This is a genomic window from Dethiothermospora halolimnae (assembly GCF_037577855.1).
Taxonomy (GTDB): Bacteria; Bacillota; Clostridia; order Tissierellales; family VENL01; genus Dethiothermospora; species Dethiothermospora halolimnae.
This window is the reverse complement of record NZ_JBAKFX010000028.1, coordinates 1-50,480: the sequence shown is the minus strand read 5'-3', so window position 1 is coordinate 50,480 and position 50,480 is coordinate 1. Positions and strand designations below refer to the sequence as shown.

General features: G+C 30.7%; 54 protein-coding genes, 1 tRNA gene and 2 other annotated features. Of the genes, 13 read left to right on the top strand and 42 right to left on the bottom strand.

The genetic code is table 11. The features are described 5' to 3' along the window. Positions 1–135 precede the first annotated feature (135 nt). Positions 136–357: a binding site (T-box leader), on the bottom strand. A gap of 4 nt (positions 358–361) precedes the next feature. The 7 genes from V6137_RS12060 to infC all read right to left on the bottom strand — a co-directional run bounded on the left by V6137_RS12060 (position 362) and on the right by infC (position 4,759). Then, positions 362–475 (bottom strand): YqzL family protein, encoded by a 114-nt coding sequence (locus V6137_RS12060; RefSeq protein WP_425448190.1) that lies wholly within the window; start codon positions 473–475, stop codon positions 362–364. 53 nt (positions 476–528) lie between these two features. Further along, complete coding sequence (rlmB, locus tag V6137_RS12055; RefSeq protein WP_425448189.1) at positions 529–1,338, bottom strand: 23S rRNA (guanosine(2251)-2'-O)-methyltransferase RlmB; 810 nt, start codon at positions 1,336–1,338, stop codon at positions 529–531. A gap of 13 nt (positions 1,339–1,351) precedes the next feature. Next, positions 1,352–2,002 carry a potassium channel family protein gene (locus tag V6137_RS12050; protein ID WP_425448188.1) on the bottom strand — a complete coding sequence of 217 codons (651 nt, stop codon included), beginning with the start codon at positions 2,000–2,002 and terminating at the stop codon, positions 1,352–1,354. Between the two features lie 13 nt (positions 2,003–2,015). Then, complete coding sequence (locus V6137_RS12045; protein ID WP_425448187.1) at positions 2,016–3,371, bottom strand: TrkH family potassium uptake protein; 1,356 nt, start codon at positions 3,369–3,371, stop codon at positions 2,016–2,018. 249 nt (positions 3,372–3,620) lie between these two features. Beyond that, positions 3,621–3,974: a 50S ribosomal protein L20 gene (gene rplT / locus V6137_RS12040; protein ID WP_425448186.1), complete on the bottom strand. Its 354-nt coding sequence runs from the start codon at positions 3,972–3,974 to the stop codon at positions 3,621–3,623. A 29-nt stretch (positions 3,975–4,003) separates the two neighbouring features. Next, the gene (gene rpmI / locus V6137_RS12035) at positions 4,004–4,201 is read right to left on the bottom strand and encodes a 50S ribosomal protein L35 (RefSeq protein ID WP_425448185.1); all 198 of its coding nucleotides are present in this window, start codon (positions 4,199–4,201) and stop codon (positions 4,004–4,006) included. An 18-nt stretch (positions 4,202–4,219) separates the two neighbouring features. Then, complete coding sequence (gene infC / locus V6137_RS12030) at positions 4,220–4,759, bottom strand: translation initiation factor IF-3 (protein WP_425448192.1); 540 nt, start codon at positions 4,757–4,759, stop codon at positions 4,220–4,222. A gap of 503 nt (positions 4,760–5,262) precedes the next feature. Here infC and ftsH point away from each other — a divergent pair. Beyond that, complete coding sequence (gene ftsH, locus V6137_RS12025) at positions 5,263–6,831, top strand: ATP-dependent zinc metalloprotease FtsH (RefSeq protein WP_425448184.1); 1,569 nt, start codon at positions 5,263–5,265, stop codon at positions 6,829–6,831. A gap of 10 nt (positions 6,832–6,841) precedes the next feature. On the opposite strand, the gene V6137_RS12020 is transcribed toward ftsH, so the two are convergent. The 14 genes from V6137_RS12020 to V6137_RS11955 all read right to left on the bottom strand — a co-directional run bounded on the left by V6137_RS12020 (position 6,842) and on the right by V6137_RS11955 (position 19,523). Next, positions 6,842–7,189 carry a hypothetical protein gene (locus V6137_RS12020; protein WP_425448183.1) on the bottom strand — a complete coding sequence of 116 codons (348 nt, stop codon included), beginning with the start codon at positions 7,187–7,189 and terminating at the stop codon, positions 6,842–6,844. An 8-nt stretch (positions 7,190–7,197) separates the two neighbouring features. Then, entirely contained in the window at positions 7,198–7,542 is a 345-nt protein-coding gene (locus tag V6137_RS12015; protein WP_425448182.1) for a PqqD family protein, read from the bottom strand. Between the two features lie 385 nt (positions 7,543–7,927). Then, positions 7,928–9,871 carry an OPT family oligopeptide transporter gene (locus V6137_RS12010; RefSeq protein ID WP_425448181.1) on the bottom strand — a complete coding sequence of 648 codons (1,944 nt, stop codon included), beginning with the start codon at positions 9,869–9,871 and terminating at the stop codon, positions 7,928–7,930. A 133-nt stretch (positions 9,872–10,004) separates the two neighbouring features. Continuing rightward, complete coding sequence (locus tag V6137_RS12005; protein WP_425448180.1) at positions 10,005–11,684, bottom strand: carbon starvation CstA family protein; 1,680 nt, start codon at positions 11,682–11,684, stop codon at positions 10,005–10,007. A 347-nt stretch (positions 11,685–12,031) separates the two neighbouring features. Continuing rightward, positions 12,032–12,634 carry a DUF445 domain-containing protein gene (locus V6137_RS12000; protein WP_425448179.1) on the bottom strand — a complete coding sequence of 201 codons (603 nt, stop codon included), beginning with the start codon at positions 12,632–12,634 and terminating at the stop codon, positions 12,032–12,034. Between the two features lie 81 nt (positions 12,635–12,715). Further along, positions 12,716–13,681: a sporulation protein YtxC gene (gene ytxC, locus V6137_RS11995; protein WP_425448178.1), complete on the bottom strand. Its 966-nt coding sequence runs from the start codon at positions 13,679–13,681 to the stop codon at positions 12,716–12,718. Positions 13,682–13,695: 14 nt separating this feature from the next. Beyond that, positions 13,696–14,448, bottom strand: coding sequence for a DUF6873 family GME fold protein (locus V6137_RS11990; protein ID WP_425448177.1), 753 nt, complete (start codon positions 14,446–14,448; stop codon positions 13,696–13,698). A 108-nt stretch (positions 14,449–14,556) separates the two neighbouring features. Further along, positions 14,557–14,631: transfer RNA gene (locus V6137_RS11985), tRNA-Cys, on the bottom strand. Positions 14,632–15,037: 406 nt separating this feature from the next. Further along, positions 15,038–15,919: an Hsp33 family molecular chaperone HslO gene (gene hslO, locus V6137_RS11980; protein WP_425448176.1), complete on the bottom strand. Its 882-nt coding sequence runs from the start codon at positions 15,917–15,919 to the stop codon at positions 15,038–15,040. 171 nt (positions 15,920–16,090) lie between these two features. Then, complete coding sequence (locus tag V6137_RS11975; RefSeq protein ID WP_425448175.1) at positions 16,091–16,291, bottom strand: cold-shock protein; 201 nt, start codon at positions 16,289–16,291, stop codon at positions 16,091–16,093. Between the two features lie 134 nt (positions 16,292–16,425). Further along, complete coding sequence (locus tag V6137_RS11970; protein ID WP_425448174.1) at positions 16,426–17,166, bottom strand: class I SAM-dependent DNA methyltransferase; 741 nt, start codon at positions 17,164–17,166, stop codon at positions 16,426–16,428. Positions 17,167–17,168: 2 nt separating this feature from the next. Beyond that, positions 17,169–17,909 carry an SIR2 family NAD-dependent protein deacylase gene (locus V6137_RS11965; protein ID WP_425448173.1) on the bottom strand — a complete coding sequence of 247 codons (741 nt, stop codon included), beginning with the start codon at positions 17,907–17,909 and terminating at the stop codon, positions 17,169–17,171. Between the two features lie 155 nt (positions 17,910–18,064). Then, positions 18,065–18,289 (bottom strand): alpha/beta-type small acid-soluble spore protein, encoded by a 225-nt coding sequence (locus V6137_RS11960; RefSeq protein WP_425448172.1) that lies wholly within the window; start codon positions 18,287–18,289, stop codon positions 18,065–18,067. A gap of 274 nt (positions 18,290–18,563) precedes the next feature. Further along, positions 18,564–19,523 carry a CPBP family glutamic-type intramembrane protease gene (locus V6137_RS11955; protein ID WP_425448171.1) on the bottom strand — a complete coding sequence of 320 codons (960 nt, stop codon included), beginning with the start codon at positions 19,521–19,523 and terminating at the stop codon, positions 18,564–18,566. A 203-nt stretch (positions 19,524–19,726) separates the two neighbouring features. Between V6137_RS11955 and V6137_RS11950 the strand changes: the two genes are divergently transcribed. The 4 genes from V6137_RS11950 (at position 19,727) to dapD (ending at position 23,296) form a co-directional block, all read left to right on the top strand. Continuing rightward, on the top strand, positions 19,727–20,722 hold the full coding sequence (locus V6137_RS11950) for an aspartate-semialdehyde dehydrogenase (RefSeq protein ID WP_425448170.1): 996 nt from the start codon (positions 19,727–19,729) through the stop codon (positions 20,720–20,722). 76 nt (positions 20,723–20,798) lie between these two features. Next, a complete protein-coding gene (dapA, locus tag V6137_RS11945) occupies positions 20,799–21,677 on the top strand; it encodes a 4-hydroxy-tetrahydrodipicolinate synthase (RefSeq protein ID WP_425448169.1) in 879 nt (292 codons plus the stop codon). Between the two features lie 13 nt (positions 21,678–21,690). Next, positions 21,691–22,449: a 4-hydroxy-tetrahydrodipicolinate reductase gene (gene dapB, locus V6137_RS11940; protein ID WP_425448168.1), complete on the top strand. Its 759-nt coding sequence runs from the start codon at positions 21,691–21,693 to the stop codon at positions 22,447–22,449. 106 nt (positions 22,450–22,555) lie between these two features. Further along, entirely contained in the window at positions 22,556–23,296 is a 741-nt protein-coding gene (dapD, locus tag V6137_RS11935; protein WP_425448167.1) for a 2,3,4,5-tetrahydropyridine-2,6-dicarboxylate N-acetyltransferase, read from the top strand. 137 nt (positions 23,297–23,433) lie between these two features. Here dapD and hpt read toward each other — a convergent pair whose 3' ends face one another. The 4 genes from hpt to V6137_RS11915 all read right to left on the bottom strand — a co-directional run bounded on the left by hpt (position 23,434) and on the right by V6137_RS11915 (position 27,524). Continuing rightward, positions 23,434–23,961 (bottom strand): hypoxanthine phosphoribosyltransferase, encoded by a 528-nt coding sequence (hpt, locus tag V6137_RS11930; protein WP_425448166.1) that lies wholly within the window; start codon positions 23,959–23,961, stop codon positions 23,434–23,436. Between the two features lie 127 nt (positions 23,962–24,088). Beyond that, positions 24,089–25,972 carry an N-6 DNA methylase family protein gene (locus V6137_RS11925; protein ID WP_425448165.1) on the bottom strand — a complete coding sequence of 628 codons (1,884 nt, stop codon included), beginning with the start codon at positions 25,970–25,972 and terminating at the stop codon, positions 24,089–24,091. A 15-nt stretch (positions 25,973–25,987) separates the two neighbouring features. Continuing rightward, positions 25,988–26,119 carry a hypothetical protein gene (locus V6137_RS11920; RefSeq protein WP_425448164.1) on the bottom strand — a complete coding sequence of 44 codons (132 nt, stop codon included), beginning with the start codon at positions 26,117–26,119 and terminating at the stop codon, positions 25,988–25,990. A 112-nt stretch (positions 26,120–26,231) separates the two neighbouring features. Further along, positions 26,232–27,524, bottom strand: a complete 1,293-nt coding sequence (locus V6137_RS11915) for a helix-turn-helix domain-containing protein (protein WP_425448163.1) — start codon at positions 27,522–27,524, stop codon at positions 26,232–26,234. 153 nt (positions 27,525–27,677) lie between these two features. Here V6137_RS11915 and V6137_RS11910 point away from each other — a divergent pair, with 153 nt between their 5' ends. Further along, positions 27,678–27,809, top strand: a complete 132-nt coding sequence (locus V6137_RS11910; RefSeq protein ID WP_425448162.1) for a hypothetical protein — start codon at positions 27,678–27,680, stop codon at positions 27,807–27,809. A 94-nt stretch (positions 27,810–27,903) separates the two neighbouring features. On the opposite strand, the gene V6137_RS11905 is transcribed toward V6137_RS11910, so the two are convergent. Together V6137_RS11905 and V6137_RS11900 are read right to left on the bottom strand one after the other, a co-directional pair. Beyond that, positions 27,904–28,590, bottom strand: a complete 687-nt coding sequence (locus tag V6137_RS11905; RefSeq protein ID WP_425448161.1) for a single-stranded DNA-binding protein — start codon at positions 28,588–28,590, stop codon at positions 27,904–27,906. Between the two features lie 437 nt (positions 28,591–29,027). Continuing rightward, on the bottom strand, positions 29,028–30,473 hold the full coding sequence (locus V6137_RS11900) for a Mur ligase family protein (protein WP_425448191.1): 1,446 nt from the start codon (positions 30,471–30,473) through the stop codon (positions 29,028–29,030). Between the two features lie 193 nt (positions 30,474–30,666). Here V6137_RS11900 and V6137_RS11895 point away from each other — a divergent pair, with 193 nt between their 5' ends. After that, positions 30,667–30,828, top strand: coding sequence for a small, acid-soluble spore protein, alpha/beta type (locus V6137_RS11895; protein WP_425448160.1), 162 nt, complete (start codon positions 30,667–30,669; stop codon positions 30,826–30,828). A gap of 218 nt (positions 30,829–31,046) precedes the next feature. Here the strand turns inward: V6137_RS11895 and pdaB are convergent, their stop codons facing one another. Then, positions 31,047–31,817: a polysaccharide deacetylase family sporulation protein PdaB gene (gene pdaB / locus V6137_RS11890; RefSeq protein ID WP_425448159.1), complete on the bottom strand. Its 771-nt coding sequence runs from the start codon at positions 31,815–31,817 to the stop codon at positions 31,047–31,049. Positions 31,818–31,971: 154 nt separating this feature from the next. Here pdaB and V6137_RS11885 point away from each other — a divergent pair, with 154 nt between their 5' ends. Further along, positions 31,972–32,463, top strand: coding sequence for a pyridoxamine 5'-phosphate oxidase family protein (locus tag V6137_RS11885; protein WP_425448158.1), 492 nt, complete (start codon positions 31,972–31,974; stop codon positions 32,461–32,463). Between the two features lie 55 nt (positions 32,464–32,518). Here V6137_RS11885 and V6137_RS11880 read toward each other — a convergent pair whose 3' ends face one another. Beyond that, positions 32,519–33,694 carry a polysaccharide deacetylase family protein gene (locus V6137_RS11880; RefSeq protein ID WP_425448157.1) on the bottom strand — a complete coding sequence of 392 codons (1,176 nt, stop codon included), beginning with the start codon at positions 33,692–33,694 and terminating at the stop codon, positions 32,519–32,521. A 420-nt stretch (positions 33,695–34,114) separates the two neighbouring features. On the opposite strand from V6137_RS11880, the gene V6137_RS11875 reads away from it, so the two are divergent. The 3 genes from V6137_RS11875 to V6137_RS11865 all read left to right on the top strand — a co-directional run bounded on the left by V6137_RS11875 (position 34,115) and on the right by V6137_RS11865 (position 35,496). Continuing rightward, on the top strand, positions 34,115–34,303 hold the full coding sequence (locus V6137_RS11875; RefSeq protein WP_425448156.1) for a hypothetical protein: 189 nt from the start codon (positions 34,115–34,117) through the stop codon (positions 34,301–34,303). Between the two features lie 355 nt (positions 34,304–34,658). Beyond that, positions 34,659–34,865 carry an alpha/beta-type small acid-soluble spore protein gene (locus V6137_RS11870; protein WP_425448155.1) on the top strand — a complete coding sequence of 69 codons (207 nt, stop codon included), beginning with the start codon at positions 34,659–34,661 and terminating at the stop codon, positions 34,863–34,865. A 97-nt stretch (positions 34,866–34,962) separates the two neighbouring features. Then, entirely contained in the window at positions 34,963–35,496 is a 534-nt protein-coding gene (locus V6137_RS11865; RefSeq protein ID WP_425448154.1) for a DUF4364 family protein, read from the top strand. Positions 35,497–35,526: 30 nt separating this feature from the next. Here V6137_RS11865 and V6137_RS11860 read toward each other — a convergent pair whose 3' ends face one another. The 8 genes from V6137_RS11860 to pgsA form a co-directional block, all read right to left on the bottom strand. Beyond that, a complete protein-coding gene (locus V6137_RS11860) occupies positions 35,527–36,459 on the bottom strand; it encodes a YncE family protein (RefSeq protein WP_425448153.1) in 933 nt (310 codons plus the stop codon). A gap of 196 nt (positions 36,460–36,655) precedes the next feature. Beyond that, positions 36,656–37,984, bottom strand: a complete 1,329-nt coding sequence (locus tag V6137_RS11855) for an alanine/glycine:cation symporter family protein (protein ID WP_425448152.1) — start codon at positions 37,982–37,984, stop codon at positions 36,656–36,658. Positions 37,985–38,171: 187 nt separating this feature from the next. Next, a complete protein-coding gene (locus V6137_RS11850; RefSeq protein ID WP_425448151.1) occupies positions 38,172–38,387 on the bottom strand; it encodes a hypothetical protein in 216 nt (71 codons plus the stop codon). 61 nt (positions 38,388–38,448) lie between these two features. Beyond that, the gene (locus tag V6137_RS11845) at positions 38,449–39,744 is read right to left on the bottom strand and encodes a bifunctional folylpolyglutamate synthase/dihydrofolate synthase (protein ID WP_425448150.1); all 1,296 of its coding nucleotides are present in this window, start codon (positions 39,742–39,744) and stop codon (positions 38,449–38,451) included. A gap of 111 nt (positions 39,745–39,855) precedes the next feature. Then, positions 39,856–41,532: a hypothetical protein gene (locus V6137_RS11840; protein WP_425448149.1), complete on the bottom strand. Its 1,677-nt coding sequence runs from the start codon at positions 41,530–41,532 to the stop codon at positions 39,856–39,858. A gap of 405 nt (positions 41,533–41,937) precedes the next feature. Then, positions 41,938–44,586: a valine--tRNA ligase gene (locus V6137_RS11835; RefSeq protein ID WP_425448148.1), complete on the bottom strand. Its 2,649-nt coding sequence runs from the start codon at positions 44,584–44,586 to the stop codon at positions 41,938–41,940. A gap of 27 nt (positions 44,587–44,613) precedes the next feature. Next, positions 44,614–44,787, bottom strand: a complete 174-nt coding sequence (locus V6137_RS11830) for a hypothetical protein (RefSeq protein ID WP_425448147.1) — start codon at positions 44,785–44,787, stop codon at positions 44,614–44,616. A 75-nt stretch (positions 44,788–44,862) separates the two neighbouring features. Next, positions 44,863–45,082 (bottom strand) — a binding site (T-box leader). A gap of 39 nt (positions 45,083–45,121) precedes the next feature. Then, a complete protein-coding gene (gene pgsA, locus V6137_RS11825) occupies positions 45,122–45,673 on the bottom strand; it encodes a CDP-diacylglycerol--glycerol-3-phosphate 3-phosphatidyltransferase (protein ID WP_425448146.1) in 552 nt (183 codons plus the stop codon). A 263-nt stretch (positions 45,674–45,936) separates the two neighbouring features. Here pgsA and V6137_RS11820 point away from each other — a divergent pair, with 263 nt between their 5' ends. After that, positions 45,937–46,515: an ABC transporter substrate-binding protein gene (locus V6137_RS11820; RefSeq protein ID WP_425448145.1), complete on the top strand. Its 579-nt coding sequence runs from the start codon at positions 45,937–45,939 to the stop codon at positions 46,513–46,515. Between the two features lie 8 nt (positions 46,516–46,523). Here the strand turns inward: V6137_RS11820 and V6137_RS11815 are convergent, their stop codons facing one another. Beyond that, a complete protein-coding gene (locus tag V6137_RS11815; RefSeq protein ID WP_425448144.1) occupies positions 46,524–46,772 on the bottom strand; it encodes a hypothetical protein in 249 nt (82 codons plus the stop codon). A gap of 248 nt (positions 46,773–47,020) precedes the next feature. Between V6137_RS11815 and V6137_RS11810 the strand changes: the two genes are divergently transcribed. Continuing rightward, positions 47,021–47,701, top strand: coding sequence for a hypothetical protein (locus tag V6137_RS11810; protein ID WP_425448143.1), 681 nt, complete (start codon positions 47,021–47,023; stop codon positions 47,699–47,701). Positions 47,702–47,948: 247 nt separating this feature from the next. Here V6137_RS11810 and V6137_RS11805 read toward each other — a convergent pair whose 3' ends face one another. The 4 genes from V6137_RS11805 to V6137_RS11790 all read right to left on the bottom strand — a co-directional run bounded on the left by V6137_RS11805 (position 47,949) and on the right by V6137_RS11790 (position 50,289). After that, positions 47,949–48,497 carry a hypothetical protein gene (locus V6137_RS11805; protein ID WP_425448142.1) on the bottom strand — a complete coding sequence of 183 codons (549 nt, stop codon included), beginning with the start codon at positions 48,495–48,497 and terminating at the stop codon, positions 47,949–47,951. A gap of 220 nt (positions 48,498–48,717) precedes the next feature. Further along, on the bottom strand, positions 48,718–49,323 hold the full coding sequence (locus V6137_RS11800; RefSeq protein WP_425448141.1) for an FMN-dependent NADH-azoreductase: 606 nt from the start codon (positions 49,321–49,323) through the stop codon (positions 48,718–48,720). A gap of 102 nt (positions 49,324–49,425) precedes the next feature. Continuing rightward, the gene (locus V6137_RS11795) at positions 49,426–49,563 is read right to left on the bottom strand and encodes a hypothetical protein (protein ID WP_425448140.1); all 138 of its coding nucleotides are present in this window, start codon (positions 49,561–49,563) and stop codon (positions 49,426–49,428) included. 54 nt (positions 49,564–49,617) lie between these two features. Continuing rightward, on the bottom strand, positions 49,618–50,289 hold the full coding sequence (locus V6137_RS11790; RefSeq protein WP_425448139.1) for a nitroreductase family protein: 672 nt from the start codon (positions 50,287–50,289) through the stop codon (positions 49,618–49,620). Between the last annotated feature and the right edge of the window lie 191 nt (positions 50,290–50,480).

Here is a 50,480-nt window from a genome sequence, read left to right as displayed (position 1 = left end):
CCGCCGACTTCCTTCAGATTCCACCTCACGGTGGACACCCTTGTCTTCAGCTAGCACCTATATCACCTTCGGTGTTCGGGACTTTCACCCTATAGACTGTGTCCATGCTGGGCACACATAAAAAAACTTCATCCCAAAAGGGACGAAGTTCTCCGCGGTACCACCCTAATAGCTTTAAAAAAATATATAAAGCCTCTCAGTTTTATAACGACTCTAAAGCCGGCTTAAGTTTACTATTATTTCAACTTAGCAGTTTAGGAGTGAACTTCAATATCAACCAGTATAGAAATGTTTCCAGCCTAGACATTTCCTCTCTATAAACCTTTAGATATTTACTCTCTCCATCATAACCTTTAATATATTAGTTTATTAATAATTTCTTGTACATTAAATAAGCATCCACTGAGCCAGTTAACTTAAAAACTTTCCAATAAAATCTAGCACTAATCACAAGGTTTACACCTCTCTTTGCCATTTATTTAAATTATAGCACGAGGTGGATTAAAACTCAAGGTGGATATGGTTAATTTACTTTTTTATAGTCCTTTGTCTATTTGCTTCATACATGATAATTGCAGATGCTATAGCAGCATTTAATGATTCCGCATCTCCAGACATAGGTATCTTTACCACAGAATCACACATTTTCATTACATTATCCGTAATTCCTGAAGCCTCATTTCCAATTATCAATGCAAAATCTTTAGAAAAATCTTCATCATAACAAAATCTCGTTGTTTCTAATCCAGCTGCAATAATAGTTATATTGTTATTTCTAAGTACATTTATAACATAATCAATGCTATCTGCCATAATAATAGGTACATGAAATACAGAACCCATAGTGGAACGTATAACCTTTGGATTATATATATCAACGCATCCCTTTGTAACTACCACTCCATTTGCCCCCATGGCATCAGCAGTTCTTATTATCGTTCCTAAATTCCCCGGATCTTGTAAATTATCTAATAGTATAAGAAAGTTATCTTTTTTCTTTAATACACTGTCTAAAGATCTATTCTCCATATTTAACACACATATTATTCCCTGTGGTTTTTGGGTATCTGAAATTTCCCCTAATATTTTATCAGTAGTATGATAGATTGTGTGACCTTTCTTCTCCATTCTTGTGAGTAGGTCCTCCCCACCATTAACTTCACATAAGCCATCAGAAAATATTATAAAATCAATGTTCTTTCCTTTATCTAAAGTTTCCTCAACTGCCCTTACACCTTCTATAAAATATTTTTCCTCTTTCCATCTATTCCGCTTTCTATGTAATGATTTAACTAGCTTAATAGTTTTATTTGAGGAGCTGGTGATTTTTTGAAACATACATACACCCCAATTACTTATTTTTCTCAAGTTTTCTTAAGTCTTCGTTATTTCCTATTACTATAAGTACATCTCCCTCTTTTATAATGTCTTCAGCATAAGGAGATATATTTATATCCTTACCATGTTTTATAGCCATAATATTTATACCATATTTGGTAGGTAGCCTTAGGTCAATTAATGCTTTTCCTTCCCAACTTTTAAGTGGAGCTATCTCTACTATACTATAATCTTGAGCAAGCTCTATATAATCAAGTATATTTGAGGCTACTAAGTTATGGGCAACTCTAGAACCCATCTCTCTTTCAGGATAAACAACCCTATCTGCACCTATTTTCCTAAGTACTTTTCCATGTAAATCACTCTGTGCCTTTGCTATTACTGTTTCCACACCTAATTCTTTAGCAATTAGAGTACCCATTATAGAAGCTTGAATATCTGTTCCTATGCTAATTACTGCCACATCAAAATTTCTAATACCCAATGTTCTTAATGTGTTTTCATCTATAGCATCTGCTTGAACTGAATGGGTTACCAACTCTGATATTTCTTGCACCTTTTCTCCATCTTTATCGATTGCTAAAACATCGTGACCTAGGCTATAAAGACTAGTTGCTACACTAGCACCAAATCTTCCACACCCAATTACAACAAATTGTTTCATTTTCTTCACCTTCCTACCCTACTAATATTCTTTCTTCTGGATATCTATAATTACCATCTTTTTGACTTCTCTTCTTAGCAAATGCAAATGCCAACGTTAAAGGTCCAACCCTACCTATGAACATAGTAAATGTTATAATAAGCCTTCCAACAACAGTTAGCTCTGGAGTAAGACCTCTACTTAGACCTACAGTTCCAAATGCAGAAACTGCTTCAAAAAACACATCTATAAAAGCTTTACCCTCTGTTATTGATAATGCCATAGTAACTAATATAACTATTAGTAATCCAATCCCCACTACAGTTAATGCTCTAAAGATCAGGTTATGGGGTATTCTTTTTCTATATATCTCAACATCTTCTCTACCTTTAATAACAGATGACATTCCTAATATTATTGCTCCAACGGTTGTAGTCTTAATTCCTCCAGCAGTTGAGCTTGGAGAACCTCCAATAAACATAAGTATTATTATTAAAAATGCTGTAGCATCTTTTATTTCTCCCATTCCAACACTATTAAATCCTGCTGTTCTAGGAACTAATGCCTGAAACCACGATGCCAACACTTTACCTTTTATAGATAATTCACCTAATGTATTGGGATTATTATATTCTACAACAAATACAAATAAAAATCCTATAAGCAATAGTACTCCTGATATAACAAGGACCAGCTTAGTATGTAAAGAAAACCTTTTAAATCTTTTATTTCTAGTTATGTCAATATAAACAGTATATCCTAGCCCTCCCACTATAACTAATAATCCTATAACTATATTAATCAATGTATCATTTACAAAGGGTTCCATACTAGAACCTATCAAATCAAATCCAGCATTACAAAATGCCGATATAGAGTGGAATATAGAAAAACCTATACCTTTGGATATACCGTATTCTGGTATAAACCTAGTGGATAAAAGTACGGCACCTATGCCTTCAATTAAAAAGGTAGAAAAAATAACATACTTTATTAGTTTAACCAACCCCGATAAGTTAAATTGGTTCATTTCTTCTTGAATTATTAACCTTTCCTTCAATGTTATCTTCTTTCCCAACAATAAAGCCACCAAAGTAGCCATAGTCATAAACCCTAGTCCACCAATTTGTATCAATGTAAGTATTACTATTTTCCCAAATATAGTCCAATGGGCCGCTGTATTAACTACAATTAATCCAGTTACACAAACAGCAGATGAAGATGTAAATAAAGCATCTATAAATCCAATACTTTTACCATCTTGAGAAGCAATTGGTAAATTTAGTAGTGTTGCTCCTATTAGTATCAACCCAGCAAAGCCTAAAACAAGTATCTGTGCTGGGTCAAGTTTTAGTCTATTATTCTTATTTGGTAAACTTATAGTAATCATCCCCTAGCATATTTTTTCATATTATTTTCTTATTATACCACTTTATCGGTAAGTTTAAAAGTAAATCTACAAAAGCCTTATGGCTTTTGAATTTTAAATTATAAATTGTAAATTTTAAATTAATTTGTAGCATGAAATTTTACGACCGTAAGGAGTAAAATAACCTTATCTATTCTTTATTCTCTATTATTTATTTTTTGAAATAAAAAAAGCCCCGCAAAACCGGAACTTTTTATCATCTATGATTTCCTATTGATTTTCTTTTGATATTTCAACTAATTTTGAAAATCCTTCTGCATCATGTATAGCCATTTCTGATAACATCTTTCTATTCACTTCAATATTAGCCTTTTTAAGACCATTTATGAATCTGCTGTATGACATACCGTCTTTTCTTGCAGCAGCATTTATTCTTGTTATCCATAGCTTTCTAAAATCTCTTTTTCTTAATCTACGTCCAACGTATGCATATTGTAAAGATTTCATAACAGCTTGATTAGCTGGTCTGAATAATTTACTCTTTGCTCCGTAATATCCCTTTGCTAACTTCAATATTTTCTTGTGCTTCTTCTTAGCATTTACTGCTTTTTTTACTCTAGCCATTGTTCTTACCTCCCTTATCTATATCTTGATTACTTATATGGTAATAGTACCTTGTATTTTTTTGTATCAGCTTCTGATAAAGTAGAACCTTTTCTTAATTGTCTCTTTCTCTTTGCTGTTTTCTTAGTTAAAAAGTGACCTCTATAGTTACTTTTCTTTTTAATTTTTCCCTTTGCTGTTTTCTTAAATCTTTTTGCAGCTCCTCTGTGGGTTTTCATTTTTGGCATGATAATCCTCCTTCCAGTTTATAAGCTTTTTGGGCTTAAAAACATAATCATGTTTCGCCCTTCCATCTTAGGTCTTTTCTCTATCTGACCAAACTCTGCAGTTTTGTCAGCAAATTTCATTAGAACTTCTCTACCTAATTCAGTATGACCTAATTCCCTTCCTCTAAATCTTACTGTAACCTTAACTTTGTCTTCTTTTTCTAGGAATTTTCTAGCTTTTTTAGCCTTAACCTCTAGGTCATGTTCCTCTATCTTAGGTGTAAGTCTGATTTCCTTTATGTTTATTATCTTTTGATTTTTCTTAGCTTCTTTTTCTTTCTTAGCCATTTCATATTTATACTTTCCGTAGTCCATTATCCTACATACTGGCGGCTTTGCCTTTGGGGCTACCTTAACTAAGTCCATCTTATTGTCATCTGCCATTTGCTGTGCTTTTTTAACCGGCATTATTCCCAGTTGATCACCGTTACTGCCTATCAATCTTACTTCTCTATCCCTGATCTGCTCATTTATTTGAAGTTCTTTAATATTGAGACACCTCCTGAAAAATTCATATATTTAGAAACTAAAAAAAACGAATAGAATAAACACTATCCGCCTTAAAATTAACAGTAAAGGTACACACTACTCCCGTAGCCACAATATTACTGCAAATATTAACCCTATTAGCCACGCCATAGGGTGAGAGGCGGATACCTCTACTTCCTTTTTCATGAACACTCTTTTTATATTATATGCTAAGGAATTTATTCTGTCAACTGTTTTTTTATATTATTTATTTAATTTCTTTAAATAGTAGCATGGAATGAATTCCACACTACGTTCCATACAATAGTTTCAACCTTTCCCATAAACTAGGGATGTCTAGTCCCTACTCAAATAAAATTTTATGACCATCGGGAGTAAAATCACATTATCTATTCTTTATTCTCTATTCTTCATTCTTTGTTTTTAACAAATCTTTCCTACATCAATATCCAAATACCCTTCATATAAAATTTTACCTTTGGTTAAACTATTATTATCTAAGAACCAAATTTTTAAACAATAAAGGTGGTAATATGTTGAAGAAAAAAATAATTTTCATCCTATCTATAATAGGAGTAGTATTTTCTTCTTTCTTAGTATATAGTCAATATTTTCAAAACACTTCTTTAACTTCTGTCAATATAAGTGACAGGATATTAATATGGATAACTACTCTATTCTTATTAATATATTACTTAAAACTTGACAACAAACCTCAACTGGTTCCTGCTACTATGAACACTGAGAAAAAGAAAAAAGATGAAAGTCCTAACGAAAACAATCAAAAAAAACCCGACGTGTCATTTAATGATGTAGCGGGTCTAGAAGAGGTGAAAGAAGAGTTACAGGAAACTATCGATTTTATAAACCATCCCCACAAATATATGAGTATGGGAGCTAAAATTCCAAAGGGTATATTGTTTTATGGTCCCCCTGGAACTGGCAAAACATTATTGGCAAAAGCAGTGGCTGGAGAAACAAATTCTAACTTTTTATATTCAAGTGGTTCCGAATTTGTTGAAAAATATGTGGGAGTAGGTGCGAAAAGAATTAGAACCCTATTTGAAAAGGCAAAAAAAGATGCTCCTAGTATAATCTTTATCGACGAAATAGATGCCATAGGGTCTAGACGCAATGCAGAAAGTAATAATGAAAAGGATCAAACTTTAAACCAGTTACTAGTAGAATTAGACGGTTTTAATAGATCTAATACTGTTGTGGTTATAGGTGCGACAAATCGTCTAGATCTTTTAGATGAAGCTTTACTTCGCCCCGGTAGATTTGACAGACACATAAGGGTCGGTAACCCAAATATAAGGTCTAGAGAAGAAATATTAAAGGTGCATACTAAAAACAAACCCTTAGAAGATAGTGTTAATGTGGATGATATAGCCAAAAAAACCCATGGTTTTTCAGGAGCCCAGCTTGCTAACATCGCAAATGAAGCAGCTATAATAGCAGTAAGAAATCAAAAAAGAAAAATAGATCTTCAAGATTTTGAATTTGCCATTGAGAGGGTCGTTGCTGGCTTAGAAGTTAAGAATCCTTCGGTTTTACTAAAGGAAAAAAACATAGTAGCAAATCATGAAGCAGGCCATGCAATAGTGGGAAAAATACTAAATGTTGATATGATACAAAAAATATCAATAGTTCCCCGGGGAGAAGCCCTTGGATATGTGTTAAAATTCCCCGATGAAGATAGATACTTATTGACTAAAGAAGAGCTTCTAAATAAAATTAAAGTCTTACTAGCAGGTAAAGCCGCTGAAGAAATAATATTTAAGGAAGTAACTACAGGCGCCAGCAATGACCTAGAAAAGGCAACTGAGATAGCTAAGGAAATGGTGTGCAAGTATGGTATGAGTTCCATTGGTAATATATCTATAAAGGAACAATATGTAAAAGTGAATTTCAATAAAATAGATAAAGAAATAAAGAAAATAATTAATAGTTGTTTTGAAGAATCTGTTAAATTAATAAAAGACAATAGAACCATTTTAAATGATGTAGCAAACCTCCTTTTAGAAAAAGAAGTTCTTACTGGAAATGAATTGGATGAGATTTTTAATAGACATAAAAGAACTCCAATAAATACCACTTAAAAAGTGGTATTTAATTATTTATATAATATCTTTTTTCCTTTCCACTATAGTCCACATTAACCACAGATTCATCTATCATATTATCTAAAATCATCTTTGTAAATTTTTTAGAATCTTTTACTACCAATTTCTTTCTTGTCCCAATTTCCGAAACTTTTAAATTAGTAAGTATTCTTGCTATCTCTTTTTTAGTCATCTTTCCATTTCTTTTTAATACCTTAATAACCAATCTTTTAGCTTTAAGATTAAGTTTGTGATTTAGCTTAACAGGCATTTTTTGCTCTTTTATGTATCCCCAAGAAAATACTATAATAGTAGCTATGGCAAATAAAATAATTCCAAGAATGGTAATCCCCATAACATCACCTATCCTTCAATAAGTTTAATAAAGTTATTGTTTTTTAATATATTTATATATGTAAAAAGCCTCTCATTCAGTGGTTCTGCTTTTTCTCCAAATTCGGCTTTTACTATCTGTGATAATTCATATACATTTCTATTTCCATCTATATGTTTCCATACAAGACTCCCCATTTTATCCAAATCAATAACCGTCTTATTCGGTGTATAAAAAAGTTTCCTAACTATCCTATCTATTAACTTATCCCTTTTTATTATCAATTGAACTACTTCATCATCTTTAATTTCCCAGTCCAATTTTTCTGATTTTACAGGAACCATCATCAAAGCATTCTGTTTTTTTAACCCCAATCTATATGCCCCCTTTTTTTTTAGAGAATAGAGAAAAAAAGAATAGAGAATAAATTTAAGTTGGGGGATTACGAATCCCCCAACAACCAAATATGAATCACACACTAACCAAATATGAATAACACACCAACCAAATACGATTTACACAACAACCAAATACGAATTACACAACAACCAAAATAGTGAATAGTTAACAGTTGACAGTTATGGTACTTTTACTCACTTCGTTCGTGGAAGATTATATTACAAATCAGTTTCAGCTGATTTGCACCTTAACTGTCTACTGTCAACTGTCAATTTTCAACTACAAGTGTAGTGTGGAATTCATTCCACAGTCTCCTTATCTATTCTTTATTCTCTATTATTTATTCTTTATTTTCTACGTTTATTCTTTCTTAACTTTTCTCCAGAAAGAAGATTTCATAAATGTTAGTACTATTACTGCAAATGCTATTACAGCTACAAACCTATATTGGGTAACCCCTAAGTTTATAGCATCTGATAAATGCTTGGGATCTCCGTTGGCAAAGGTTCCCACTTTAATAACTGCAAAGGCAGCTAATAATATACCTACCAAACCTTCTCCTGCCACAAGACCAGAACCATATAAAATTCCACCATCAACTTTTTCTTTAATATTAGATACTTTATCAAGTATTCCCCTTAAAAGACCTCCTATCATTATAGGGACACTTAAATGTATAGGTAGATATAATCCAACTGCCACTGGTAATACAGGAACCCCTAGTAATTCTATAAGTGCACCTATACCCATACCAGCAAAAATTAGAGTCCAAGGTAAATTACTATTCATAACACCTTCAATAACAAGTCTCATCATTGTAGCCTGAGGAGCTGGTAAAGCTGCCGAGCCTAATCCATGGGCACTATTAAGTAATACTAATGTTCCACCGATTGCTAAACCAGAAGCCACAACTCCTATTAACTCTCCATATTGTTGTTTTTTAGGTGTTGCTCCAACTAAAAATCCAGTCTTTAAGTCCTGGGATGTATCCCCTGCTATGGCAGAAACGATACATATAACTGCGCCGACAGATAATGCTCCTATCATACCCTCTGGACCATCAAATTTAGTTGCTTTAAATATTATAGATGTAAATAATAATGTAGCTATAGTCATACCTGAAACTGGATTTGAAGAGCTACCAACTAATCCAACCAATCTAGATGATACTGTTGCGAAGAAAAATCCAAATACTGCTATCAATATTGCCCCTAGTATACCCACTGGAATAAAATCAGTGAACATAATAGCAACAACTATAACCAAGGAACCTATTATAACTGCCTTCATCGACATATCTTGATCGGTTCTTAAATCGGTTCCCCCATCAGCCCCTGCACTAAAACCACCTAAAGCATGCCTGAAAGTATTTACAATAAGTGGCAATGATTTTATCAAACTAATTAAGCCTCCAAATACAACGGCACCTGCACCAATATATCTTATATAGTTATCCCAAATATCCATATGATTCATCTGACTAATAGGCACAGATGCTGGATATATTGCTTCAGTAAGGCCACTTCCCACATGGGAAATAAGAGGAATTATTGCTAGCCAACCTAATACAGCTCCACCAAACATATATGCTGATATCCTAGGTCCAACAATAAATCCAACTCCCAGTAATGCCGGTTGAATATTTCCTCCTATAGCTGCATTTTTATAACCTGGTATTGTCCATTCAACTTGCCCTGGAAAAAGACCTAAACCTTCCTGTATAAACTTAAATGCTGCACCAAAACCTAATCCAGCAAATACTGTTTTAGCCTTTCCTCCCCCTGCTTCTCCTGCTTTAAGAACTTCAGAACAAGCTACTCCTTCTGGATAGGGTAAGGTTCCATGTTCATTTACAATTAGAGCCTTCCTTAAAGGAACCATAAATAAAATACCAAGAAGACCCCCTACCAATGCTATTATTGTTATTTTAAAATAACTGGGTTCTGCCATCCCAAACTCTTTTGACCAAATAAATAATGCCGGTAAAGTAAATATTGCCCCCGCTGCTAGGGATTCCCCTGCTGAACCTATAGTTTGAACTATATTATTTTCTAATATAGAATCCCTTTTCATTATACCTCGGATAAATCCCATAGAAATAACAGCAGCCGGTAAAGACGCACTTATGGTCATACCTGCTTGTAAACCTATGTAGGCATTAGCAGCACCAAATACCACCGCCATAATAACACCTAGTATGATAGACAATGCTGTAAATTCCGGCATTATCTTATTGGCCGGTATATACGGTACAAATTCTTCTTTTGAAGTAGTTTTAGCTACCCCATTCCCTGTATCTGACATTTTAATCCCCCTTATAACTTAATTATAAATAATTATGACTACTTTTCCTCTCCCCTCCTTTATATATTTTTTTATTGTGAAATATTAAGTCCCTAATAAAATAATATTAGGTTAATATTATTTTATTCCATATTTATACCTCTATCGTCTCTTTAGAGCGGTTTTCTCTAATAGCCTTAAATGATTCTATAATCATCCAAACCTCTAACATCATAATTATTATGCTTATAAAAAACAACAACCATTTAGAGTCACTAAAATAGTTTAGTATATTATGAACCATACCCCAACCTGTCATTATCATCATAAAGACCATTGGCAGTAGTGTATATAAAATAGGCTTTCCTTTTTTAGATAAATATACTGTTATCACCATTAAAGATAAGCCTGCTAATAGCTGATTAGTAGCACCAAATAATGGCCATAGTATCATGGCACCAGAGCCTCCCGGTTCAGCCATTGCCAACAATACAGCCGTTATAACTGCAAATAATGTTGCTCCATATTTATTTGTCAATGGTTTTATATTAAGTCCTTCTGCAACTTCACTGACTACGTATCTCTGTATTCTTGTAGCCGTATCAAGGGTAGTCGCTGCAAAACTTACAATGAAAACAGCCAGGACTGTTTTGGCAAATCCAACACCTACTCCTAAACCTGATATAAAATTAGCTCCCCCATCTACAAAAGCTCCTAATTTTGCGCCTAAACTACTGGCTGAAGACCAATCTGCATATCTTTGAGTCCAAGCTGCCGTATCTCCTAATCCCGCTGTACAAGCTAGTATAACTAAAATTGCCAGGGCCCCTTCCATAAGCATACCCCCATATCCTATAGTTAAAGAGTCCTCCTCTTGTCCCAGTTGTTTTGAAGACGTACCCGACGAAACTAAACTATGAAATCCAGAAATAGCTCCACATGCAATAGTAATAAATAAAAATGGTAATACAGGGGGAGCTCCTTCTATTCCAAACCTAGTAGCTGGGGCGGTTATGGTGGGGTGTACTACAACCAATCCCGCTATTAATAAACCCATAGCTACTAAAAGTTCATGGGAATTAATATAATCCCTAGGTTGTAACAGTGTTTGTACCGGTAAAACTGATGCTATAAAGGCATATGTTACTAAAAGGAATACCCAAACCAATATTTCCTCAAGTCCAAATATCTCTGGTATATGTATGTCATTAAGATAAGTTGCTCCAATCCAAATTGTTATGTACATAAGAATAATAGCAATTATAGATAGCCATCTTATATTCATATTTCTTTTATAAACTAAGTAACCTAATAAGACAGCTATAGGTATTTCCATCCAGACTGGAAATATTGATGCCGGATACATCATAAAAAGCTTACCAATTATCATTGCAAATATAGCAATTACAATAAGTAATAAAAAGAATATGACGATAAGAAAAAGATTTCTCGATGTGGGACTCACTATGTCTTTAGTTACATCTCCAAGGGATTTCCCTTGTTTTCTAGCTGAAATAATCATTGCTCCAAAGTCGTGGACTGCTCCCATAAATATGGAACCTACAAAAACCCATATAACTGCTGGAACCCATCCCCATATAACCCCTATGGCTGGCCCTACTATGGGACCTGTCCCCGCTATAGAAGTGAAATGATGTCCAAATAGTATGCTTCTCTTGGTAGGTACATAATCTACACCATCATTAATTTGATTCGCTGGAGTAATATTTTTATTACTCATCTGAAATAACTTATCTCCTAAAAACTTACCATAGGTTTTGTAAGCAACTATAAATCCTATATAGGTTATAATCGCAAGTAATAAAGCATTCATAAAAATCCCCCTAATATTTATTTTATTTTAAAAAATTATTTTCGGGTTTATGAATATATATTTTATTGAGATATTATTACTGTTGTTTCAAGCTATTCTAGGATATGTTAAAGAATTTGAAATTTGTATATAAGTGTAAGTAATGTTATATGTAAAGATATAATAAAACTAACTAAGCATATATATTTTGAAGTTAATACTTTGAAGTGCCTATCTGAAGAGTCTATTAATAAAAAGCAATTAATTTATTACATTTTATTAATATTTATTTCATGAATATTCTATCACTTACATCCATTTTTTTCAATAAAAAAAATGCGACAATTTTCTAATGAAAATTGTCACATTTAGAATAATAATATTATTATACCTTGTACTACTCCTATTAGGAAACCCAATATTCCTCCCAATACTTCTATGTGCTTTAACTCTCTTTTCGCTATAGACATTACTATCTCTTCCATCTTCTCTAGCTCAAATTCATTTATTTTATCTTCTACTATCTTCGATAGACTAATTTTATCAGTGGCTTTGTTTATCATTTTTTCAGCCATATCCTTTAGAATTCTATCCCCTTCATCATCTATCATTTGATTTATATATTTAAAAATCGAACCTTTAAATGCACTTGGTATTATAGAAGGTAATTTTTTTTCAACAACATCTCCTATTTTTTCTTTTATTAACTCTTTAATTTCTGATATATTTTCTTCTTCGATTAATTTGTTAATAATATCATTGATCGATAATAACTCCGTTTCTATAACTTCACCTATACTTAGGGCTATTTCTTCCCTCCTCTTAGGTATTAATCCCTGAAATTTTATACCTATGATAGGAATCCTTACAGGTAATAAAGGCCTAAAAATTAATTTAATAGCCAAAATATTTGTAAGCCACCCTATTAAAGCACCTATAACAGCCAATATAATCATTTTTATAACTACCATAAAATCACCTCTTTAGCCAGAATACGACTAAATAATTATACCACAAAATAGAAAAAAGTAAAGCTCTATAAAATATAGAGCCTACTTTTTCTCTTTTTTACCTAATATTTCACTACTACATAAGCAACAGCCTTTGCAGATGGTAGTTTTATTAACAAATATACTCTTTATAACATCTACAACCTTTATATTTTTCCTATCTATTATGTGTATAACTATATTTCTAGGTGCTATGGTTATAAGGGAACTTATAAGCAGATCATCATAACTCATGGTTTCATCTACTATTTCGTCTGCTACTTCTTCTAAAAAATCATTATTTATCTTTTTATTATCATCATCATACAATAAGTACTTATTTTCTTTTATTATAACATTCACTGTGTTTAATTTAGGCTCTTGTATATCCACAAAATATTGAAGCACTTTAATAAATTCCCGATACTCCCTTTCCATAATAAAATCTTCTATATTTTTATCCAAGGTTTCATCTATTATATCTATCAAAAACTTTAATCTAAAGTTTACAAACCCCTCTATATTTATTTCATCATTCTGTTCTAAATATTCAATAACAGTTTTAGTAATCCTAGCTTTTTTGCTTATTCTATATACAATATCACTGGCATTTGTATAATCATTTTTATTTAAGTCATCTATCGTATTTTTTTTAATCATTTCTCTATCGCTCCACTTGAAGTGGGCACATTTTTCTAAAAGTAATCTATTAATAATCTTTTCTTGATAATACTTTAAAATTATCTCAGAAATAGCTGTAGCAACATAATGTTTAAAAATATCATTAATTTCTTTATGTTTTCGTTTTTTATAATTATTTTCTAAATCGTAAGATATAAAAACAGTATTGCCTATTGTTTTTCTTTGTAAATTTATATTAAAATCTTCTCCTTGAAAGGAGAATAATCTATCATTTATTATTTCATATGCTTTATCAAACTCATTTTTTATGCCTACGCAAAGTAATTCCACTAAATCCACTCCCTCCTGTGTAATAGTAGTATATGTTTTAGCTATAGGTATATTCATATCACAACTAAACATTAATTACATAATAAAGGAATAATTGAACCCAAATCAATTATTTCTTTATTACTTAAAAAAATTGGTTTAACTTCATGTTTTTTTAGAAATTTTTCAATATTATTATAATCTATATGTTTTTCATATTTTCCCGTAAACAGGATTTCCTTTTTTCTTAATAATCCACAGGTCCCTCCAATAAATCCATAGTCTAATCCAGGCAATTTTATAAATCCTTCTTTAATATACAAAACATCTATTCCGTATTTAAGGGCTTTATTATATATTGAAGGGTCCGAAGTTATTATAGTATTTTCTGATAAATTTGCAATAGAGCACTTTGTGTATCCTTGATTTACATCAATAAACTCTATACCTTCTTTTTTCAAATAATATAAAAGTTTCTCATCAGTATACTTTAAGTTATGTATCGCATACTTTGACACTCTAGCCACATTATAGGCTATATTATCAGGATATTCTTTCCCTAAATGTTTCTCGCCCTTTATAAGTTTAATATTTGTATTTCTTAGTTTATCTTTATAATAATAAAACATACTTGGTTCCACTATTAACGTGGTGTAATTTATTGGATGAAGTATTATATCGGGATGATAGGATATTGCTTCATAAAGTTTTTCATGTTTTATTGTAGGTATAACATTTATACCCATATGTACTAGTTTATCAATTATTTTCTTTCCTCTTCCATCAACAATCACAGTATCTGCCTTTTTATAAGGAATAAATGGGTTCCCTTTTCTTATTGACATTGTTACACCTTCTTTTCTTCCTATATTTATAATATTATAACTTAAATCTATGGTTACAAACATTATGTAATAAAAAATGACCCTCTATCTAATAGAAGGTCATTTTTATGGAGGCGGCACCCAGATTCGAACTGGGGAATAAAGGATTTGCAGTCCTCTGCCTTACCACTTGGCTATGCCGCCATATCTAATTATATCGTATGCTAAATATCTAATCTGTTGACTAAATTTACAACTAAGCGACTATCACAATTCTTGAAAAGCATAAGAATTGGATATCTGCTTATGCCTTACCACTTGGCTATGCCGCCATATCTAATTATATTTTTTTCTTTCCCAACGACAAGACCTAGTATACATCATATCTGCTTTTTTGTCAATAGTTTTATTTTGTTTATATTATAATCTTTAAAGGTAATAAAGGCAACTTTGGTGCTTCTTTGTTCTGTGCAGGGTACAAGGTGCAGAGGGTAGGGAAATGGTGGGACCATAAATTTATGTGGGGATTCAATACATTGAACCCCCTAGTGCTTTTTTATATGAATAGGTCAACATCCAAAGTTAGATAAGTGTTATACCTGTCAATTGACTATTTAGCTCTATTTAATAAATCCTCTAATTCTTCTTTATTAAAATTATATTTAGAATTACAAAAATGACAAGATATCTCTGCTTTACCATCTTCATTGATGATATCTGTTAATTCCTTTTCTCCTAAACTTATTAAAGCCCTTTCAATCTTCTCCTTGGAACAATCACACTCTAAATTAATATCCACTTTTTCTTTAACTTCCATTTCAAATTCTCCAAGAGTCTCTTCTAGTATATCCTCGGGAGTTAATCCATTATCTATCAAGGTTGATATCGGCTTTACCCCTTTAACTATTTCTTCTAATCTAGACAACTTTTCTTCAGAAATATTTGGGAGTACCTGTATTATATATCCTCCTGAAGCCTTAACACTTATATCTCTATCAATAAGAACCCCCAGTGCTACAACCGAAGGCTGTTGTTCAGATGTGGCAAAGTAATTAGTTAAGTCCTCAGCTATCTCTCCAGTTACCAAGCTTGATTGTCCCACATAGGGCTTTTTAAGGCCTAGATCTCTGATTACGGTTAGTTGGCCATCTTTTCCTATTGCATTTCCCACATCCAGTTTACCATTTGCTTTAAGCGGGAGATCAACATTTGGATTTGCTATATATCCTTTAACTGTACCTTGAGAGTCAGCAACAGATAGAATAGTTCTTATGGGACCATTTCCTTTGAATCTCAATGTTAATTTATCCTTATCCCCCTTCATCATTACTCCCATTATTGAGGATGCAGTTAATGTTCTTCCTAATGCTGCAGTTGCAGTTGGTGTAGTATTATGTATCCTTCTAGCTTCCTCTACCATATTAGTAGTGGTTGCAATAAATACCCTAATACTCCTCTCCTCATCTATAGCTCTAATTAAGTAATCTTTCATCCTTTATGTTCCTCCTTCTCTATGTCTTAATTATAGTCTTATTTTATACTAAAACATAATTTTTAACAAAAAATTAAAGCCCCGTTCTAAAACGGGACTTTTGCTACTCAAAACTATACTATCTATATATAACTATATATATCTATATATAATATTAACAATTATATTCAATTATAGTTTTGTTACGTTTGTAGCTTGAGGACCTTTTTCTCCATCAACTATTTCAAATTCAACTTCTTGACCTTCTTCTAAAGTCTTGAAACCTTCATCTTCGATAGCTGAATAATGTACGAATACATCATTTCCCTCTTCTGTTGATATAAAACCATAACCTTTTGTAGCATTAAACCACTTAACTGTACCTTTAACCATTTAAAACATTCCTCCTAAAACTTAAATAATTTTGCAGAACTACTATGTAGCTTCCACTTGAAATTAGTCTAACATAACTAGTTCTCTTTGTCAATTAATATTTACCAAAAACGAATTTTTATACATATATAATATTATTTTTTTACTACAAAATTTATTCTCTCACTTTTATCCATGACTTCTTCAAAGGTAAATTCATGATAGGCATCAATATCTTTAAAGCCAGCTCTATTTAATAACTCTATTATTTCCTCTAATTTATATGCCCTTTCTAAATGTTCTTCGTCAAATCTTTTATATGTATCTCCTTCCTTAACAAAAAAAGTTAAATAAAATTGACAAATCTCTTTTTCAGCATCATAAATATTTTCCCAAACATAAAAAACATTATCATCATCATGTACAAATGTATTATTCCCAATAATATTATTAAGCTTATAGTATGAATTTATATCAAATATAAATATTCCATCATCATTTAAATGTTTATAGACATTTTTAAAAACTGCTAATAACTCTTCCTTATCAGTTATATAATTTATACTATCGCACATACACAGGATACTATCGTATTTTTTATTAAAACTAAAATCCACCATATCCCTTTTATACAACTTTACATTTCTATTATTTTTTAGTTTATCCTGTGCAATAGATAACATCTCTTGGGATATATCAAAACAAGTTATCATATAATCTTCTTTGGCTAAATAGGAAGTCAAGTTTCCAGTTCCACAGGCCATTTCCAATATTGTATTAATGCTTTTATTATATTTACTAAATATCATTTCTATATAGTCATGCCACTTTTTATAACTAATATCAGCTGTCATCAACTTGTCATAAATAAATGCAAATTGATTATATGAATCCATAATTATTCCACCTTATCTATTTTATTTAATATTTCATTTAATACTAAACTACAATTATCATTTATTACTACTTCCGCTATATTATCAAATGGTGTTGGTTCTAGGTTTATTATTACTAATTTTTTGGCTAATTTAGGTAAAAAGTTAACCGGTGCAACTGATAAACTAGATCCCACCACGATTAATAGTTCACATCCATCGGCTAACTGCCAAGCTTTATTGAAATCCTCTGGCAACCTATCCCCAAACATAACAACATCCGGTCTCAATATTCCATTACAAATATCACATTTAGGAGGTATCTCTCCCCTATTAACTTTATCTGTAATAACATCTAATTTTACTTCCCTTCCACATTTAATACAGCTTCCAGTTCTAATATTTCCATGTACTTCAAATACCTTTTCAGATCCCGCTTTATAATGTAAATCATCAATATTTTGAGTAATTAAATAGTCTACCAATCCCCTTTTTTCTAATTCCCTTAAAGCCTTATGACCATCATTTGGTTTAAACCCCGTCATGTTATCTAATAATTGATATCCTTGACTATAGAATTTTTTAGGGTTATTTATAAGAACTTTAGAAGATAATGCCTCCATGGGATCAATTTTATTCCATATGCCATTATCAGCACTTCTAAAGTCTGGTATTCCACTATCTGTGGATATTCCTGCTCCCGTTAATACAATTGTATTCTTTGAATTTCTCAATAAACTACAGACTTTATCTATTCTATCCATATTAATCCTCCTTAGCTTTATTTTAATATATATCGTTTGTTTTTTCTATAGGGTTCTGAATAAATTCATATTAAGCACCTTTTTTAGGTCCAAAATGTAGAGTACAGAATGTAAAACACCTAAGAATCAGAAGAAAAAAGTAGCCTCCAGCGGGGCTACCCTTCCTTCTTTTCATTTTTAAGTTGTTCCACTTTCTTTTTCATAGCTTTCTTTCTAACAGTTATAATGCCACCGATTTTCCCAGTTTCCTTAGCAGTAAGTCCACCCCACCCCAGTTCATTTACTTTATCCATTAGACCTAATTCATTGGCAATTTCATATTTCATTTTATCTTCTATTGTCTCAATTTTCTTTTTCTTCTTTTTATTTTTCTTTTGCATAAATATCCCTCCCACTTCTATTATGTGGATTTCGAGATATATTATTCCTAAGAAATTTACCAGTATGTAACGATTTTATTACTATTAATACATATTTTTTAAGAATGTGTAAAAGATAATTTTTCCTCTTGATTTATATTTGTCTAAATGTTAGACTATTCAGTGTTGAGAAAAGTACTACTTTCCCACTCCCCCTTTAATATATATTTATATATATTAAATTTTTAAATGACCTACTTCCCCCGAGTAGGTCATTATTATTTTTTGTCATTTTCTATCTTGTAATAAATATATGGGCCCTATACACAAATATAATTCCCACCATTATGAGAGAGCCTATGGATATAATTTTAGCTAGAAGACTGGTATGTCTTATATCTAATTCCATATTTTCTTTAAATTCTTTTTCCCTATTTGGTAATGATTTTATTAAATTATATACCACTAAACCACATATTAATAATATTCCCAATATAAAAATTAGTCCTATTATAAGGGCTGTAGTATGCATATCCGATGAAATATTTTGTTGTAACCCTTCATTAGTAGCGGGATCTATATTTAACCTATCTAGTACTCTCAATGAAACATATCCAACTGTAAAAGATATAGCATTATTAGTTCCATGGGCTATAATAGATGGAAATATAGAGTTGGTTCTATAGGCTAAATATCCGAGTAAAATCCCTAACATTGTAGGTCCTACAAAATTTTGAATATTAAAATGAAATATCCCAAATAAAACCCCAGAGATAATAATAGCTTTTCTAGCTCCTAATCTTTCATATCCCCTCATTATGGGACCTCTGAACATAACCTCTTCACATATTCCTGGAGTTATGGCTCCAACAAATAAAGTAATAAGAAATTGAGTATTATTCTGTGGCATTAAAGGCATTTCATAGTATTTAATGGCATCAAAATAATCCAATATTTTTAAAGCAATGCCATTTATAAAAATCAGTATAGGATAAGAAAATAGAACGATTAGCGGTATTTTAAAAGCTTCTTTAATAGAAATAGCATTTAATCTCAAAACTTTTTTCAAATCATAACCTAAAATTTTTATATAAATCAGTGTAGGTATAAATATAATAAGATATTCAGTTATCAATATCCCAGTATACATATCTCTAATTTGTGCCCTTCCTCCTATTTCTGTCCAAGCAAATGCAATTATTAAATAAAAGATATTAATCTCCAATATAGTAGGTAAAAACCTTTTCTTCTCCATAAAGTATTCCTCCCTTCATAATATATTTTAATTCTATCTTCCACTAATGAAATCCTTTTTCTAAAATAATATATAAATATTATATTTTCTATCCCATTTAATATGTTATAAAATAATATGTTATTATACACACTATTAACTGTATTTTTTAATAAACTAATTAATATATATATTAATAACAGAAATTTTTAAGGGGGATTTTTATGTCAAAAGTAAATTTAGCCATAGTAGGAGCAACAGGTATGGTAGGTAGAACATTTTTAAAGGTATTAGAAGAGCGCCACTTTCCTGTAAACAAATTATTCTTATTTGCATCTGCCAAGTCTAAGGGAGAAAAAATTATATTTAACGAAAGAGAATACATAGTTGATGAACTAAAAGAAGATTCCTTCGATAATGATATCGATATAGCTCTATTCTCAGCCGGCGGCAAAGTAAGTAAGAAGTTTGCACCAATAGCTAGTGAAAAAGGGGTTATAGTAGTTGACAATAGTAGTGCCTGGAGAATGGATAAGGATGTTCCATTAGTTATACCAGAGGTGAACCCAGAGGATGTAAAATATCATAATGGAATAATAGCAAATCCAAATTGCTCTACTATACAATGTGTTGTTCCTCTTAAACCACTTCATGATAAATTTAAAATAAAACGGGTTATTTTCTCTACCTATCAAGCAGTTTCCGGCTCAGGCATAGGTGGAATTAAAGATCTTGAAAATGGGCTAAACTCATTACGTCCAAAAAAATATCCCCATCCAATAGCTTTTAATTGTCTTCCCCATATAGATATTTTTATGGACAATGACTATACAAGAGAAGAGATGAAAATGATAAATGAAACTAGAAAGATTCTACATGATAATGACTTAAAAATAACATCAACATGCGTAAGGATACCTGTAAAATACGGTCACAGTGTTTCTGTCAATCTAGAGTTTGATAAAAGTTTTGACTTAACAGAAATATATAGTAGTTTTAAAGATGCTAAGGGTATCATTGTTCAAGATGATATATCCCATAACATCTATCCCACCCCATTAAGCAGCGAAGGGACAGATGATGTATATGTAGGGAGAATAAGAAGAGATAATAGTATAAAAAACGGCCTTAATTTATGGATAGTAGCAGATAATATTAGAAAAGGAGCTGCAACTAATACTGTACAGATTGCAGAACTCCTTATTAATGATTATATCTAAACTTAGCATGTATAAAATACCATATCCACAGTGTTCCTATGCTTGAATAATATAATAAAAAATTAGGAGGTTTATTATGACACTATTTAAAGGCTCTGGAGTTGCTATAGTGACTCCTTACAAAGAGGATGGAATAGATTTTGATAAATTAGGTGAACTTATTGATTGGCATATAGCTGAAGGTACAGATGCTTTAATAATATGTGGAACCACTGGTGAGGCTTCCACCATGACAGAGAATGAGCAAAAAGAAGCTATTAGGTTTGCTGTTGAAGCAACTGACGGTAGAATACCAGTAATAGCAGGTACAGGTAGCAACAACACTAATCATGCAATTGAAATGAGTAAATATGCCGAAGAAATAGGTGCCGATGGACTTTTAGTAGTAACACCTTATTATAATAAAACTACTCAAAAAGGTTTAGTGGCCCATTATACTGCCATTGCTGATAATGTAAATATCCCCATAATAGTTTATAATGTTCCCGGTAGGACCGGAGTGAATGTGCTACCCAAAACCCTTGAAAAATTATCTAAGCATAAAAATATAATAGCTGTTAAAGAAGCCAGTGGCGACATTAGTCAAGTGGCTGAAATAGCTAGAATATGTCCTAAAGACTTTTCCATATATTCCGGTAATGATGATATGGTTGTACCCCTTATGTCCCTAGGTGGTAAGGGTGTTATATCTGTTGTTGCTAATATAACTCCTAAGGATACCCATGATATGACTATGGCTTTTCTTAATAATGATATAGAAAAGGCTAGGGAGATTCAGCTAAATATGCTAGGACTAATAAAAGCTTTATTTATAGAAACAAACCCAATTCCTATAAAAACTGCAATGAATTTATTGGGAATCGATGTAGGTAATTTACGATTACCATTAACCGATATGGTATATTCCAACTTAGAAATATTAAAGTATGAACTTAAAGAATACGGATTATTATAGAGGAGGTAATAAAATGATTAAAACCATAATCAATGGTTGTAATGGAGCTATGGGGCAAGTTTTAGCCAAAGAACTAAAAAAAGATGATGAAATGGATATAATAGCAGGTATAGATAAATCCCCGAATAAATTTGACAATGATTTTCCTATTTACAATGATATATTTAAGTTTAAAAAAGAAGCAGATGTTATAATCGACTTCTCAAACCCTTATTTTTTACCAGGGCTTTTGGATTATGGTATGGAGAAAAATATCCCATTGGTTATTGCCACAACAGGTTTGTCTGCCCATGATATGAATGATATTGAAACAGCATCAAAAAAAATACCTGTTTTCTATTCAGCAAACATGTCATTGGGGATAAATTTATTATTAAATCTGGTTAAAAAGTCCGCTGCAGTATTACGGGATAATTTTGATATAGAAATATTAGAAAAGCATCACAATAAAAAATTAGATTCCCCCAGTGGGACTGCATATATGATTGCAAAGGAAATAAATAAAGAATTAAGTAATGAAAAAGAATATGTATTTGGCCGATACAGCAAAAAAGATTTAAGACGAAAAAATGAAATTGGAATACATTCAATAAGAGGTGGAACTATCGTCGGAGAGCATTCTGTCATCTATGCTGGTCCCGATGAAATTCTAGAAATCAAACACAGCGCAGCTTCAAAAAGTATTTTTGCAATAGGCTCAATAAAAGCAGCAAAATTTATTCAAAATAAAAATAACGGTCTGTTTAATATGAATGATATCATAAAGGTTTAATCAGTTGGTGAATTACTAAGCTCCAACTACTAAATATAATAAAATTTAGATAGTTTGAAACTATAGTTTTCCACTATCTAAGAAAAGAAAGGGCTGAAGGAAACTAATGAATAATGATATAAACAATAACAACTATAACAATATAGAACTTTCAGACCCATATAAACTAGCTAATTTTATAAAAAACTCCAATAAGTCTACCCCTGTGAAATTATATGTTAAAGGAGATTTTGAAAATATCAAGATAGATAATCTTAAGTCCTACGGCTTTTATGACTTTAGAATTATTATAGGGGAATATAAAGATATAAACTATGTTTTAAAGGAATATAGCTCCTATATAGACTACTATGATATTGAAATAGATAGAAAAAATTCTGCCATACCATTACTTAATATTGAAAATATAGAAGCACGGATAGAGCCTGGCTCCATAATAAGGGATAAAGTATCTATAGGCAAAAATGCAGTTATAATGATGGGAGCAGTTATTAATATAGGCTCAAATATAGGAAAAAATACTATGGTAGATATGAATGCTGTAATAGGTGCTAGGGCCATAATCGGAGAAAACTGCCATGTGGGCGCTGGAGCTGTGGTAGCTGGAGTCTTAGAACCTCCAAGTAAGACTCCTGTTATTATTGAAGACAATGTTCTTATAGGGGCAAATGCTGTCTTATTGGAAGGGGTAAGGGTAAAAAAAGGAGCGGTGGTGGCTGCTGGATCTATAGTCACTAAAGATGTCCCTGAAAACTCCGTTGTGGCAGGAATTCCAGCCAAGGTTATAAAGAAAAAGGATGCAAAAACTATTGATAAAGTGAAAATATTGAATGAACTAAGGGAGTGAATAAAGGCGCCTTTGGCGCTTCTTTATTCAGTGCAGGGTGCAAAGGGCAGAGAGCAGAGATTTGGTAAAAGAACTAATCGTAGGGACTCAATATATTGAGTCCCTACATAGAATAAGTATTATTTTTCACCTATGTTCTAGTCCTCAAATGAGAATATATATGGTATGTTTCTATAATAGTCTCCATAATTTAATCCATATCCCACTATAAATAAATCTTCTATAGTTTCACCAACATAATCTGGAGAAATGTCAACTGTTCTTCTTTCTGGTTTGTTTAAGAATACACATGATTTAACTGATTTAGGGTTATGCTCTTTTATATGATCAATTATTACCTTCATAGTAAGTCCAGAATCCATTATATCATCTACAATAAGTACATCCCTATCCTTTACATCAATCTTTAAGTCATTGATTATATTAACGTTTCCTGAGCTCTCTTCTCCGTGTCCATAGCTTGAAGTAGTCATAAACTCTATTTGTGTAGGAACCCCAATTTCCCTAACTAAGTCTGCAGTAAAGATGAAGCTACCCTTTAAAAGAGAAACTATAAGTATTTTCTTCCCTTCATAATCTTCGGTTATTTGTTTACCAAGTTCTTTTATCTTAGCTTTTATCTCTTCTTCTGATATTACAATCTTTCTTTTTTTATCTTCGTTCATTCTAATATCCTCCTTAGTCTACTAAATTATTATATGAAAAACGATAATTTGAACTCTATTCTACTGGAACCACTATATTTTGTCAATGTTAAAAACTGCAAAATACAGTTTTATAGTAAATCCTATCCTATATATTATCTATTCCCTTTTCCACTTCACATATCTCCCTGTCGGTTAAATTAAAGATTTTATAAGTAATAGTATCTATTTCAGTCATTAGTTTTTTTATTTTACCCTCTAATTTGTTACTATTTTTTAAATTTTCTTCATTGTATAGGTTTTCATTATATTTTAATATTTTATCCACCCTATTAACCACTTCATTTTCAATAAAGCTTTCTGGAATGATAACGGGGCTATTTTGTATATGAAATATTTTAACCTGAGGAAATAGTTTATTAGTCTCCCTAACCATACTTCTATATAGATAACTATATAACTTTGAATTCAATAAACCTAATATATATTTTATATTTATCCTTTTTCTATATTTACTTCTAATTATAAGGGAATATAATGTATTTAATAAATAATAATAATTATTATCATAGGCACATATAAACCGGTCCGCTGTTTGTCTTATTAATAGCTTCTCACTGTAGATAAATTCTTCCCTCATGAATGTGGCATATTCTCCATTGTCCTTATTTATTATTGATTTATCATCTATAAAAAACAAACTGTCCCATTTACAATAATATTTTTTAATATTTTTCCCCTCTAAAATCCTTTTTGAATTTTTAGTTTTATTAGTTTTTAGAAGTTTATTTCTAATGTTTCCTGTAGCTATGCCTGCTATTATTTCACATATATCATTAATTTTTGTATAACCTTCATGAAATATTCTATCCCTTAGTTTAAAGGTTATAGAAGAAGAATAAATATCAAATATATTTTTTAATAAGCTATAATAATACCTCTGATTTATAATTTTATAATCATCTTTTTTAATATGAAGCGCTCTATTATTACTCATACTAATATCTTTACACCTTATATTATGATCCTTTATAGAGCTGTGAGACCTAGTCATGGTCAAAATTGACATATTCATATTAACATTGTCAAATATTTTCTCTCCTAAATTTATTATTTCATCAATATTTGTACTCTCCAATATGATTTTTCTTATATCAGAAAAGTTATTATTGGATAAAATACTTGCCGGCAGTATATACCCTATCTTCCCATTTTCATTTATTATATCTATAGACCTTTCGATAAATAGATTAAATATATCAAACCTTCCCTTAGCAGTAGTAAACCTTTGTTTTAAACTTTTTTTATCATAATATTTATTTATCTTTCTATTTTCTAGATAAGGGGGATTTCCCACTATGTAGTCAAAGTCTTTATATTGTAGGATTTTATCCTGTAAAAAGTCCATATTGTATAAATTAAACTTTAAGTTTAATGGTTTGTCTGTAATTTTTGAATATTTAAACATTAATAAATATCTACATACCCTTAAAGCCTCTTTATCTATATCCACTCCATATAGATTTTCTTCTATTATTTTTCTTATTATGACTTCATTATGTAAATTAGTATTACTTATGTACCAGTCATATAGTACATCAAATATATACAGTATAAAAACTCCACATCCACAGGATGGCTCTAATATCTTTAGACTGGATATATCGTTCCTATTCTTAATATCCTCTACTATAACACTATCCACTATATACTCAGTCAACCACTGGGGAGTATAATAAATACCATAACTCTTTCTTTTCTCCCTTTCATTAACAAGAAGTTCATAGATAATGGGTATTATCATTTCATCTTTTAACACTTGATTCGGTATATCAGACTTTAGAAAATTATATATTTTATTTCTTTCTATTTCTTCTACGTTTATATCCCGCAATTTTTCCTTTGTGATTTTATTTGCATTCCAAACAAGTACAATAAAAATATTTATTAAGTTTTTATTCAAATAATCATTATCATAATTATCCCTTAACTTAATAAATATTTCTTTTAAAAAAAACCTAAGATTCCCCATAATAGATACACCCACTTAGTCTTTAATCTTCATTTGTACTAATATCTGCTTTATATTTTTTAGTTCCATCAGTATTTTATTTAAGGTATACTGAATGGTAATAAATATTATTAAAAATATAACCGCCACAATTATATTATACTCCACTAAATCACCCCTATTTTATTATATCAAAAAATCATGTTTTACCATAACTAATTATCTATGTAAAACATGATCTTATATATTAATATATTCATTTTACAACACTTAATATTTTTCAATAATTTAATACTTTCCTAGCTTCCTCTGATAACTCATATGCTTTTTTATAGTCATCTTTTAGTGAATAAAGATTTGCTGTTACTGTATACCAGTCCTGTAAAATATATTTATCATCAGTAAGCCCCTTTGCTTTGTTTAAATAGTCTTCAGCTTGGTCTAAGTCTTTTATGTGTATGTGGTATCTGGCTAGGGAAATATAGTAGTCACATTTACACTTTTCACTTAAATAGTTTATATCTATATCTTTAATATATCTATATGCTTCTTCATATTCTCCTTTCTTACTTAAAGCAAGAACTATATCTAATTTTATTTCATTCAATCTTTTCAAATCTTTTATATCGTTACTTTGAAAGTATTTTAATGATTGGCTTAAGTGCTTAAATGCTTTATCATAATCTTTGCTAATTATATACCCTATTCCTAAATTTTTATTACATAAAGCAGTATAATATTTGTCCCCTTTATTCTCAAAGTAATATATTGCCCTACAAGTATATTTTATTGATGCAGTTATATTATCCCTTGCCATTTCTATATTTCCTAAAAGCATATTAACATAATGGGGATTTTTATAACATGCATACTCATGAGATATCTTTTGTACAATAGCTAAATTATCTATTGCTTCATCAAATCGTTTCTGCTTATATAGACAAAGAGCTATATTATAATATAAAACCTGTTCTTGAAGTATATCATCAACATACGAATCCTTTAAAAACTTTAATCCTTCTCTAAAGTTTTTTTCTGCCACCTTATACTCATTATTTTCAAAATATAAACTTCCAGTTATCTTATATGTTTTTGAAAGATAATAGAAGTCTTTCTTATCCTTTAGTGAAGGTATTATTGACAATGCTCTTTTCTCACATTCTTCAATCTTATCAAGTTTAAAGTAACAGATAATTAAGTTATATATGGATCTTAGATAATAGATATCCTTCGATTCATGACCGTTATTTTCTAACATTTCATCAATATAAATTATAGCTTTGTCATATTCCTTATTTTTAATTAAAAAACAAGAATGCTCAAATACATTTTCCATATTTGACTTAGAATTCATATCTCCGTTTACCATACTCTCTAAAAAATATGTTACAGGTAAATCTAACTTAGAAGCTATATATTCGATGGTCTTTATAGATGGTCTAGCAAAGTTATTTTCTATCTTACTTAACATTGTTCTAGTTATAAAGTCTCCAGCCAAATCTTTTTGAGTAAACCCCCTTTTTTTTCGTTCAATTTTTATCTTTTCACCTAAAGTTAATTCATTTTGTTCCATAATACTCCCCCTTATAAAATTTTGAATTTTATTGAACTACTTTAACTCTTTAAATATACCACATTCACTTTATATTTTCAATATTGACAAATATTTCTTTATCTTTTAGAATATAATTATATCGTAAGTCACATAATTTAAAGGAGGTTTACAATGAAAAAAATTATTAAGTATGGTCTATCTATTTTAGTAGGTGCTATAGTTATATTTAACTTATCTTCCCCTATATTCGCCGGTAGTGATCCTGAAACCCCACCACTATTAGACAAAGAATATTTAGACTAAGTTCAAATAAAGTAATAGATATAAAATAAAGAAACCCTGAGGGTTTCTTTATTTTATATCTAGAGTAATAATTAAATAGTATTTAAATTATATCCTACTCTTCCATATCCCCATCCTCTTCAATATCATCCCTATTATTATCATTCTCAACATACTCTAGCTTTGATATGGATACTTCATAGGCTACTTTATTTAACACCGTACCATCGGATAATCTTTTCTGATACTCCCTACTTTGAATTCTTCCCCATATTTTTATATGGTCACCAACATTTAAGTTACTACAGAATCTTGCATTTCGTCCCCAAGCGATACAGGGTATGTAGTCAGATTTATTGTAAGGTCTATTTACAGCAACCAATAAATCAGTTATTTCCCTTCCAAATGGTGTAGTTCTATAAACCGGTGGCTTACATACATATCCATCTATATATATCTCATTGGGCTTCTTCTTAAGCTCTAGAAGCTCTTCCTCAGTATGAGGTATATATAAATCCCTAGCAAAAATAGTTAATAATAACTTATTATTCCCATCGATATATCTGTTGTAGGATCTCAGTTGCCCCTCTATAACAATATCGTCTCCTTGACTAATGTCAGTATTCACTAGTAATCTTTCCGATATTGTAATGGGCAATACATCTGAATACTCACTTAATCTTGGTACTTCCAAATCAAAATTATAAAATTTTTCTCCATACATTTCATGACTAAACTCTTTTTCTGTAACTGCTTTACCTATTAATGTTACCATGTTAGTATCAATTACTTTATCTACCATATAGTCCCCACTCCCCTTCCTATTCTTATGTTTTTTTATGGACTAATCTACAATTATACATATTCAAAACATAGGAATAATATGATGTTTTTTTGATTTTTCGTCATATGTTTTTATAAATGTATCGTTAATTTAATATTTGACTTTTAACCATAAAAACCCTTTAATTTTTTTCAAATTTTATAATTAATTAGGAAAAGGCCAGTTCTAAGAACTGACCTTTGTTTCACTACAAAATATATTTAGACAAAGCAAGTGAAAATGGTAGCCATTCCGCAGGATTTGTGAAAATATAGAATAAGGGAGAAAATAGTTTTGAATTCCAGTGTTTGAGCATAGCGAGTTTGGAATTCTATTTTCGACCGTTTCTATATATTTTCCAAATCCTAGGACTGGCGGACATTTTCACTTGCTTTGTCTATGTTTTAAGGCCAGTTCTAAGAACTGACCTTTTTTCCATCTAATAACTTAAAAAATATTTCTTTCCCCTTATCCATTCCTTGTGATCCTAACAATAGAATGACATCTCCTCTGGATACTAAATCTAAACTTCTACCTATCCCCTTTTCTAAGCTATCATACAATTCATAACCTGTTTTGGTCTTAGCAAAAACATTAATAGCTCCTTTAATTTCATCTTCCCTAACTTTATCTTTACCCTCTACTACATCGTCACTTGTGGATAATATTATATTTTTAATTCCTAAAATCTTATGCCATACTAATATTTCTTCGACATTTTTTCTATTTATCTCTTTTCCCCTACCACCTCTAATGGCATTTATTAAAATGATATCATTATATTCTATATTTTGTAGTGTTTCAAAAACAACTTGATATCCCAAGGGATTATGACTATAATCATCTATAACCAAAAATTTATCATCGTATATTTTTTCTAACCTTCTTCTTATTCCATTAAATTTACCTAGAGCTTTCTTTATAGTTTTTGAATCTATTCCAAAGTACAATGCCACACTTATAGCTGCCAAAGCATTATATATATTGTGTTTTCCCAGTATATTAAGCTTAACCGAAAATTCAAAGGGCTCAATATCTACACCATTTATGGTGGTAATTCCCCGTCTTAAGCATAATATGAATCTGATTTTATCTATTATTTCTATACTTGATGCAGTAACCGTAGCCCTATTATTTAGACCATATGATATAATAAAGATCCTATCATTTCCATCTATCATATTTTTACTATTATCATCATCTATATTTAATACTGCCAGTTTATTACTCCTAAGGGAGTTAAACAATCTCTTCTTGCTATTAATATAGTCCTCCATTGTTCCATGTAAATCCATATGATCCCTATCGATATTCGTATGTATAGCCACATCAAACTGTAATCCATAGGTTCTATAAAATTTTAATCCATGGGATGACACTTCCATTACTACAACATCCACTTTTTCCTTTACCATTTTATCTAATAAAAAAAAGAGATTTTCCGGATCAGGAGTGGTTAAAAACGTAGAAATATAATCATCATCTATTTTTGTTCCTAGCGTTCCTATTAGGCCCGTTTTGTAATCAGATTTTTTAAATATTTCATTAATCAAATGGGTAGTTGTAGTCTTCCCATTTGTCCCAGTAACTCCAATCAGCCTAACCTTCTCTGAGGGATAATCATAAAATTCATTTAGTAATTCTGCTAACTTTACCCTGGCATTGTTCACTTTATAGATGGGTATTTTTTTATTAGTTATATCTCGTTCTGTATATATTATTTTAGCACCCTTTTCTATCGCGTTATTTATATAATCATTTCCATCTTCACTAAATCCTTTTATTGCCACAAATACATAATCTTTTTTTACTTTTCTTGAGTCACAAGTTATTCCTTTGATATCTATTCCGTCTATCATCATCAAACATAGCGCTCCTTTAACTACTTTCTATCCTATACATTTTAGGTTTTACATTAGTAACTTTTTTATGTATCTATTATTAGCTTCGTATATTTTGAAAAATTTACTATCATAATGTATTTATATGTATGGGATACTATTTTCATAGGAAGTTTATTATATTTAATAATACTACTAAACAGAGGTGATACTAATGAAAAATACAATTCCAACTAATGCAAGAAAAGCTTTTGAAAACTTTAAAGAGGAAATAGCATCAGAAATGCATATAAATAGTAAAACTGACAGAAAAGCTCTAACCCAAGAAATAGTAAAAAGAGCAAAAGATGAATACTCTAACCTAGGAAGATCGTAAAAAAAATAGGCCAAAGGCCTATTTTTTAATTGACGATGGACAATTAACAGTGGACAATTATTTTCTAGAACATGATTTTTATTTTTTCCACAGTTTGTTTATAGTTAATATTGCATATTATTTAAAAATCAATCATTCACTTTTAGAATTTCAACTTAACAACAAAAAATTCGGCCAATTGGCCGAATTTTTAATTGTCCATTGTCCATTGTCAACTATCAATTATCTCTAACCTGCTGTCCTGTGGAGTCCATATGGTAGTTATTTTTGTATATTAACTCTGAGATAGGAACTATCTCATATCCTTGTTCCTGTAATCTACTTAGTACCAATGGTAAATACTCTGTTACATACTTCGCATTATTATGAAATAATATTATGGATCCTTTTTTTACATTTCTAGTTACCCTATCAACCACTGGCTGTACCCCTAACTCTTTCCAGTCTAATGAATCCACATCCCACTGAATAGTGTAATATCCGTTATCTCTACATGTTTTAATTAAACGATCATTATAATCCCCAAATGGAGGTCTAAATAACATTGTTTCTTTACCAATTATTTTTTTTATCTTTTCCTCTGTGTTTAATAACTCTTCAGTTATTTGCTTTTCTGATAATTTAGACATATGGGGATGATGACTTGAGTGATTTCCTATTTCATGCCCCCTGGCATCTATCTTTTTAACCATTTCTGGATAACGCTCTACCCAAAACCCAACTAAAAAAAAGGTTGTTTTTACATTGTGTTTATCCAATATATTTAATATTTCATCGGTATATTCACTTCCCCATGCAGCATCGAAGCTTATGGCAACCTTTTTCTCATCGGTTTTAACAGAATATATGGGCAACTCCCTTTTAGCTGAAAATACACTGGTTATATCTCCTTCATTGGTTAAACTAGTATATGTTATGGAACCTGCAACTAGCAAAATTAATAATAATACCGTAAAGAAATTATGCCTCTTAACAAAAAATACCTTCAATACATATCTCCTCCCTATTGTTGTATATTAATATAATTTATTCAAAGAGTAGTTTTATTATTACTGAGGTTTAATATTTATATCAAACCATACATATTTTTATTAAAATAAACAATAATAAAAAGGAATAATAGTTTACTAGGAGGTATCTTCTTTGAATAATAAAATGGAATCACAGGAATTAAAACAACATATTAAAGATTTTTTAATAGAACATAAGCAGGGTTCTTTAGCAACTACAATCAACAACATTCCCAGAAGCAGTCCAGTACAATACTTTACCGATGATAATATGAACCTATATATTGTATCCGCCGGAGGAGAAAAGTTTAATGCTATTAAGGATAATCCAAATGTTTGTTTATTAGTTAATAGTGACTATATAGATTATAAAAAGATAAAGGGTGTTCAAGTTTTTGGAAAAGCTTCTACCAGTCTAGATAATGAAGACATATTAGAGGAAGCCCGAAGATACAGCCCAGAACCCTATATTATCGATAATAATAAAACCTCTCTAAATGCCATTAAAATCCAACCAGAAGAAATAGTATATCTAGATTCTTTAAGGGATGGCGATAGAACAAAACAAATCTTAAAAAATAATACAGTTACAATGAAAGCTGATGGAAATATTGGTATACATTAAAAATAACAGTAGGGTCCCCTACTGTTATTTTTAATAAACTATATAACTCCATATCCTACTGTTCCTCATATAAATATAATTTCTTATCCTTTATTCCCTCTTTATCAATATTTTCTTCATATTTCTTAGGTACAGTAACTATATCTGGATTTCCGTCACTGATATATCTTCTATTTGGATGATTTTCAAACATCTCCATCCAATCATACATTCCCACATTATCTACATTAGTTTCACTGGCTCTTACCCTATGGATTGCTAAGGGATTAAAGTTCTTATGGTTAGGAGAAACCGATGGATCCCATCCCACATTTAGTATAGCTACATTTTCATACTTAAACCCTTCATATTCTCCCTTTGCTAATAAATCGGTATGCTTGTCTTCTGGTCGTCCACCATAGGATAAGGCATAGGTATTAACTTTATATCCTTCTACAAAACTCTCTAAAAACTGCGCTTGCTTTCCAATATATTTTTGAATTTTTAAAGGGTCTTTAACATTAGACATATTATTATGTCCCAATGTATGATTACCTACATCATATCCATTATCTACAAGCCAATTAAGCTTATACTCAATTAAATCATCTTGCCTAAATGGTTTTAATCCATTGATAAAGAAAGTAGCTGTCATGTTAAAATCAGGATACTCCTTGTTAAACTCTTCCATTATTCCAACAGCGGAATTTGGATCTATCACTTTCTTACCATCTTTTTCAATTATATTAAAATTGTTTTGATTGCCGTCATCAAATGTAAATACAACTGGGGTCTTTCCTTCCTCAACATCTATATTATTTTGGGCAAAGTCTTCTAGACTTATAGCCCTATATCCCTTTTCATACAGTGTATTTAGATCTCTCCTAAAGTTTTCAGGAGTCCTAACCCAAGTGGCTTCTTCTTCTCCTATATTATGATACATAAGTACCATAACCTTTCCCATCTCATTAGGTTTAACCGATAAATCTATGGATTCTTTTCCACCTTTATCTTCTTTTTCTTCATTTTTATTCTCTTTTTCTTTGTTTTTTAATTCTTCCTTGTTTTCTTGTTCTTCTTTCTTCGTTACTTCATCTTTCTTCTTTCCACTTTCTTCCTTATCCTTTTCAGCCTGTCCAACCGAAGCGCTTGGAGCTTCCTTTGCAGTTTCTATCTCTTTATCGCTACCACAGCCTACCAAAGATACACTGGCTATGGTTAAAATAGTTAATGCCTTAAATATTTTTTTCAAAAATTTCTCCTCCTTCATTTAATATTACAATTAATAATACAAAATAGTTTTATACTACAATTATATTTTATAATTCATTTATTATCTACATATTTCTCATATTGTAATTAAATTTTAACTATTTTAGGGAACAAGATGCAGGGAATTGGTTAGACCATAAATGTATGTAGTCAATGTATATTTTATTGGTTAAGCTGTGGGATTACGAATCCCCCAGCAACTAAATTTTACTATTCCACTGATTATATGGCTTTAAAATCTCCCTGAATGCATTTATCCTACTAAAAAAAATTTTTCGTTAAAAAAATTATATTTTATATACAAAATCAAAAATTCCCAACATCATTTAGTACTCTTGAGGTTAAAATATAATTGAGTAATTCTCTTATACAAAATTTATATAAATGGGGTGTATGTACTTTGTCTATTAGAAAAAGTACTTTTACAAATATAAAAGGCCATCAAGTAGAATACTCAGCTAATACTATAACTAATGATGAAAGACACTATCATAGAGAAGCAAAATCACAGAAAGCCCAATTAAATAGTGTTCATAAGCACGGAACAAGGGGCGATGTTAAGACTCCTATTAAGAAAAAATTAACTTAGAATAATTGAGGGGTTACCGGCCTCTCAATTATTTTAATTATTTATATATTATACCGAAGAATGAATTCCCATCTAATTAACTAAATTGAGAGTTGAAAATTGACAATTGATAATTAAAGGTAATTTTACTCACTTTGTTCGTAAAATATTATAATACAAATCGTCTTCAGCCGATTTGTACTTCAATTGTCCACTGTCCATTGTCAATTCTCAATTAAAAATCCTAGTTTACGCAATTATTCTATAAACTATTTTAATTAACAATATTTATATAACATATCTCCTCTAAAAAAGGTTATATTAATAATACAACATCAAATAAGATGTTGAAAAAAACATTCGAGGAGGAATTAAATTGGCTAGAAATAATAACAAGCTAGTAGTTCCTGAAGCAAGAATGGCCCTTAATCAAATGAAAAATGAAATTGCAAGTGAATTAGGATTAAGTAATTATGACTCAATGGATAAGGGAAACCTAACTGCTAGACAAAATGGTTATGTTGGGGGATATATGGTTAAAAGGTTAATTGAACAAGCTGAAAATTCAATGTCTGGAAAATAATGATATACCAATATAAAAAAAAGAGAAGTGGTAATATTACCACTTCTCTTTTTTTTATGTTATAATTTTAATATATTCGTGGCTAAGAGGTGGTAAAATGATTTTTGAAAATACAAAGGAACTTGCTGAACATAAGTTATTACTTCTTTATATTATAGATCAAATAGATATACCGATGAATAACACAGAAATAACTCAATTTGTTTTAGAAAATAACTATATGAATTATTTTATTGTTCAACAATATTTAAGTGAACTGGTTAATTCCAATTTTATAGAATTGGCAAACAAAGATGGTAAAGAATTTTATCGAGTATCAAATTTAGGAAAAGAAACTCTTAATTATTTTATCAATAGAATACCAGATAGGATTAAAACCGAAATAGATAAAAGATATAAGAAAAAACGTAAAGAGTTAATCAAAGAAAGTCAGATAGTAGCAAATTATTTTAAAAAAAATGATAGTGAGTTCATCGTAAATTTAAAAGTGGTGGAAAAGGATATTACTTTATTCAATTTATCCTTAAACGTAGTTTCCAATAAACAGGCTAAATTAATATGCGATAACTGGAAAAAAGACCCCCAACGTATATACGAAAAAATATTTCATTTATTTACATCGGATTCTTAGTTATTATTATAGAGCTGGATATATCCAGCCCTATAATAACAATAATCCATTTGGCTCTAATCCAACCCGTATATTTCTTTCTACCCTTTCTGTTAAAATATTAAATATAACCAATTGATTTTTTAATGCATTGGTTATAAATAACTTATCATTTCCATCCCATAAAATATTATTAGGCATGCCCGACAAATGATATTTATTTATTATTTCCATATTAGCCATATCCATCTTATACAAATAGCCATCATCAATATTAGTTATAAACATAAAACCCTGTTCTTCTAAAATCGCCATATCCATAATTACCCCTTTTATATATCCTTTTTTTAATATCTCTTCATTATGTCTATCAACTATAAGAACAGCACTTTCTGTCATACCATTATTTTGTGGACATAGTACATATATTTTTTTCTCTTTCAATATAATATGAAATGGCTTATAGGGTAACTTAATCCTATGCTGGTAATTATCATATATATTTACCACGTCTATAGAGTAACTATCACTATTTGCTATATAAACTTTGTTATTCTTTTTATCAATTTTAATGTCATGGGGTTTTTCTCCCACTGAAATATTTTCAATAAGTTGAAATTCTTCTTCATCTATCACTGATATAGAATTGGAGTCTCCATTGGTAATTAGGATATATTCATCTAGTAATCCTCCATGGGAGGGAGAACATCCTGTAAATAAACTACCTTTAATTTTTTGTTTATCAATACATACCTTATATATGCTGTTATCATAAGTATTAATAGAATATAACTCTTTATTATTTTGACTTTTAATAATTTGATGAGGCCCTAAGCAGGGTAATGAACTAACTTTATTCACTTTATCATTGTTATAAAGGTCTAGAAAAAAAGTCCTGCACTTAAAGTCATCTTCAAGGTCAATAATACTTATGGAATCACTTCCAGAGTTAGCAACCAATAGTTTTCTCCCAGTCATATCCATCTCATCACTTCCATCGCATCACATCCAAGATTATTTACTTATACATCAGTTTATGCATATATAATATTATCAGTGCAAGTCCGAGAAAATAGTGGAGAAGGGAGAATGGAAAGAGGAGAGATAAAATACAAAAAATAAGAAAGATGCCTTTGGCATCTTTCCCATCTCTCATCTCTCCACTCTCATCTTTCCTCTATCATTTAATTCCGTTCCAATATTTCCTTGTCTCAGCCACTACAATGCCACTTAAACCTATTAAACCAATTAGGTTAGGTACAGCCATCAATGCATTCATAACATCGGCTAGAGCCCAAACTAAGTCTATTTTAGCCACTGCTCCTCCCATTATTGCAAGTATAAATATTATTTTATAGTATTTAACCGTCCAGTGTCCCGTTAGATACTCTAAACACTTTTCACCATAATAACTCCATCCAAGTATAGTTGAAAAGGCAAAGAATATTATACCAAAGGAAACTATATATCCTCCTGGTCCCGGTAATGCTGTGTTAAAGGCTTTTGTGACCATGGCCGGTCCTTTAACTCCAGCTTCCCAAGCCCCAGTGGTTATAATTACTAGTCCAGTAAATGTACATACTATTATAGTATCTATAAAAGTATCTAACATTGATACTAATCCTTGCCTAGCAGGTGAATCAGTTTGAGCTGCTGCCTGAGCTATTGGAGCACTACCTAGACCCGCTTCATTTGAAAATATACCTCTAGATACACCACTTTTTATTGCCTGCCTTACAGTGGCTCCTATAAAGCCACCTACTGCTGCCGTTCCTGTAAAGGCATTATTAAATATTAGACTAAAAGCATCGGGTATAGCATCTGCTTGTATTATTAATATAGCAAAACATCCTATTATATATCCTCCTGCCATAATAGGTACTAAGTACCCGGTTACTTTACCTATGGATTTTATTCCCCCTATTATAACCAATGCAGCGGCTATAGTTATAACTATACCTGTTGCCCAAGGAGGAACATCAAAACTAGTTTCTAAAGCCTCTGAAATTGAGTTTGCTTGAACCATATTCCCTATACCAAAGGATGCTATAGTAGCAAATAGAGCAAATAATGCCCCAAGCCACTTCATATTAAGACCCTTTTCTATGTAATACATAGGTCCGCCGGAAACTTCACCTTTCTTACTTCTAACCCTATATTTAATAGATAAAACAGCCTCAGAATATTTAGTTGCCATTCCTAAAAGAGCTGTAATCCACATCCAGAAAAGAGCCCCTGGACCACCGGCACCTATTGCAGTTGCAACACCTACTATATTACCAGTTCCTATTGATGCAGCCAAAGCTGTAGTTAAGGCTTGAAATGGGGATATATCTCCATCACCACCGCCTTTGGCAAATAAATATTTAAAAGATGTTGGTAACTTTCTAATCTGGATAACTTTCAACCTTAAAGTTAAAAATATTCCAGTTCCCAATAAAAGTATAAGTAGAGGAGTACCCCATAAAAAATCACTTATACCTTTAAGTGTTGAAGTTAATTCTGTCATTTTTTCACTTCCTTTCAGTTTATTATTTTATGTATAACTTCATTGACCATACTATTATATATTCGTAATATGTATTACTCTATGTTAATATTCTACACATTTGGCTTAATACATATTATAGTCAATATATCTAAATTTATTTTACCCAAAAAAAAGAGATACTAAAAAATTTAGTATCTCTCCCATATTACATTAATATATTTTTCATAAATGTTTTATCGTCAAGTTTAATCTTCCTCTTCTTTGCCTCTATTATCATATCATTTAACAAAAACTTTTTTTCATTATATCCTTCATTATCTTTTTCCGATAATTTTCTTAATATTTTCATATTATTGTTTATCTTCCAAATAAGTCTATCATCGTTTACATTTTTGTAGGGTCTAAATTTTATTATATCCATTATTTTCCTCCTATAGTGTGTGTTATATATTATAGTTTATTCACCATAGGAAAAATAATAACTATTTTGCCATGATTATTTTTCTTACATCTCCAATCAAATATAGTGACCCTGCAAAAACTATTAGATCATCTTCATTTGCAATCTCCATAGCCTTTTCTATAGCCTTTTCTATATTTTCCTCTGCAATACAGTTTTCATTGTATTTTTTAACTATTTTAGCTAAATCCCTTCCCTCCATAGCTCTAAATATATTAGGTGTAGTAGTTATTACCTCATCGGCAACCTCTACCAACTTAGGAATCATATTTTCAACATCTTTGTCAGCTAACATTCCAACCCCTAATATTAATCTATTATATTTAAATACATTATCCAATGCCTTTCTAAGGGATTCAATGCCTTCTACATTATGGGCACCATCTATTACAAATGTAGGTTTTCTCCTTACCACTTCAAGTCTTCCCATCCACTTTGTGTTTTCTAATCCCTTTCTTATTTCCTCTTCAGTTACATTTACAAATCCTTTATCCCTCATAGCCAAGATTGTAGTTAAGGCAGTAGATGCATTATAGGCTTGATGCTCTCCTAATAATCCTGCATTTAAATCCCTTAAATCATAATTATTATATTTAAAATCGAATTTACTACCGTCTTGAGATAAGCTCTTTATCTTAAGATTCTCCATAGGTACAATGGTAAGATCAGCATTTTTTTCATTAGCAACAGATTTTACCACCTCTAGAGCTTCCTCTTTTTGTGGATAACTTATAACAAAACTATCATTTTTAATAATACCAGCCTTTTCGTATGCTATCTTAGACAATGTATCTCCCAATATATCGGTATGGTCCATACCTATAGGTGTTATAACCGATACTAGTGTGGAGTTTATAACATTGGTGGAATCATATCTCCCCCCTAGTCCAACTTCTAACACTACAAAGTCCACATTAGTTTCTTTAAAATACTGTAATGCTATAGCTGTTACAATTTCAAATTCCGTTGGATGATTAAATCCATCCTCAACCATTTCTTCTACTTTTTCTTTAACAGAAACAACTATTCTAGCTAAATCTCCATCAGGGATATTGTCATCATTTATTCTTATCCTTTCGGTAAACTTCTCTAAATAAGGAGATGTAAATAAACCTACTCTATAATTAGCTTCTTTTAATATACTTGTTATATATGAAGATGTAGAACCCTTTCCATTGGTTCCTGCTACATGTATAAATTTTAATTCTTCATGGGGATCTCCCATTAACTTTAATAGATGTCTTATATTATCTAAGCCTAATTTACTTCCGAATTTTTTAGTTCCATGTATATATTCAATAGCTTCATTGTAATTCATGTTCTCACTCCTATATCTTATACTTTTATTGACTAAATATATTTTACCGTGAATTTTTACATAAAACAAGAAAAACATCGTATCTTGACGATGTTTTTCTTAAGATTTCCTTTATATAAATATAGAGTTCATATATACATATTGTCCATATAGGAAATTAAGCATAATCACAGATATCAGTAAATATATGATATAGGTAACCCCTATGGAAATTAACGGTTTTTCCTTTTTTAATATCCAACTGGTGATAATGCCTAATATTGTGAAAGCTATAGGTACTATATATTCAGCATAACTGATTTTCAAAAATTCCGGTATATAACTATAGGTTATACCATCATAGAAGAAATCCATAGAGTTTATTTGAACTATTGTATTAACTATAGCTGCCAAAATAAATACAAGCCAAAAGCGCTTTTCAATTTTTTCATTAAATATTATAAGAACAACTAGTAATAATAATGCCGGTAAAATTGACATAAATCTAACTCCAAACACATTGAATACAGCATATATTATAACAGGAAGTTGTAAATAAAGGGCCTGTTTAAAGTCTTCGAAAACTATTTTTTCATCTTTAGCAACCAGTTCCGGATCATTACTTGCAGCAAATATGGTTCTATCATCTATATCCATTGGGTCAGTCCAAAATACATATTTATAATTATCCGTTTTTATAAAGGATACATTACTAGACCATCTTAGTGTATTTGATAATAGTTTTACATCTTTCATATCATCTCCTGATAAAGTTAGTTTAATGACATTTGCCCTTTTTGACATTTTATCAAGATTGGTTAATCCAGTGGTATAGACTATTAAATCACCATCATTACTTACGAGAGTAGGCACATCTGCAAATCCATCTACTCCTATTTCAGATGCCCTTTCTATTCCCTTTTTAGTTGATAGCTCCTTAGTTGTCTTATCATATGATGATAGATTATATATATATGTATTCACTCCATTTTGTTCAACCGTACTAATATTATATACGTAGTTTCCATCGATACCTATTTGGGCATCCTTCAATCCCGCCTTAACTTCCATAACTTCATCCATTAGTATTGGATTTGACCAGCTTTTTTCCTTGTATTCACTTACATATATTCGCTTTATATCTGAGGATCTTCTACTTTCATTTTCAATGGCCTGAAGATATATGGTATCATTAAACTTTTCTAGTCCAACCTTTACGATTCCCTTTAGATTCTTAGGACTATCTAGTTTTACAAATCCAGCATCTTCCTTTTTTAAAACTTCAACACTACCATCGGTATATGCCAATGCTAAATAGGTTTCCTCTCCATTTTCATAAAAACTAAAGTGTTTTATATTATCAAACACTTTTTCCCTATTGGATAATTTTTTATAATTATTATTAAAACTTCCCTTGTATAAAGAATTATCCTTATAATCTCTCCAATAAAAATCTTTATCTTTTAAGTAGTATTCACTGGAAAAAATCCTATGATAACTTAATCCATCTAATTCCACGTTATATTTATCTAATACTTTAAGTTTTTTATCTACCTTTGCTATATTTAGCTTCTCACTATCTTCATCTGTAAAGTACACTAAAATAAATTTATCATTATCTATCTCTTTTATTATAGTCCTCTTATATGTTGTATTATAATCTCCTACGGTGAACTCTCCACTCCAGTCCGGCGATGGTCGCCTCTTTAACAGTTTAAGATTTGTCCAAATATGCATTGAACTAATAGCTAACATAAAGATAATGAAGATAGCTATTGTAATGATAGGTACCTTTCTTTTTAACCTCATAGTATGTCCCCCTTTATATAGTTGACAGTTGGCAATTGACAATTGATAGTTACAGTGATTTTATTCACTATGTTCATAAAATATTATATTTCAAACCCGCTTTAGATGATTTGCATCTTAACTGTGCATTATCAATTGTCCACTATCCACTGTCTGTTGCTTTTTGTAAAGGTAGCTTGGAGTTAATTCCAAGCTACCTTTACAGTCATTGTAATATTCATAATCTTTTATTCAATTTAAAGTTATTAAAGGATTCGTAATCCCAACTTGAAAGTTGTTGAAGAATTCGTAATCCCAGCTTGAAAGTTGTTGGGGGATTCGTAATCCCAGCTCGAAAGTTGTTGGGGGATTCGTAATCCCACCTTGAAAGTTGTTGGGGGATTCGTAATCCCCCAACTCATGCTACTACTTTGATTTCAAGTTCTCCAACCTTTCTAAAACCTTATCCATCATTTGTTGGTACTTAACTTGTTTTTCCTTCTCTTCATTTACAACATGCTCTGGTGCTTTATTTACAAAGCCTGCATTTGATAGCTTACCCTTTACCCTCTTAAGCTCTCCTTCTAGTTTTTTCTTTTCTTTTTCAAGTCTTTCAATTTCCTTGTCTATATCTACTAATTCCTCTAATGGCAAGAATATTTCACAATTTTCCACCACAGCAGACATAGCATCTTCTCCAATACCTTCCTTTGTTTCCCTAACTTCTATATCTGATGCTGAAGCCAATGTTTTAAAATACTCTTCTCCAACATTTAAAATATCCTTTACCCTATCATTTTGAGTAACGAATATACATTTTGCTTTTTTAGAAGGTATAACATTCATTTCTGCCCTAATGTTTCTAATATTTCTTACTGCTTCCATAACAAAGTCTATATTTTCCTCAGACTCTTTATAGTTGTTTTCATCCCTATATTTAGGCCACTCTGACACCATTAGACTTCCATCAGTTTGTGGAAGATGCTGCCATATTTCCTCGGTAATAAAAGGCATAAATGGATGAAGCAGTTTTAATATATCCTTTAATACTGTTATTAGAACATATCTAGCTGTATTTTTATCCTCTTCATCTTCTCCATATAATCTCGGTTTAACCATTTCTATATACCAGTCGCAATATTCATTCCATGTAAAGTCATATATTTTTTGAGCAGCTATACCAAGCTCATATTTATTAAGATTTTCTGTAACTTCTTTAGTTACATTGTTAATCCTAGATAGCACCCATTTATCCTCTTCTTTAAATCTAATCTTTGCATCTTCTTTACCAATTATGTCTTCTTCTAGGTTCATTATAACAAATCTAGTAGCATTCCACAATTTATTGGCAAAGTTTCTGCTTGATTCCACTTTTTCTATATGGAATCTCATATCATTTCCAGGAGTATTACCTGTTATTAACATAAACCTCAATGCATCGGAACCGTATTTTTCTATTATTTCAAGGGGATCTACACCATTGCCAAGGGACTTACTCATTTTTCTCCCTTGGGGATCCCTTACTAGTCCTGTTATAAATACATCTTCAAATGGAATCTCTCCCATATTTTCTATACCCGAAAATACCATTCTAACTACCCAGAAGAATATGATATCATATCCCGTTACTAATACATCTGTTGGATAGAAATATTTTAGCTCTTCCGTTTCTTCTGGCCATCCTAAAGTTGAAAAAGGCCATAGAGCAGATGAGAACCAAGTATCTAGGGTATCTGGATCTTGCTTTATATTTTCACTATTACACTTACTACATTTTTTAGGTTCTTCATCTGAAACTATTATCTCATCACAGTCCTGACAATGATAAACAGGTAATCTATGACCCCACCATAATTGTCTTGATATACACCAATCTCTAATATTTTCAAGCCAATTTAAATATATTTTTCCAAATCTATCGGGAACGAATTTTAAGTCTCCATTTTTATATGCATCTATTGCAGGCTTCGCTAATTTCTCCATTGCCACAAACCATTGTTTAGAAATAATAGGTTCAACGGTTGTACTACATCTCTCACAATGTCCAACATTATGATCATGTTCCTCTATTTCAACTAAAAATCCCTGTTCCTCTAAGTCCCTTATAATTTGTTTTCTAGCCTCATATCTCTCAAGACCTTTATACTTTCCACCATGTTCATTTATTTTAGCATCATCATCCATGATTTTAAGTTGTTCTAAATCATGTCTAAGTCCCACTTCAAAGTCATTTGGGTCATGGGCTGGAGTTATCTTAACCGCACCTGTACCAAACTCCATCTCAACATATTCATCCGCCACAATAGGTATCTCCCTATCCACAAGGGGTAGAATAAGGGATTTCCCAACTAACTCTTTATACTTTTCATCTTCAGGGTGAACTGCAACTGCAACATCGCCTAACATGGTTTCTGGTCTAGTGGTTGCTATAACAATGTATTCATCACTATCCTTAACTGGATATCTTATATGCCATAGTTTCCCTTTAGACTCCTCATGTTCAACCTCTGCATCGGATAATGCAGTTTTACAACTAGGGCACCAGTTTATAATCCTATTTCCCCTATATATAAGTCCCTTTTCATATAACTTTATAAATACTTTTTCTACAGCTTTACTTAATCCTTCATCTAATGTAAATCTTTCTTTTGACCAATCACAGGAAACTCCTAGCTTAGTTAATTGATTTCTAATATTCCCACCATATTCTTCTGTCCATTCCCAAGCCTTTTCTAAAAATTTCTCTCTTCCCAACTCCTGTTTACTACTTCCCTCTGACTTTATTTTAGCAACTACCCTAGCTTCAGTTGATATACTGGCATGGTCCATTCCAGGAAGCCATAGTGCTTCATAGCCTGCCATTCTCTTCCATCTAATAAGTATATCCTGTATAGTTCCATTAAGGGCATGCCCCATATGAAGATTTCCTGTAACATTTGGTGGAGGCATCATTATTGTAAATGGCTCCTTTTCTTCATTTACTTCTGCTTTAAAATACCCATTTTCATTCCAATAATCATAAAGTCTATCTTCAAACTCTTTTGGATTGTATGTTTTTGACAAATTATTTTCCATTCTTTTTCCTCCTCTATTTTAAATAGTCTATCTTTTTCCATAAAACATAACTAACACGGCCACTATAGCCACAAGAAGACCGGAGCTTTTAACTATTAATAATGTTTTTAGTGAAGATATTTTTCCTTTTTTAAAAAGTCTATCAGAACCAAAGACTATAAGCCCACTTATAAGGAACATAATAGCACCTGCAGTGAACATTTTATCACTTCCTTTTTTTAATATGTTGGGTGACTATGAATCCCCTAACAACTAATAAACCCCTTCATCCTAATTAATAAGGACGAAGGGGTTGTTTCGCGGTACCACCTTAAATTCTAGACAAAAATCTAGCACTTAATCATCTAACGGATATTCCGTCTAAGTCTACTTACCTTTCAACTTAGAAGCTCTAGAGCTACCTTCGGTAAACATTGCCTATATGGAGTATTTCAGCCCAATGTACCCCATTCTCTGTATAAGATATTTACTTACTCCTCTCTTTCATAGCCTATTATTATATAAAATTGTTTATTATATATTAAACTATAAAATACTATTTGTCAACACACTCTTTATTATTATTTACCATTTTAACCCTTTTAAACCCTATTAAATACTTTATAAAGGCTATAAGCATAATAATAACCGTTATAGTTATCAATATATAATTTATTATATAATTAAAATCAAATGCAACTGCTAAAATAGCTACATAAAATGATATTGTGGCCATTTTACCAAATTTATTGGCGGGAATTACAGTTTTATTTTCCTTAAAGTATAGCAGTAGACCTCCTAATATCATCGTTATTTCTTTAAGCCCTATCACTATTATCACCCATATTGGAATATATCCTTCACTTGTAAAACAAATAAGGGCAGCGATCTGCATAAGCTTATCTGCCAATGGGTCTAATACAGTACCGTATTTTGTGACCATATCATATTTCCTAGCTATATAACCATCTAAAACATCGGTTATACCTGCTAATACAAATATATATGTGGCATAAAGTAAGCTATTTTCAATGGATGAATAAAATACAATTATAAATGCGGGAATTAAAAAAAATCTAATAGTTGTTAATATATTTGGTATGTTCATAATACACTCCTTTGTAAATTTTTTGCTCGTCCAATATATTACTTTAGTTTATATTATCCATATGTACAACAATTATCCTACATTCCTTACTATTCTACAAATCATCATATATTCCTTTTTATTTTTTAAGTTTCTAATCTAGCCATCCTAATAAAACTATAGGTAATAACTTATTTATATATGCAATGTAACTATTCTTTATACCTAGAATATAATAAGATTATATAAATATTTATATATTTAAATTTTAAGGAGGCTTAAAAATGAAGAAAATAAAGTTACTATCAATTATTTTATTAGTGTCATTGTTAACAAGTATATTATTTACAGGTTGTAAAGATGACAATTTAGAGACAATAAAGCTAGTTGAAGTTACCCACTCTGTTTTCTATGCACCACAATATGTTGCAATAACCCAGGGGTTCTTTGAAGAAGAGGGGCTTAAGATTGAACTAACAAATGGTAAAGGAGCAGATAAGTCAATGACTGCCCTAATCAGTGGTCAAGCCGATATAGGCTTTATGGGACCTGAAGCTTCGATATATGTTTATAATCAGAATAAAAAAGACCATGCTGTGAACTTTGCTCAGTTAACCCAAAAAGATGGTTCTTTCCTTGTTGGTAGAGAAAAAGATGAAGATTTTAACTTTGATAAGTTAAAGGGCAAAACAATAATCGGCGGTAGAGTTGGGGGTATGCCAGAAATGACCCTTGAATATGTACTTAAAAAACATGGTTTAGATTTAGAAAAGGACGTTAACATTAGAACCGATATTCAATTTGCAATGATGGCAGGAGCTTTCACCGGTGGCGAAGGTGACTATGTAACATTATTTGTATGATACCACCATTATAATGCCGCCACAATATATCCTAAAAACATAGCAATGAAAAAGCTAAAAAATACTAATGTGTTAAGTATCAATAATTTTATTTTTCTATAGATCTCTAGTTTATTACTTAATAATGCTCCAATTATACCTATGGCACCAATTAGAAAGTTTAACATTATAATACCTGAAGGTAAAAATGGTAAAAATGTAATAATAAATATCGCTGTGCCGATAAAAATGGTAATATTACTTTTCCTTATTTTCATTATATAACCCCTTTGTCATATATTCGTTATGCTATATCTTATCTATAACAAAATTATATCACTTATTTCAAATATTTTCTAATCTATAAGTGGTAATCCGTTTTTAAAACTATTTACTTTCTTTTCCTATGTTAAATATGGGAAAAACACTTTTACATTAATTTGAATAACTGTTGACCATTAGTCGATTACTGAATACAATAATGAAGTAACAAAATAATTTTTTTGAAAATTATAGGAGGTCTTTTATGAAAAATAAATACATATTTATTTTTATTATCTTTATGATTGTATTGCCTATTATTGGTTGTTCTGAAACTATATCTGATAAAAAAAATAAAGAAACAATTGTAAATAATAGTATAACTTCTAAGGATATTGAAGATGAAGGAGGTTCCATAGACATAAACAAATTAAAACACTCAGAATATGAAAGATTAAATAAATTTTTTTCAGATATTACTTATGTAGGTCTTAAATCCTTTGAAAAAAATAGTACTTCTAATGAAAATTTAATCTACTTTTCCATTAGATATAACTTTATATTTAATCAAGATGAAACCATTGAAGATATATATTTTATGAATGATACCTATGTAAATAAAACACTGAAAAAATTTTTTAACAAGCAAATTGACCAACACCATAATCTTGCAAAATATAATATTACCTACAAAGATGGTTATTACAAAATAAATGATGATTTTTATCAAGGAGGTTCAGGTGAAACTTATTCCAGTTTTATTAACAGAATAAAGAAAATTGAAGATGATACCTATACTATATATGTGACCAATTACATTACTTATTATGATGGACAAGAGGCTGTTTTAAGTAATATAAAGTCAATTGTCAAAAAAAATGATAAAAATGAATATGTTCTTTTACAATATAGTAAACTTGCTAATGATACTTTAAAATCCCGTTAGATAATTTTAAGGAAAAGTCCTTATTAGAAGAATTAATGGATAATGTTAACTTTTCACTATAAAAAAACTAGGACTTAAGTTTTAGGTGTTGGGAAGAAAATAATAAGTCAAAGATGCGACGGATATTTTGTATCAGACAAGGAGGCAGAATTCGTTGATAGTGGACTATAAGCATGTTCTGCCGACGCAGTATGATGCAAAATAGACTAGCATACTGACTTATTATTTTTTTCCGAATCCCTTAGTCCTAGTTAAATCTAGTTTGTAGTATTTTCAACGTCTCTATATCGAACGTATCAATTTCTTGAAAATATTTAATATTTGTTTTATTATTCAGTATATTAGATAGTTTTTCACCTGCATCTGTTCTCTTAAGGAGTTCTTTAAAAGCATCTGACTCTTTCTGTAAAGCTTTTAGCCCCTCTTCAGGAGTGTTATGCAAGTGAAGGTTTACAATTAAAGGGAACTCTATCACAGCTTTAATCAATTCATTTGTATTCATCTCTTTTAAAGTATCACTTGGAATTCTACATGCTTTAACCTTTTCTTCTTTAGTTGTAAGTTTATTCCAATTTTTATCATCAGGAGTTATTGAATAAATAGATTTACCACTAAACCTGGCTCTTATGCTTTCATCTTTTTCTGTTATATCTATATTTTCTTTTGAGATTTCGTCATTATTTATAACCTGAATAATATTTTTTGTATTTTTAAAAGTCATATGTATTATTACCCTTTGAGTTAATATTATTAATAGTAGTACTATTAATAATATTTTAAAATATTTCCCATTCATTTGTATATTACAAGGATACTTATGCTTCTTAAGTGAATAATATCTCCACTAATTAATGAACAATTATCCTTGAATTTCACCTCTCTTCCCCCATTTAGATATTACACACAATTTTTCTGGACCTCTTGAGTTTATACTAGAAGTATATCAGGGTAAAAATAGCTTATACAGGTAAAAACTATTATATAAGCTATTTTTTATACTTGCTAATTACCTTTTACTAAAACTGCTTTGCTGTATTTTCTGCTTCCTCTATCGTTCTTTTTAATATATCTTCAATATCATTACTTGCCATATCTAATCCGTCTGCAGATATAGTTGTAAAATCAGTAATTCCTAAAAATCCAAATATTGTCCTTAAATATCTATCTCCCATCTCAAAGTTTGAATTTGGCTCTATATCATATATTCCACCCCTTGATGTAATATTTATTGCCTTTTTATTTTCACATAAACCCACTGGACCTTTATCTGTGTATTTAAATGTTATCCCAACAACACAAATATAGTCAATATACGCCTTTAATATAGCAGGAACACTTAGATTCCACATGGGCTCTGCAATTACATACTTATCCACATCGGCAAACTGATAAGCATATTTAAGAATAGGATGGTTTTTACTTTCTTCATTTTTAGGTCCAAACACAACTCCTATATCCTCTTCAGTTAATGATTTTATCCCTTCTTGATATAAGTCTAAAGTTATAACTTCATCCTGTGGATTTTCTTCCCTATACTTGTCAATAAAACTATCAGAGATTTTAAATGTTCTTGATTGACCCTTTGGTTTTGAATTGGCTTTAATATATAATATTTTACTCACTTAGCCTTGCCTCCTCTGTTTTATAAATCTTCTTTTCCTCTTAAGTGTTTTACAAGATTAAGTAATTTATTCAGATTTACTATGACTTATTTATCCCTAAAACTATTGGGTTGATGAAGGATCATCAACCCAATTTTTCTTTTTATCGTCCATTTCATGTAAAAATTTATTTAATAATTTATTGATTTCCTCTATTATTTCTTCTTCTGTGAATTCCCCAGTATAAACTATTTTATCCAAGGACATCACCTCTTGATAATATATATGTAAACGAGATTTTGTCCTATAACTATATTACCACCTGTCTTTAAATACTTTCTTCTTCATATCAAATGGTTCTCTCGCTTTTGGTTCTTCATTAGGGTAACCTATTGGTACTAATACCTGACATGTTACCTCTTCTGGCAGTCCTAATATTTCATCTACTTTATCCATGTCCATAAAATCAACAAGACAACCCTTTAGCCCATTTGCTACTGCTGTCAGTATTATGTGATGTGCTGGTATATACACAGGTGAACTCATTAATAATGCTTTACTTGCCTTTCTATTGTTATTATTTCTCAAAAATTCAACTATCTCTTCACCATAGCGAAGTTTATTTCCTATGACTCCATAATCATCGTCATCTTGCTCTCCTATGTCCCATGCTATGGAACCACAGCATGCAATTACTACAGGTGCTTCACTTATCCAATTGGCCCAATGTGTGGCTTCCCCTAACTGTTTCTTTGTCTCCTTATCACGAATAATTCCAAAATAATAATTACATGTATCAGTTTCAGGTGCCAAACCAGCATTTTCTATTAATTCTTCAATTATATCTTCTGGCACTTCAGCATCTTTGAAAGCCCTTACTGATCTTCTGTTTCTGAATACATCTTTTAAATCCATAAAAATAAATCCCTCCTCGTATAATATAGTTAGAACATTTGATAGAAAATAAAGTTCTTTTCTACCGAACATTCTCACTAAAAATAACTTCAATATTCATATTCTTAAATAACCTTTTAATACAAAACTTATCTTATTTTTTTATTATCTATCAAATTTCTAGCAAGGTGGTCTAACTTGCTAATTCATAATATAATATCTCTTGAATAGAGGATAGACGTATCCCTCCTGGGAGGTTTTAAACCTATACCCGTAGTTTAGCA

What these genes read in the sequence shown, in the direction of transcription:
- V6137_RS12060 (WP_425448190.1), bottom strand. Translation starts at nt 475, where the DNA reads ATGGCAAAGAGAGGTGTAAACCTTGTGATTAGTGCTAGATTTTATTGG.
- rlmB (WP_425448189.1), bottom strand. Translation starts at nt 1,338, where the DNA reads ATGTTTCAAAAAATCACCAGCTCCTCAAATAAAACTATTAAGCTAGTT.
- V6137_RS12050 (WP_425448188.1), bottom strand. Translation starts at nt 2,002, where the DNA reads ATGAAACAATTTGTTGTAATTGGGTGTGGAAGATTTGGTGCTAGTGTA.
- V6137_RS12045 (WP_425448187.1), bottom strand. Translation starts at nt 3,371, where the DNA reads ATGATTACTATAAGTTTACCAAATAAGAATAATAGACTAAAACTTGAC.
- rplT (WP_425448186.1), bottom strand. Translation starts at nt 3,974, where the DNA reads ATGGCTAGAGTAAAAAAAGCAGTAAATGCTAAGAAGAAGCACAAGAAA.
- rpmI (WP_425448185.1), bottom strand. Translation starts at nt 4,201, where the DNA reads ATGCCAAAAATGAAAACCCACAGAGGAGCTGCAAAAAGATTTAAGAAA.
- ftsH (WP_425448184.1), top strand. Translation starts at nt 5,263, where the DNA reads ATGTTGAAGAAAAAAATAATTTTCATCCTATCTATAATAGGAGTAGTA.
- V6137_RS12020 (WP_425448183.1), bottom strand. Translation starts at nt 7,189, where the DNA reads ATGGGGATTACCATTCTTGGAATTATTTTATTTGCCATAGCTACTATT.
- V6137_RS12010 (WP_425448181.1), bottom strand. Translation starts at nt 9,871, where the DNA reads ATGTCAGATACAGGGAATGGGGTAGCTAAAACTACTTCAAAAGAAGAA.
- V6137_RS12005 (WP_425448180.1), bottom strand. Translation starts at nt 11,684, where the DNA reads ATGAATGCTTTATTACTTGCGATTATAACCTATATAGGATTTATAGTT.
- V6137_RS12000 (WP_425448179.1), bottom strand. Translation starts at nt 12,634, where the DNA reads ATGGTAGTTATAAAAATGATTATATTGGCTGTTATAGGTGCTTTAATA.
- ytxC (WP_425448178.1), bottom strand. Translation starts at nt 13,681, where the DNA reads ATGAATATACCTATAGCTAAAACATATACTACTATTACACAGGAGGGA.
- V6137_RS11990 (WP_425448177.1), bottom strand. Translation starts at nt 14,448, where the DNA reads ATGTCAATAAGAAAAGGGAACCCATTTATTCCTTATAAAAAGGCAGAT.
- hslO (WP_425448176.1), bottom strand. Translation starts at nt 15,919, where the DNA reads ATGAAAGATTACTTAATTAGAGCTATAGATGAGGAGAGGAGTATTAGG.
- V6137_RS11975 (WP_425448175.1), bottom strand. Translation starts at nt 16,291, where the DNA reads ATGGTTAAAGGTACAGTTAAGTGGTTTAATGCTACAAAAGGTTATGGT.
- V6137_RS11970 (WP_425448174.1), bottom strand. Translation starts at nt 17,166, where the DNA reads ATGGATTCATATAATCAATTTGCATTTATTTATGACAAGTTGATGACA.
- V6137_RS11965 (WP_425448173.1), bottom strand. Translation starts at nt 17,909, where the DNA reads ATGGATAGAATAGATAAAGTCTGTAGTTTATTGAGAAATTCAAAGAAT.
- V6137_RS11960 (WP_425448172.1), bottom strand. Translation starts at nt 18,289, where the DNA reads ATGCAAAAGAAAAATAAAAAGAAGAAAAAGAAAATTGAGACAATAGAA.
- V6137_RS11955 (WP_425448171.1), bottom strand. Translation starts at nt 19,523, where the DNA reads ATGGAGAAGAAAAGGTTTTTACCTACTATATTGGAGATTAATATCTTT.
- V6137_RS11950 (WP_425448170.1), top strand. Translation starts at nt 19,727, where the DNA reads ATGTCAAAAGTAAATTTAGCCATAGTAGGAGCAACAGGTATGGTAGGT.
- dapA (WP_425448169.1), top strand. Translation starts at nt 20,799, where the DNA reads ATGACACTATTTAAAGGCTCTGGAGTTGCTATAGTGACTCCTTACAAA.
- dapB (WP_425448168.1), top strand. Translation starts at nt 21,691, where the DNA reads ATGATTAAAACCATAATCAATGGTTGTAATGGAGCTATGGGGCAAGTT.
- dapD (WP_425448167.1), top strand. Translation starts at nt 22,556, where the DNA reads ATGAATAATGATATAAACAATAACAACTATAACAATATAGAACTTTCA.
- hpt (WP_425448166.1), bottom strand. Translation starts at nt 23,961, where the DNA reads ATGAACGAAGATAAAAAAAGAAAGATTGTAATATCAGAAGAAGAGATA.
- V6137_RS11925 (WP_425448165.1), bottom strand. Translation starts at nt 25,972, where the DNA reads ATGGGGAATCTTAGGTTTTTTTTAAAAGAAATATTTATTAAGTTAAGG.
- V6137_RS11915 (WP_425448163.1), bottom strand. Translation starts at nt 27,524, where the DNA reads ATGGAACAAAATGAATTAACTTTAGGTGAAAAGATAAAAATTGAACGA.
- V6137_RS11910 (WP_425448162.1), top strand. Translation starts at nt 27,678, where the DNA reads ATGAAAAAAATTATTAAGTATGGTCTATCTATTTTAGTAGGTGCTATA.
- V6137_RS11905 (WP_425448161.1), bottom strand. Translation starts at nt 28,590, where the DNA reads ATGGTAGATAAAGTAATTGATACTAACATGGTAACATTAATAGGTAAA.
- V6137_RS11900 (WP_425448191.1), bottom strand. Translation starts at nt 30,473, where the DNA reads ATGATGATAGACGGAATAGATATCAAAGGAATAACTTGTGACTCAAGA.
- V6137_RS11895 (WP_425448160.1), top strand. Translation starts at nt 30,667, where the DNA reads ATGAAAAATACAATTCCAACTAATGCAAGAAAAGCTTTTGAAAACTTT.
- V6137_RS11865 (WP_425448154.1), top strand. Translation starts at nt 34,963, where the DNA reads ATGATTTTTGAAAATACAAAGGAACTTGCTGAACATAAGTTATTACTT.
- V6137_RS11860 (WP_425448153.1), bottom strand. Translation starts at nt 36,459, where the DNA reads ATGGATATGACTGGGAGAAAACTATTGGTTGCTAACTCTGGAAGTGAT.
- V6137_RS11855 (WP_425448152.1), bottom strand. Translation starts at nt 37,984, where the DNA reads ATGACAGAATTAACTTCAACACTTAAAGGTATAAGTGATTTTTTATGG.
- V6137_RS11850 (WP_425448151.1), bottom strand. Translation starts at nt 38,387, where the DNA reads ATGGATATAATAAAATTTAGACCCTACAAAAATGTAAACGATGATAGA.
- V6137_RS11845 (WP_425448150.1), bottom strand. Translation starts at nt 39,744, where the DNA reads ATGAATTACAATGAAGCTATTGAATATATACATGGAACTAAAAAATTC.
- V6137_RS11840 (WP_425448149.1), bottom strand. Translation starts at nt 41,532, where the DNA reads ATGAGGTTAAAAAGAAAGGTACCTATCATTACAATAGCTATCTTCATT.
- V6137_RS11835 (WP_425448148.1), bottom strand. Translation starts at nt 44,586, where the DNA reads ATGGAAAATAATTTGTCAAAAACATACAATCCAAAAGAGTTTGAAGAT.
- V6137_RS11830 (WP_425448147.1), bottom strand. Translation starts at nt 44,787, where the DNA reads ATGTTCACTGCAGGTGCTATTATGTTCCTTATAAGTGGGCTTATAGTC.
- pgsA (WP_425448146.1), bottom strand. Translation starts at nt 45,673, where the DNA reads ATGAACATACCAAATATATTAACAACTATTAGATTTTTTTTAATTCCC.
- V6137_RS11820 (WP_425448145.1), top strand. Translation starts at nt 45,937, where the DNA reads ATGAAGAAAATAAAGTTACTATCAATTATTTTATTAGTGTCATTGTTA.
- V6137_RS11815 (WP_425448144.1), bottom strand. Translation starts at nt 46,772, where the DNA reads ATGAAAATAAGGAAAAGTAATATTACCATTTTTATCGGCACAGCGATA.
- V6137_RS11810 (WP_425448143.1), top strand. Translation starts at nt 47,021, where the DNA reads ATGAAAAATAAATACATATTTATTTTTATTATCTTTATGATTGTATTG.
- V6137_RS11805 (WP_425448142.1), bottom strand. Translation starts at nt 48,497, where the DNA reads ATGAATGGGAAATATTTTAAAATATTATTAATAGTACTACTATTAATA.
- V6137_RS11790 (WP_425448139.1), bottom strand. Translation starts at nt 50,289, where the DNA reads ATGTTCGGTAGAAAAGAACTTTATTTTCTATCAAATGTTCTAACTATA.